At 73.1% G+C, this 52,193-nt stretch carries 38 protein-coding genes, 1 tRNA gene, 2 pseudogenes and 1 riboswitch; of the genes and pseudogenes, 17 read left to right on the top strand and 24 right to left on the bottom strand.

Annotated elements, in window-relative coordinates:
• Window positions 1–26: 26 nt before the first annotated feature.
• Together AB0958_RS30150 and AB0958_RS30145 are read left to right on the top strand one after the other, a co-directional pair.
• Window positions 27–485, top strand: a pseudogene (locus tag AB0958_RS30150) (NAD(P)-binding domain-containing protein); the annotation flags it as partial.
• A gap of 414 nt (window positions 486–899) precedes the next feature.
• A complete protein-coding gene (locus AB0958_RS30145) occupies window positions 900–1,601 on the top strand; it encodes an SDR family oxidoreductase (RefSeq protein WP_366893635.1) in 702 nt (233 codons plus the stop codon).
• Between the two features lie 215 nt (window positions 1,602–1,816).
• Here AB0958_RS30145 and AB0958_RS30140 read toward each other — a convergent pair whose 3' ends face one another.
• From AB0958_RS30140 to AB0958_RS30130, 3 genes are all read right to left on the bottom strand, one after another.
• The gene (locus AB0958_RS30140; RefSeq protein WP_366893632.1) at window positions 1,817–2,416 is read right to left on the bottom strand and encodes a hypothetical protein; all 600 of its coding nucleotides are present in this window, start codon (window positions 2,414–2,416) and stop codon (window positions 1,817–1,819) included.
• 169 nt (window positions 2,417–2,585) lie between these two features.
• Window positions 2,586–4,304 (bottom strand): GAF domain-containing protein, encoded by a 1,719-nt coding sequence (locus AB0958_RS30135; RefSeq protein ID WP_366893631.1) that lies wholly within the window; start codon window positions 4,302–4,304, stop codon window positions 2,586–2,588.
• Window positions 4,305–4,872: 568 nt separating this feature from the next.
• Window positions 4,873–5,277 (bottom strand): Hsp20/alpha crystallin family protein, encoded by a 405-nt coding sequence (locus AB0958_RS30130; protein WP_366893629.1) that lies wholly within the window; start codon window positions 5,275–5,277, stop codon window positions 4,873–4,875.
• Window positions 5,278–5,490: 213 nt separating this feature from the next.
• Here AB0958_RS30130 and AB0958_RS30125 point away from each other — a divergent pair, with 213 nt between their 5' ends.
• The 4 genes and pseudogenes from AB0958_RS30125 to AB0958_RS30110 form a co-directional block, all read left to right on the top strand.
• On the top strand, window positions 5,491–6,375 hold the full coding sequence (locus AB0958_RS30125) for a universal stress protein (protein ID WP_366893628.1): 885 nt from the start codon (window positions 5,491–5,493) through the stop codon (window positions 6,373–6,375).
• Between the two features lie 122 nt (window positions 6,376–6,497).
• Entirely contained in the window at window positions 6,498–6,785 is a 288-nt protein-coding gene (locus tag AB0958_RS30120) for a DUF1876 domain-containing protein (RefSeq protein WP_366893627.1), read from the top strand.
• Window positions 6,786–6,834: 49 nt separating this feature from the next.
• Complete coding sequence (locus tag AB0958_RS30115; protein ID WP_366893626.1) at window positions 6,835–7,746, top strand: pyridoxamine 5'-phosphate oxidase family protein; 912 nt, start codon at window positions 6,835–6,837, stop codon at window positions 7,744–7,746.
• Window positions 7,747–7,894: 148 nt separating this feature from the next.
• Window positions 7,895–8,080: pseudogene (locus AB0958_RS30110) on the top strand (regulator); the annotation flags it as partial.
• A gap of 49 nt (window positions 8,081–8,129) precedes the next feature.
• Here AB0958_RS30110 and AB0958_RS30105 read toward each other — a convergent pair.
• Together AB0958_RS30105 and AB0958_RS30100 are read right to left on the bottom strand one after the other, a co-directional pair.
• Window positions 8,130–9,542 carry a DEAD/DEAH box helicase gene (locus tag AB0958_RS30105; RefSeq protein WP_366893625.1) on the bottom strand — a complete coding sequence of 471 codons (1,413 nt, stop codon included), beginning with the start codon at window positions 9,540–9,542 and terminating at the stop codon, window positions 8,130–8,132.
• 129 nt (window positions 9,543–9,671) lie between these two features.
• Complete coding sequence (locus AB0958_RS30100) at window positions 9,672–10,376, bottom strand: NTP transferase domain-containing protein (protein ID WP_366893624.1); 705 nt, start codon at window positions 10,374–10,376, stop codon at window positions 9,672–9,674.
• A 286-nt stretch (window positions 10,377–10,662) separates the two neighbouring features.
• Here AB0958_RS30100 and AB0958_RS30095 point away from each other — a divergent pair, with 286 nt between their 5' ends.
• The 5 genes from AB0958_RS30095 to AB0958_RS30075 all read left to right on the top strand — a co-directional run bounded on the left by AB0958_RS30095 (window position 10,663) and on the right by AB0958_RS30075 (window position 27,352).
• The gene (locus AB0958_RS30095; RefSeq protein ID WP_366893623.1) at window positions 10,663–11,868 is read left to right on the top strand and encodes a glycosyltransferase; all 1,206 of its coding nucleotides are present in this window, start codon (window positions 10,663–10,665) and stop codon (window positions 11,866–11,868) included.
• Window positions 11,869–12,186: 318 nt separating this feature from the next.
• Window positions 12,187–16,176 (top strand): amino acid adenylation domain-containing protein, encoded by a 3,990-nt coding sequence (locus AB0958_RS30090; protein ID WP_366893634.1) that lies wholly within the window; start codon window positions 12,187–12,189, stop codon window positions 16,174–16,176.
• Complete coding sequence (locus AB0958_RS30085; protein ID WP_366893622.1) at window positions 16,173–25,571, top strand: amino acid adenylation domain-containing protein; 9,399 nt, start codon at window positions 16,173–16,175, stop codon at window positions 25,569–25,571. The genes AB0958_RS30090 and AB0958_RS30085 overlap by 4 nt, the downstream gene beginning before the upstream one ends.
• Window positions 25,572–25,596: 25 nt before the next feature.
• Window positions 25,597–26,469: a TauD/TfdA family dioxygenase gene (locus AB0958_RS30080; RefSeq protein WP_366893621.1), complete on the top strand. Its 873-nt coding sequence runs from the start codon at window positions 25,597–25,599 to the stop codon at window positions 26,467–26,469.
• A gap of 58 nt (window positions 26,470–26,527) precedes the next feature.
• Window positions 26,528–27,352 carry an alpha/beta fold hydrolase gene (locus AB0958_RS30075; RefSeq protein WP_366893620.1) on the top strand — a complete coding sequence of 275 codons (825 nt, stop codon included), beginning with the start codon at window positions 26,528–26,530 and terminating at the stop codon, window positions 27,350–27,352.
• 104 nt (window positions 27,353–27,456) lie between these two features.
• Here the strand turns inward: AB0958_RS30075 and AB0958_RS30070 are convergent, their stop codons facing one another.
• Window positions 27,457–27,771 carry a WhiB family transcriptional regulator gene (locus AB0958_RS30070; RefSeq protein WP_366893619.1) on the bottom strand — a complete coding sequence of 105 codons (315 nt, stop codon included), beginning with the start codon at window positions 27,769–27,771 and terminating at the stop codon, window positions 27,457–27,459.
• 366 nt (window positions 27,772–28,137) lie between these two features.
• On the opposite strand from AB0958_RS30070, the gene AB0958_RS30065 reads away from it, so the two are divergent.
• Window positions 28,138–28,779, top strand: a complete 642-nt coding sequence (locus AB0958_RS30065) for a DedA family protein (RefSeq protein WP_366893633.1) — start codon at window positions 28,138–28,140, stop codon at window positions 28,777–28,779.
• A gap of 171 nt (window positions 28,780–28,950) precedes the next feature.
• Window positions 28,951–30,348: a glutamate decarboxylase gene (locus tag AB0958_RS30060; RefSeq protein WP_366893618.1), complete on the top strand. Its 1,398-nt coding sequence runs from the start codon at window positions 28,951–28,953 to the stop codon at window positions 30,346–30,348.
• 169 nt (window positions 30,349–30,517) lie between these two features.
• Here AB0958_RS30060 and AB0958_RS30055 read toward each other — a convergent pair whose 3' ends face one another.
• The 14 genes from AB0958_RS30055 to AB0958_RS29990 all read right to left on the bottom strand — a co-directional run bounded on the left by AB0958_RS30055 (window position 30,518) and on the right by AB0958_RS29990 (window position 43,354).
• A complete protein-coding gene (locus AB0958_RS30055) occupies window positions 30,518–31,426 on the bottom strand; it encodes a TIGR01777 family oxidoreductase (protein WP_366893617.1) in 909 nt (302 codons plus the stop codon).
• Window positions 31,427–31,605: 179 nt separating this feature from the next.
• Window positions 31,606–31,679 (bottom strand) — tRNA-Pro (locus AB0958_RS30050).
• Window positions 31,680–31,787: 108 nt separating this feature from the next.
• The gene (locus tag AB0958_RS30045; protein ID WP_366893616.1) at window positions 31,788–32,147 is read right to left on the bottom strand and encodes an MmcQ/YjbR family DNA-binding protein; all 360 of its coding nucleotides are present in this window, start codon (window positions 32,145–32,147) and stop codon (window positions 31,788–31,790) included.
• Window positions 32,148–32,177: 30 nt separating this feature from the next.
• On the bottom strand, window positions 32,178–32,708 hold the full coding sequence (locus AB0958_RS30040) for a GNAT family N-acetyltransferase (protein ID WP_366893615.1): 531 nt from the start codon (window positions 32,706–32,708) through the stop codon (window positions 32,178–32,180).
• Complete coding sequence (locus AB0958_RS30035) at window positions 32,705–33,298, bottom strand: helix-turn-helix domain-containing protein (RefSeq protein WP_366893613.1); 594 nt, start codon at window positions 33,296–33,298, stop codon at window positions 32,705–32,707. Before AB0958_RS30035 ends, AB0958_RS30040 begins: the two co-directional genes overlap by 4 nt.
• Window positions 33,299–33,344: 46 nt before the next feature.
• Entirely contained in the window at window positions 33,345–34,247 is a 903-nt protein-coding gene (locus AB0958_RS30030) for a LysR family transcriptional regulator (RefSeq protein WP_366893612.1), read from the bottom strand.
• Between the two features lie 277 nt (window positions 34,248–34,524).
• The gene (locus AB0958_RS30025; RefSeq protein WP_366893611.1) at window positions 34,525–35,718 is read right to left on the bottom strand and encodes a glycine C-acetyltransferase; all 1,194 of its coding nucleotides are present in this window, start codon (window positions 35,716–35,718) and stop codon (window positions 34,525–34,527) included.
• A gap of 19 nt (window positions 35,719–35,737) precedes the next feature.
• Complete coding sequence (tdh, locus tag AB0958_RS30020; RefSeq protein WP_366893610.1) at window positions 35,738–36,766, bottom strand: L-threonine 3-dehydrogenase; 1,029 nt, start codon at window positions 36,764–36,766, stop codon at window positions 35,738–35,740.
• Window positions 36,767–37,303: 537 nt separating this feature from the next.
• Complete coding sequence (locus AB0958_RS30015) at window positions 37,304–37,885, bottom strand: GAF domain-containing protein (protein ID WP_366893609.1); 582 nt, start codon at window positions 37,883–37,885, stop codon at window positions 37,304–37,306.
• 60 nt (window positions 37,886–37,945) lie between these two features.
• The gene (locus tag AB0958_RS30010) at window positions 37,946–38,545 is read right to left on the bottom strand and encodes an ATP/GTP-binding protein (RefSeq protein WP_132887297.1); all 600 of its coding nucleotides are present in this window, start codon (window positions 38,543–38,545) and stop codon (window positions 37,946–37,948) included.
• On the bottom strand, window positions 38,523–38,894 hold the full coding sequence (locus tag AB0958_RS30005) for a DUF742 domain-containing protein (RefSeq protein ID WP_366893608.1): 372 nt from the start codon (window positions 38,892–38,894) through the stop codon (window positions 38,523–38,525). Before AB0958_RS30005 ends, AB0958_RS30010 begins: the two co-directional genes overlap by 23 nt.
• 2 nt (window positions 38,895–38,896) lie before the next feature.
• Complete coding sequence (locus tag AB0958_RS30000; protein ID WP_046728213.1) at window positions 38,897–39,331, bottom strand: roadblock/LC7 domain-containing protein; 435 nt, start codon at window positions 39,329–39,331, stop codon at window positions 38,897–38,899.
• Window positions 39,332–39,417: 86 nt separating this feature from the next.
• Window positions 39,418–41,589 carry an ATP-binding protein gene (locus AB0958_RS29995; protein ID WP_366893607.1) on the bottom strand — a complete coding sequence of 724 codons (2,172 nt, stop codon included), beginning with the start codon at window positions 41,587–41,589 and terminating at the stop codon, window positions 39,418–39,420.
• Between the two features lie 577 nt (window positions 41,590–42,166).
• The gene (locus AB0958_RS29990) at window positions 42,167–43,354 is read right to left on the bottom strand and encodes an MBL fold metallo-hydrolase (RefSeq protein WP_366893606.1); all 1,188 of its coding nucleotides are present in this window, start codon (window positions 43,352–43,354) and stop codon (window positions 42,167–42,169) included.
• Between the two features lie 140 nt (window positions 43,355–43,494).
• Here AB0958_RS29990 and AB0958_RS29985 point away from each other — a divergent pair, with 140 nt between their 5' ends.
• Window positions 43,495–44,673 carry a Glu/Leu/Phe/Val dehydrogenase dimerization domain-containing protein gene (locus tag AB0958_RS29985; protein WP_366893605.1) on the top strand — a complete coding sequence of 393 codons (1,179 nt, stop codon included), beginning with the start codon at window positions 43,495–43,497 and terminating at the stop codon, window positions 44,671–44,673.
• 52 nt (window positions 44,674–44,725) lie between these two features.
• Here AB0958_RS29985 and AB0958_RS29980 read toward each other — a convergent pair whose 3' ends face one another.
• Entirely contained in the window at window positions 44,726–45,328 is a 603-nt protein-coding gene (locus AB0958_RS29980) for an XRE family transcriptional regulator (RefSeq protein WP_366893604.1), read from the bottom strand.
• Between AB0958_RS29980 and AB0958_RS29975 the strand changes: the two genes are divergently transcribed.
• A complete protein-coding gene (locus tag AB0958_RS29975) occupies window positions 45,327–45,854 on the top strand; it encodes an N-acetyltransferase family protein (RefSeq protein ID WP_366893603.1) in 528 nt (175 codons plus the stop codon). The genes AB0958_RS29980 and AB0958_RS29975 overlap by 2 nt on opposite strands.
• Before the next feature lie 42 nt (window positions 45,855–45,896).
• Window positions 45,897–46,499 (top strand): TetR/AcrR family transcriptional regulator, encoded by a 603-nt coding sequence (locus tag AB0958_RS29970; RefSeq protein ID WP_366893602.1) that lies wholly within the window; start codon window positions 45,897–45,899, stop codon window positions 46,497–46,499.
• A gap of 51 nt (window positions 46,500–46,550) precedes the next feature.
• Here the strand turns inward: AB0958_RS29970 and AB0958_RS29965 are convergent, their stop codons facing one another.
• The 3 genes from AB0958_RS29965 to AB0958_RS29955 form a co-directional block, all read right to left on the bottom strand.
• Window positions 46,551–47,336, bottom strand: coding sequence for an SGNH/GDSL hydrolase family protein (locus AB0958_RS29965; RefSeq protein ID WP_366893601.1), 786 nt, complete (start codon window positions 47,334–47,336; stop codon window positions 46,551–46,553).
• Between the two features lie 220 nt (window positions 47,337–47,556).
• Window positions 47,557–48,519 carry a LysM peptidoglycan-binding domain-containing M23 family metallopeptidase gene (locus AB0958_RS29960; protein WP_366893600.1) on the bottom strand — a complete coding sequence of 321 codons (963 nt, stop codon included), beginning with the start codon at window positions 48,517–48,519 and terminating at the stop codon, window positions 47,557–47,559.
• A gap of 4 nt (window positions 48,520–48,523) precedes the next feature.
• Window positions 48,524–48,685: riboswitch (cyclic di-AMP (ydaO/yuaA leader) on the bottom strand.
• 306 nt (window positions 48,686–48,991) lie between these two features.
• Window positions 48,992–51,076 carry an alpha-galactosidase gene (locus AB0958_RS29955; protein WP_366893599.1) on the bottom strand — a complete coding sequence of 695 codons (2,085 nt, stop codon included), beginning with the start codon at window positions 51,074–51,076 and terminating at the stop codon, window positions 48,992–48,994.
• Window positions 51,077–51,251: 175 nt separating this feature from the next.
• Between AB0958_RS29955 and AB0958_RS29950 the strand changes: the two genes are divergently transcribed.
• The gene (locus AB0958_RS29950; protein ID WP_366893598.1) at window positions 51,252–52,049 is read left to right on the top strand and encodes a tyrosine-protein phosphatase; all 798 of its coding nucleotides are present in this window, start codon (window positions 51,252–51,254) and stop codon (window positions 52,047–52,049) included.
• Window positions 52,050–52,193 lie beyond the last annotated feature (144 nt).

The raw sequence follows: 52,193 nt of genomic DNA, 5'->3' as shown, positions 1-52,193 counted from the left end.
CTCCCTTTCTGCGTTCGGGGCGTGCGATGGGCGTAGGGGGTGGGGGGTCATGTGGCGGAGCCACCTGGCCCGCCACCCCGTGCGTGCGTGCCGGGCGTCGCGACGCCGCGGAGATCCATCAGAAGGGCCCTGGCGGCCGACGACCCACCCCAGGCCGGGGCACGGCCCCCCCCGGCGCCCCACGGGAACCGGCCACGGCCGGCCGTCCCGCCACGGCACCCTCACATCACACCGCCTCTCGGGGTGGTGCACCTTTCAAGAGGACAAATCATGAAAATTACTTCATCGGCGCTGGAGCCATCGGCGGAAACCTGGCCCGCAAGCTGAGCCTGGCCGGCCACGAGGTCCAGGTGGCGGACCGCCGCGGCCCCGAGGCGGTCGCGCCCGAGGTGCTGGAGTCCGGCGCCCGCGCCGTCGCCCGGGACGAGTCGGTCCGGGGGCGGGACGCGATCATCCTGGCGATCCCCTTCGGCGCGGCCGGCCAGCTGGCGGAGCTGTTCACCACCGTCCCCGCCGAGACCCTCGACGAGCTCCCCGCCGCCCTGGCCGCGGCGGACCGCACCAAGGACGCCGCCGTCCGCGACAGCATGCTCGAGCGCTTCGCCGCCTTCCCGGCCGACCCCACTCTGGACGACGTCGTCGAGATGAACCGCGCCGCCCACCGCCGAGAGCGCGCGGCTGCCGGGACGTGCGGGCCCCTCGCGGTCACGCCACCGCGTCGATCAGGCACGCCACCACGTCCGGCCCCTCCAGGGCGATGCAGCGGCCCGCTGGACATGGATCACCGCACCTCCGCCCACTCGGGCGGGCGCCGCGGTGCCCGCTTGGACTTGCCTCGGGAAACCGATCGGTTTACAGTAGCGGAAACCGATCAGTTTCCTCTCTCTGGAGGCATCGTCATGACCGCTCTGAAGGGCGCCAGCGTCTTCGTGACCGGCGGCAGCCGAGGCATAGGCAAGGCTCTGGTGGAGGAGCTGTACACGCGCGGCGCCGGCAAGGTGTACGCCACCGCACGGGACCCGCGCACCGTCACGCATCCCGACGCCGTTCCGGTGGCGCTGGAGGTCACCGACCCCGCCTCCGTGGCGGCCGCCGCCGCGCAGGCCGGCGACGTCACCGTGCTGATCAACAACGCGGGCGCCTCGGTCGGCGCGTCCTTCCTCGGCTCCCCGGTCGAGGACGTACGCCGGGAGTTCGAGACCAACTTCTACGGCCCGCTGCTTCTCACCCGGGCCTTCGTGCCCGTCATCGAGGCGAACGGCGGCGGCCACCTCCTCAACGTGCACTCCGTGCTCTCCTGGATCGCCCTCGGCGGTTCCTACAGCGCGTCCAAGGCCGCGCTGTGGTCGCAGACCAACTCCCTGCGCCTGGAGCTGCAACCGCGCGGCATCGCCGTGACCGGCCTGCACGTCGGATACGTGGACACGGATCTGACGGCGGACGTCGACGCCCCCAAGTCCGACCCCCGTGACGTCGCCGCCCTCGCCCTGGACGGCGTCGAGAGCGGAGCGTACGAGGTCCTCGCCGACGACATCTCACGGCAGGTCAAGGCGGGCCTCGCGGGCGACCTCGCGGGCCTGTACCCCCAGCTGGCGAAGTAACCCCCGCGCCCCCGGTCACCGGCTGCCGCGGCTCCGGTCGCCCGCGAGGCCTCCTTCGCGGCCAGGACCCGTGTGCTCGACGAGGGCCGGCGCGGCGACCGTTTCCGGGTCAGCGCGCCGGAGCCGTCGCCCCTGGCCGCCGTGGCGGGCGGCGGGGACGGGGCGGGTACGGACAGCGGCGCCCGGTTCCGGCGTCCCGGGCGGTGCCGCCGCCCTCAGCCCCTGCCTCCGCTCAGGTTCCCCCAGCGCGGCCCGGTCTTCTTCCACTCCTCGTCCCACTCGGCCAGACGACGGCGGACGAGCCGCACCCGGATGCCCTTGCCGACGGCCCAGACGGCGGCACCGGCGAGCGGGCCGACGAGGATGCCGGTCAGGGCGGCCTGCACGGTCGCCGCCGTCGCGGAGACGGGTGCGCCCACCACATGGCCGGCCCGGTCCGCCCAGATCGGCACCCGGGTCCCGGCCGGGGCACCCGCGGGGACGACCGCCTGGCCCGTGTGCACGGAACCGTCCGGGTCGGTCCAGCGCACGGTCGCCCGGACCTGCCAGTCGCCGTACTTCCCGTCGCCCGCCGGGGTCGGCGTGCCGTCGGTGATCACGGCGGTCGCGGTGTGGACCTGGGACGCCCGTGCCGCGGACGCCGCGTCGGTGACCCGCGCCGCCGTCGCGCCCGCGAGGACCGCGCAGGCCACGGCGAGTATCCAGCCGACGGCGATGATCCAGCCCTCGATCACGTCGCTGCGCCGTCTGAGCGGATTGCGCCGCCAGTGCCACAGCCGTACCGGGGTGACGGTCGCCGGAAGGGTCCGTGCCATGGCCGCCGCCTCCTCTCAGAGCCCGCGTCGCCCGGCCGGGGCGGGTGGGGCCGCCGTCGCGCGGGGCGCCCGACCGGGCATCTCCAGGCTGCCGCCCCGTGTCCGCGGGGTCTTGGGCCGAGTGGCCCCGGCCCGCTGCCCCGGTAGGCCCCGCGCCCACCGGAGCCGACTACTTCGCCGGCAGGGGGACATGCCATTCCAGCGTGGTGCCACCGCCGTCGGCGCATACGATCTCCAACGTCCCGCCGAGTTGTTCCGCACGCTCGGCCATGTTCCGCAGCCCGCTGCGGCGGCCGCCGGACGGGATGCCCACACCGTCGTCGCGGACCGTCAGACGTATCTCGCGGCCGTCGGTGGTCAGCGTGACCGCGGCCCGGTGAGCGTGGGCGTGTCGGGCGATGTTGGTCAGCGCCTCGGAGAGCACGGCCACCACCTGGTCGCCGATCTCTCGGGGCACGTCGGTGTCGAGCAGGCCCTCCATGCGCACGCCGGGCGCGAAACCCAGGACCGGTGCGGCCCGGCCGACCGTCTGGACGGCTCTCGCGCGCAGCCCGCCACCGTCGACGTCGCCATGGGCCCGCAGGCCGAAGATGGACGACCTGATGATCTTGATGGTCTCGTCCAGGTCGTCGACGGCCCGCAGCACCCGCTCGGACGCCTCGGGGTGATCGATGAAGCGCCCGGCGCTCTGCAGGGTCATCCCGGTGGCGAACAGCCGCTGGATGGCCAGGTCGTGCAGGTCCCGGGCGATCCGGTCGCGGTCCTGGAGCACCGCGATCCGCTGGGCGTCCTGCCGTCGCTCGGCCAGCTCCATCGCGATCGCGGCCTGCGCGGCGAAGCTCTGCAGCATCTCGGTCTCCTTGTGGGCGTAGACCGGCCGCCCGGCTTCGCGGGCCAGCAGCACCACACCCCGCACCCCGCCCTCGCCGGTGCCGATGGGGACGGCCACGGCGGGGCCGAGCCCGGTGAAGCGCGGAGGTTCGGAAGAGACCCGGGCATCGCGGGTGACGTCGTCGCTGGCGACCGGTGCTGCGGTGGAGAACGCCAACCCCATCAAGGTTTCGCGCAGGGGCAGCACCAGACCACGGTGCGCGTCCGCGTCCAGTCCCACGGCGATCTCGACGCCCAGGGACGCGTTGTCCTCCCAGGGCAGGGCGACCGCCGCCAGCGCGGAGCCGGATATCTCCTTGGCGCGCCCCGCGATCAGGTGCAGGGCCTCGGCACGACCGCTGCCGGACATCAGACCGTGGGTGATCTCCGCGTTCGCCCGCAGCCACCGCTCCCGAAGCCGGGAGTCCTCGTAGAGACGGGCGTTGTCGATCGCCACGCCGGCCGCCACGGCCAGGGTGGCGAGCACCGACGCGTCCTCCTCGTCGAACTGGAGCCCGCCGCGCTTCTCGGTCAGGTAGAGGTTGCCGAAGACCTCGTCGCGGACCCGGATCGGTACACCCAGGAAGCTGTTCGTCGGCGGATGGCGGTCCGGGAGACCGTAGGAGGCGGGGTGCTGGGAGAGCGTCTCCAGACGCACAGGCTGCGGATCGCGGAGCAGTTCGCCGAGGATGCCGTGACCCTCGGGCAGCGGCCCGATCGCGCGGACCTGCTCGTCGGTGACCCCGACGGTGTGGAACGCCGACAGGCTGCCGCCGTCGGGTCCGATGACGCCCAGGGCCGCGTACTCGGCGTCCACCAGGGTCGCGGCGGCCCTGACGATGGAGCGCAGGGCCTGCTCCAGGTCCAGCTCGCGGCCGACGGAGAGGAGCGCCTCCAACAGGCTGTGCACGCGGTCCCGGGTGCCCCGGGCAGCGTCCAGCCTGGCCTGCAGCTCGTCCAGCAGCTCGTCGAGTTTCAGCTGCGGCAGCAGGACGCGGAGCTCGTCGGGAGTCTCCACCGCGCTCCTCCTCGGTCCCGGCGCACCGGCCCGACCTCCTCGGATCGTCTCCACGGTATCCCTCCCCCGCGAAGAACGGCACGCCGAACAGGGGGCAGGCCGTCCGGCGCGAACCGGCCCGGGTCCCCAGCGTGCGCGGACCGGCCCGGGTCCCCAGCGTGCGCGGACCGGCCCAGGTCCCCAGCGTGCGCGGACCGGCCCGGGTCCCGAGCATGCGCGGACCGGCCCAGGTCCCCAGCGTGCGCGGACCGGCCCGGGTCCCGAGCATGCGCGGACCGGCCCAGGTCCCGAGCATGCGCGGACCGGCCCAGGTCCCCAGCGTGCGCGGACCGGCCCGGGTCCCGAGCATGCGCGGACCGGCCGGGTCGGATCGAGTCGGGTCGGTCGGGTCGGGTGTCCAACACCGATCGTGCGGGCGGACGAGCCGGTTCTCGACGTGCGCGTGAGATGGGGCAGCCGCGACCAACACGATCCGCCCTCCACTCACCTCGTGGTACGACGCCGCCGGGCCGGCGTCCGCGGCGGACGGTGGGCCCAACGGGACCCACCGGAAGGGAAACCTGGTACGTCAGCCGCCGTGCTGGATCTCGATGTGCTTGGCCTCGGCCTTCTCGGCCCCCAGACCCACGCTGATGGTCAGCATGCCGTCGGTGTAGTCGGCCTTGACGTCGTCCTCGTCGGCGCCGGCCGGCAGGGTCACGCTACGGCTCATCGCGCCGTACCGGATCTCGCTGTGGCTCTTGTCGACGTCGCGTTCGGTGCGTTCGGCCTCGACCGTCAGCACCCCGTCGCCGATCACGACGTCGATGTCCTCCGCGGACATTCCCGGCAGTTCGGCGCGCATGACGTAGCGGCCGCTCTCCGTGTAGTCCTCGATCCGGACCGCGGGCATCGTCAGCCTGCTGGGAAGGGTCTCGAACCAGTCCGGCATGTCCGGGAACGGGAACCTCTGCCTGCGTGTCAGTGTGGCCATCGCCGTACCTCCTCGGCGCTCGTCGTGTCTGCCGACGCCTCCAGTCCAGCTCGCCGGGGCCGCCCCGGCTGGGGCCGAACAGCCCGGATCCGGGTCCCTGAGGTCCCTTTCACGGCGGGCAGGGACCAATGGCCCCTGGCAGCGGGTACGAGCCAGGACTTGCATGAGAGCACGGGGCACCCACCGTGGCACCGCAGCGAGGAGGCGAGCACCATGACCGCTCCCGCACCGAGCGACCGCCGTCCTGTCGTGGTCGGTGTCGACGCCGACCCGGCCCATCGGTCGGCACTGGCCTGGGCGGCCGACGAAGCGGCCCGGCGGCACGTTCCGCTGCGTGCGGTCCACGCCGAGGGCGTGCCGACCCGGGGCCACCGGGGAGGGGCGGTCCCGCCGTCCTGGGAGGAGTGGAACGAGGACCTGCACCGCGGCGGGAAAGAGATCCTCGCCGAGGTGGTGGAGTTCGTCGCGGCCAGGCATCCCGGCATCGAGGTGGACGCCGTGCTCGCGGAGGGGGAGCCCGCGTGGGTGCTGGGGGAACAGAGCCGCGACGCCACAGCCGTCGTGCTGGGCTCGCGCCACCTGGGCCGGGCCCAGGAGGTGTTCGGCTCCGCCTCGGTCGCCCTGCCCGTCATGGCGCACGCCCGCTGTCCCGTGGTCGTCGTACCGGAACCGGAGCACGTGACCCAGGACCCGGCGTACTACGTGGTCGGCGTCGACGGCAGCGAACACTCCGCCGCGGCGGTCGACCTGACCTTCCAGGAGGCCGCGCTGCGCGGAGCCGAGGTGCGGGCGCTGTACGTGTGGCAGCCCGGTCCCCTGCGGATCTTCGACGAGTACGAACCCCAGCAGGAGTGCCGTCGGCTGCTCTCCGAGACGGTGGCCGGCCGCCGGGCCCGCTACCCGGACGTGGAACTACGGCACGAGCTGGTCGTCGGCCATCCGGTGCAGGTGCTCGCCGACGCCTCGGCGCACGCGCTGGGTCTGGTGGTGGGCACCCGTGGACGCGGGGGCTTCACCGGCATGCTGCTGGGCTCGGTCAGTCAGGGCGTCCTGCACCACGCCCGCTGCCCTGTCATCGCCGTTCCCACTGGGACGTGAGGTATCGCCCCGTCCGTCTCATGGGGCCGTACGCCGGTGCCTCGGGGACCTTCGGCCCTGTGCCGCGCGCGGGTTCCGTCCGACAGTGGAGGGTGGTAGACGGACCACCCCGGGAGAGAGCGATGTCGCACACAGGTCAGTGGAAGGTACGCCTCCACCTCTTCGAGGAAGACGACGGCACGACCAAGGCACACGTGGTGCTGGACACCGGCACCACGGAACTCTCCGGCAACGGAACGGCGCACTGCCACCCGGCGGACACCAACGTGCCGGAGATCGGGGACGAACTGGCGACGGGCCGGGCCATGAACGATCTCGCCCGGCAGCTGCTGAGCACCGCCGACCGGGACATCCAAGGCATGGCCGGAGCCCGGCCCGACGTCCGGCAGGCCTCCGGATGGCCGGTCTGATCCGGGGCGGGCAGGAGTTCGGGAACCGGGAAGGAGAAAGGGGCCGATCATGCGAGCTCAGCTGGGCGACCAACTCGTCGTCGAAACCCCGGCGGCGACCGGCGCCGCCCGGCGCGACGGAGAGATCGTCGGACTCCGCCACGACGACGGCACGCCCCCCTACGACGTGCGCTGGTCGGACACGGACCAGGTGACGCTCGTGTTCCCGGGGCCCGACGCCCGCGTGCGCCACCTCGAAGGCGGGCAGCGTGTCCCCGGCCGCGAGGTACCGCCGGCGACGGACGCGGCGCAGGCCGTACTCCCGGCCGGGCAGGCCGACCCCGGCGACGTCGGCCGACGGGCGGCCGCGCAACGCCGCAGGCGGGGGCTCAGCCGCGCGGAGACCGCCCACCGGGCCCGGATGGCCCCCGACTACCTGGCCTACCTCGAAGAACAGCCCGCCGATCCGTCCACGTCGGCCCTGATCAGGCTGGCCGCCGCACTGGGCACCTCGGTCGCCGCCCTGCGCGGCGGAGGCATGGAGCTTCCCCCCGGCCAGGGGCGTGCCCTGCGCCGGCCGCTGCTGCGGGACCTCGACGCGGACGAGTGCCGTGCCCTGTTGTCCACGCACGGCGTCGGGCGCATCGCGGTGACGTCGGCGGACGGCCGCCCGGCGGTCGTACCGGTCAACTACGAGGTCGTCCACGACGCCATCGTGTTCCGGACCGCCCGCCACTCGGTGGCCGCGTCCGCCGCCGAGACGGAGGTCGCCTTCGAGGTGGACCATGTGGACGAGGCCCTGAGCCAGGGCTGGAGCGTGCTCGCTGTCGGCCCCGCGAGCGTGGTGACGGATCCGGAGGCCGTGCGCGGGCTCGCCCTGCGGGCGCACAGCACGCCCTGGGCCGGCGGTGTGCGGGAGATGTGGATCTCGATCAGGCCGACGAGCCTGACGGGCCGCCGGATCACCGCGGCCGATGAATGAGGGACGTCCCCGAGCCGCCGGTGCGTGCGGCTGCCCGTCATGGTGACGACTCCTCGCGGTGATCGCCGTATGTCCTCCCGGCGGTGCCGGGCAACGGAGGAGCCCAGGCTGGAAGGACGCGTCCCGTCCCGCCGGGAGGGCCCGTGCGATGGCCGCCGCCACCATGAACGCAGCGCTTGCGTCTGTGCACCGCGAGCGGCTGATGCGGTGTGCCCGCGAGGTCTCCTTCGCGGCCGGGACCCGGCTCTTCGAGGAGGGGCTGCCCGCCGGGCGCTTCTGGGTCGTACGGACCGGAGCGGTCGCCCTGGACCCGCATGTGCCCGGTACGAAAGCGCCGTACGGCCGGCCACGGAGACCGTCACGGCGCCCGCCGGGAGCCGGGTTCAGCCACCCCGCCGTACCCGGGCCGCCTCACGGGCCTCCGCGAGCTTGCGGGCCTCGCTGCTCCGGCGGGACGGCCTGCCTCCGGAGCCGCCCTTCGTGTCCTTGGTGCTGCCGAGGCCGCGGAACGGGGCGTTGTGGTTCTTGGGGCGCGGTACGGCCGGCCCGCCGTCGAGGGGCCGGCCGGAGGGGGTCCTGGCGCCGGTGATCCGGCTCAGCTCCGCCTCGCCCGACCGCACTCTGGTGACCTCCGGGACGACGTCGGCGTCCGCCATGACCTGGCTCGTCTCGCGGCGCTGTCCCGACAGTGCGAGGGTCACGACGGTGCCGGAGCGGCCGGCGCGGGCCGTGCGGCCGGCGCGGTGGAGGTAGTCCTTCGGGTCGGTGGCGGGGTCGACGTTGACCACGAGGTCGAGGTCGTCGACGTGCAGGCCGCGTGCGGCGACGTTCGTCGCCACCAGCGCGGTGACCTGTCCGTTCCTGAACTGTGCCAGGGTCCGGGTGCGCTGCGGCTGGGACTTCCCGCTGTGCAGGGCCCCGGCGGCCACACCGCTGGCCCGCAGATGCCGCGTGAGCAGGTCGACGCCGTGCTTGGTGTCCAGGAACAGCAGGACCCGGCCGTCCCGGGCGGCGATCTCGGTGGTCACCGCGTACCGGTCCGGGCCGTGCACGAGGAAGACGTGGTGTTCGATCGCGGGGACCGCACCGGTGGCGGGGTCCACGGAGTGGACGGCGGGGTCGCGCAGGTGGCTCTGCACCAGTTGGTCGACGTCGCGGTCGAGGGTGGCGGAGAACAGCATCCGCTGCCCGTCGGGACGCACCTGGTCCAGGATCGCGGTGACCTGCGGCAGGAACCCCATGTCGCACATCTGGTCGGCCTCGTCCAGGACCGTGATGCGTACCCGTCCGAGTCCGCAGCCCTTGCGTTCGACGAGGTCGTGGAGCCGGCCGGGGGTGGCGACGACGATCTCGGCGCCGTCCCGCAGCTCGGCGGCCTGCCGTCCGACGGACACTCCGCCCACGACGGTCGCGAGCCGCAGCCGCAGCGCCTCGGCGTAGGGGGTGAGCACCGCACCGACCTGCTGCGCCAGTTCCCTGGTGGGCACCAGAACGAGCGCGAGCGGCTCCCGCGGCCGCGCGCGCCGTCCGGCCGTGCGGGCGAGCATTCCCAGGCCGAAGGCGAGCGTCTTGCCGGATCCGGTGCGGCCCCGGCCCAGGACGTCCCGGCCCGCGAGCACCGGGGGCAGCGTCGCCGCCTGGACGGGGAAGGGCACCGTCACACCGTGCTCGTCGAGCACCCGCAGGATCTCGGCCGGGAGCCCCAGCTCCGCGAAGGACGTCACCGGGGGCAGAGCCGCGGCGGCGCCAGGCACCTCGTCCTGGCGCCGGGCGTCGGCACGTGCAGATTCGCTCACAGAGAGCCTTCCTCCGAAGGGACCGTACCGAGGAAGGCGCGGTGGGGATCCGGCCGCCGACCGGGACCCGGACCGGGCACCGACACAGCGGCACTGCAAAACCTCAAAGCTAGCACAGGGCAGATCCGGTCAGCCCGTCGGAGTGTTGTAGTTGACGATTCCCTCCACCATGAGGGCGACCGCACCGGCCAACGGGCTGGCCCCTCCCGTGCCCACGACGTCGGGCAGCCTGTGCGCCTCGCTCTCGGTGACGGCCACCATGCCCCAGAAGGCGTTGAAGCCCGAGGGGTCCGCCGGTTTGTCGGTGGCCGCCCCCACGGTCAGGACGCCGCCCGCCTCGGCCACGGCCAACGCGCCCATCTGCCGCAGCGTGTCGTGGTCCCGTTCCTCGGCGGCCACCACGCTCCAGCCCGCCGTCTCGGCGTGCCGTAGGGCGTCGAGGAGCCTGCCCGGCGTGTCCGACCCGGCGACAACGATGTCCGGCAGGACGAGGGCCACCGGCCCCTGTGTCATCGGCAGGGCGGACCGGATCGCCCCGTCGAGACCGGGTCCGAACGACTCGTCCTGGTACACGAAGACCATCTGGAACGTGTCGGCGTAGCGGGCGAGATAGCTCACCGTGTCCAGCTTGTGTGCCGCGAACACGACGACCAGGCGCACGGTGAGTCCGCTCTTGGCGAGTTCGACGACGGCTTCCAGGCTGCGGTCCAGGACGGTGACCCCTGGGGCCAGACAGTGCAGTTCCTTCGGATAGGGAGCTCCGAAACGTGTTCCGTATCCGGCGCAGGGCAGTATGACCGAAACATCGGGTACGGGTGTGGACGAACTCTGCATCGTGTGGCACTCCGGTCGTGTGGCCGATGGGGGGGGATCTTGCACACCTCGCCGAGCACAGACTGCCCAGAGCCGGCCGACACCGAACCTCCGACCCCGCTGCGTGCCGCGGCCACCGGGAACCCGTTCCCGGTACCTCCGGAAGACCCAATTCTGCTCCGAAACAGCCGAGTTGACCGACGCAAGGAAGCGCGGTGACGTAACACGACGATCATCCGCGCCCGCCGCCTCGCGACCTACACTGCTGCCGCCGGCCCCAACGCAAGCCGATGAAAGAGGACGCCCGATGCGGGTGCTGTTGTCTACATACGGAACACGTGGCGACGTCGAACCGCTGGTGGCGCTCGCGGTGCGGCTGCGGGCGCTCGGCGCGGAGGTGCGGATGTGCGCCCCGCCGGACGAGGAGTTCGCCGAGCGGCTCGCAGGCATCGGAGTGCGGCTGGTGCCGGTCGGACCCCCGGTCAGGGAGTTGATGCGCGGGAAGACGCTGCCCTCGGCAGCGGATCTGGCCCGCTACCGCGACGAGTTGGTGGAGACCCAGTTCGCCACCTTCCCGGCGGCGTTCGACGGATGTGACGTGGTGGTGGCCGCGGGCCTGGGGCAGGTCGCCGCGCGATCCGTGGCCGAGGCCGCGGACATCCGCTACGTGTACGTGAGTTACGCGGCCGTCCACCTGCCGTCGCCGCACCACGCGCCGCCGCCGCGGCCGGGCTGGCCGGAGCCCGGGGCCGCCGACAACCGGACGCTGTGGGAGTCGGACGCCCGCAACGTCGACGCGCAGTTCGCCGCGGCACTCAACGGCCACCGGGCGGCACTCGGTCTGCCTCCGGTGGGGTCCGTGCGCGACCACATCCTCACCGGCCGGCCGTGGTTGGCGGCGGACCCGGTCCTCGGAGCGTGGCCGGGGGCACCCGGCCTCGACGTCGTGCAGACGGGCGCCTGGACCCTCCCGGACGAACGCCCGCTCCCGGCGGACCTGGAGAGCTTCCTGGACGCGGGCGCCCCGCCGGTCTACGTGGGCTTCGGCAGCATGTCCCCGGCGGAAGGCATCGGCGGCGTGGCCGTCGAGGCGATCCGCGCCCTGGGCCACCGCGTCCTGGTGTCCCGCGGCTGGGCGGACCTGGATCTCGTCGACGACGGGGACGACTGCTTCGCCATCGGCGAGGTCAGCCATCAGAACCTGTTCCGCAAGGTGGCCGCCGTGGTCCACCACGGTGGCGCGGGCACGACACTGACGGCGGCACGGGCCGGCACGCCGCAAGTGGTGATACCCCTCCAGCTGTCGGACAACCCGTACTGGGCGGGCCGGGTGGCGGCACTGGAGCTCGGTGCGGCCCTCGACGCCCCGACCACGACCGTCACGTCCCTGGGCGTCGCCCTCGAGTCCGCCCTGTCGCCCGAGACCGGGGCGCGCGCGAAGTCCCTGGCGGGCCGGCTCCGCACCGACGGGGCGGAGGTGGCCGCACGCCGACTGGTCGACGAGTCACGGTGACCCACTTCCCGGCAAATCCCTCGATATCGCGCGCCGAGCGCAAACAGCAGGTCCCCAGGAAATGGGTGTGGCGTTGGTCACGGTTGACCACTCAATCAAAGCGCATTTAGCATCAACGGAAATGAGCCACCGTCTCCCCCCGCTCTCCACGCTGCCCGCATAGCGGCGCGAGTAGGGCTTTGACCAGGCCGGACAGTCGATCGCCCGCTGCGATCCCACCGAAGAGCCCCAGCCCCGCAGGCATTTTCTCCGAACTCACTTCGACTGCTTTGCGCCGCGCTCAATTCTCGGGAAGGGTAATCCGTGTCTTTACCCCGAATCGCAGTCGGTAATCATTCCGGCGAAGACATTCCGGCAGAGACAGAATGTGCTCCTTTGTCATTGGCGCAGGAGCGTCTGTGGGTCACGGCGCGCATGGACGGAGAGGCCAGCGCCGCCTACAACGAGCCGATGCCCTTCGACATCCGGGGCCCGCTGGACCGCGACCTGCTGATCGAGGCGCTGCGGCTGCTCTCGGCCCGGCACGAGGCCCTGCGCACCAGGCTGGTGCCCGCAGGGGGGTCGGCCCTCCAGGTCGTCGATCCTCCGGACAAGGGGTTCCCGGTGGCCTTCGAGGATCTGACGGGGCTGCCGGACGCGGCCGACCGGTTCACGCGCATACGGTCGCAGGTCGAGGGCACCCCGTTCCGTCTGGGTGAGGAACCCATGGCGCGGGGCTGCCTGTTGGCGCTCCGACCGGACCATCACGTGCTGATCCTGACGGTGCATCACATCGTCTTCGACGGCTGGTCCCGCTCCCTGCTGCTGCGCGAGCTGGGCCTGGTGTACTCCGCGCTCCAACAGGGTCAGGACGCGTCGCTGCCCGAACTGACCTGGCAGTACAGCGATTACACGCGCCGGCAGTGGGAGTGGATGGCGGGGGACGAACCCGCCTCGCACGCCGACTACTGGACCGCGGCACTGGCGGACGCCCCCGCCGTGATCTCCCTGCCCACCGATCGGCCCCGGCCGCCCGAACAGGACTTCCACGGGGACCGGTTGCCCGTGTGCGTGGACGAGGACCTGACGCGGGCCCTGCGCGCGCTGGCCGCGGACAACGATGTCTCCCTCTACGCGACGGTCCTGACCGGCTGGTCCGTGCTGCTGTCCCTGCTCTCCGGGCAGGACGACATCGTGGTCGGCGCCCCCACGTCGAACCGCCGACGCGGGGACGTCGAGAACCTGATCGGCTTCTTCGTCAACACCCTCGCCCTGCGCGCGGACCTCTCCGGCTCGCCCAGCGTCAGCGACGCCCTGAAGCGGGTGAACCAGCGGGTCCGTGACGGCCTCCAGCACGTCGACCTCCCGTTCGAGCGCGTCGTCGAACTGGTCAACCCGCCGCGGAGCCCCGCCTGCACAGCGCTGTTCCAGACCATGTTCGCCTGGGTCCCCTCCATGCGGAAGGAACTCGAACTCCCCGGCCTTCAGGTCGAACTGCGGGAGGACGCCGCTCACGTCCCCGCGAAGTTCGACATGGTGCTGGCCCTGGCCGACGAGGGCCGACGGCTCACCGGGGAGATCGACTACGCGGTGGCCCTCTTCGACCGGACGACGATCGAACGGTACGTGCGGCAGTTCCTCCGCGTGCTGCGTCTGATGACCGAGCGGCCCGACGCCGAGATCGCCGACCTGACGCTGCTCGACGAGGACGAACAGCGGGCGCTGCTGGCCGACTTCGGCACCGGGCCCGCCGTGACCGGCCCGGCGGCGGGCGTGCTGGAACGCTTCGCCGCGCAGGTCCGCGAACGCCCCGGGCAGTGCGCGGTGGTGGCCGGGGACGCGGAGCTCGACTACGCGGCACTCGACCGCCGGGCCAACCGTCTCGCCCATGCCCTGATCGCCCGCGGTGCCGGCCCCGACCGGGTGGTGGGCCTGCACGCCGGACGCACCACCGATCTCGTCGTCGGCGTGCTCGGCATCCTCAAGTCGGGCGCCGCCTACCTGCCTCTCGACCCCGGCCAGCCCCCCGAGCGGCTCACCGCCATGGTGAGCGACGCCCGACCGGTCCTCGTGCTCACCGACCGGAGCGGCATCGCGGACCACGGCGGGCAGGCGTGGGAGCACCTGGCGGAGCTGGAGGCGGCGGGGACCCGGGACGGGGCACCGGCCGTCGACGCGGACCCGGCCCGGCTGGCCTACGTCATCTACACCTCGGGGTCGACCGGCCGCCCCAAGGGCGTGGCGGTGACGCACGGCAGCGTCGTCAACCTCCTCGACCACTGGCGCGAACTCATGGAGGACGCTCCCGGAGAGGCGTCCTCGGCCTGGTCGAGCATCGGCTTCGACGCGTCGGTGCACGAACTCCTCGTCCCGTTGACCACCGGCGCCGTCCTCCACCTGGTACCCGACGAACTCCGCGGTGATCCGGCGGCGTTGCTGGACTGGATGCGCGAACGCAAGGTCACCCAGGCGTTCCTGCCCCCGGCCTACGTCCTGTGGATCGGTGAGGATCCCGCCGCACGCCTGGCCGGGTCCAGCCTGAGCCGGCTCCTCACCGGAGTGGAGTCGCTGCCGGAGAGCACCCTGTACCGGATGCGTGAGCTGCTGCCCGGTCTGCGCGTCTGCTTCGGCTACGGCCCGACCGAGGCCACGCTCTACTCCACCGCCTACACCGACCCGCAGCCGTACGAGCGGCCGTGTCCCATCGGCCGCCCGCTGCGCGGCACCCGCCTGTACCTGCTCGACGAGCGGATGCGGCCGGTGCCCGTGGGAGTCACGGGCGAGGTCCACCTCGGCGGGGCGAGTCTGGCCCGGGGCTATCTGAACCGCCCCGACCTCACCGAAGAGCTCTTCGTGCCCGACCCGTTCGTCCCCGGTGAACGCCTGTACCGCACCGGTGACCTGGCGCGCTGGCTGCCGGACGGCAACGCGGAGTACGTCGGCCGCCGCGACGACCAGCTCAAGCTGCGCGGCTTCCGTATCGAGCCCGGCGAGGTGGAGGCCGCGCTGCTGGCGGTCCCCGGCGTACGGGAGGCCGTAGTCCTGGCCGATCGCGACGCGCCGGGCGGCCCCCGCCTGGTCGCCGGCGTGGGATGCGGCGCGCGGGCCGCACGGCTGCCGTACGAGTGGCGTGCGGCCCTCGAGGACCGTCTGCCGGACTACATGATCCCCGCCGTGGTGGCCGAGTTCGAGCGACTCCCGTTGAACCGCAGCGGCAAGGTGGACCGGGCGGAGGTGCTGCGCGCCGCGGCCGGAGCCCGAGCGGGGCAGGTCAACACGGCCGCGCCCCGTGACCATGTGGAGATGGCCCTGTACCGGGTCTGGCGCCGGGTGCTGCTGCACCCGGACATCGGGGTCGGCGACAACTTCTTCGAGCTGGGCGGCACTTCGATATCGGCGATCAAGATGGCAGCCGCCGTCCAGGAGGAACTCGGCGTCGCCCTGCCCGTGCGGGAGGTCATGCTGCACCCCACCATCGAGGCGCTCGCCGAGCGGGTGCGCGGCGACGGCGGCGATGCGCGGTCCGCGGAACCCGGCAGCCTGGTCGAGTTCCGTGCGGGTGGTGGCCGGCAGCGCGTGGTGTGTGTGCACCCCGCCGGCGGCACCGCCTTCTGCTACCTGCCGCTCTCCGCCGAACTGGGCGAAGAGGTCGGCGTGGTGGGGCTCCAGGCGCCCGGCATCAATCCCGGCGAGCCCCTCCTGCCAGGTGTCGAGGCGATGGCCGAGGAGTATCTGCGGCTCGTCGCCCCCCGCGCCGACGAGGCACTGGTGCTGTGCGGGCTCTCCTACGGCGGCCTGATCGCCTATGAGATGGGCCGCCGCCTGGTGACGGCCGGGCACCAGAAGGTGAGCGTGGTCCTCCTCGACACCCACGGCGCCCAGGACGACGAGCAAGGCACCGCGACCGCGCCGGTCGGCATGGCGGAGTTCCGGGAGAAACTGGTGCGCTTCAACGGCATGTACCCGGGTATCGACGACGCCCAGGTGGTCCGGTACCTGAACGTCTACAACCACCATCGCGAGACGGCGCGCGACTACGCCGTGCCCGAGACACCCGCCCGCGTCGTGCTGTTGCAGGCGACGGCCGTGGCGGGCGAGGACGCGGACGTCGAGGACGCCGCCGCTCGTCTACGCGCGTTCTGGCGGTGTCGCGTCAGCGGCGGGTTCGTGGTGGAGCCGGTCGCCTGCGGTCACTGGGACATGTTGGAGAGCGACGAACTGCCCCGGGTCGCCGCCGTCCTCACCGCCGAACTGAACCGGCTGACCTCCGCACCCGGCCGGGGCGAGCCGGAGCGCACCACTCGTTCCCACACGTCGGAGGCACGATGAGAACGCTCGACGTGGCCGAGGACGTGAGTGCCTCGGCCGGCATAGCCCTCGACGTCCACCGCCGAGCCCTTCGCACTCCACACGCCGAGGCCGTCGCCGACGGTGAAGTGACACTGGACTACGCGACGTTGAACGCGGCGGCCGCCGCCGTCGCGCGGGAGCTCGGGCGTCGGGGCGTCACCGCGGGGCAGACCGTGGCGGTGGCGCTGCCGCGGTCGTGGCGACTGGTCCCCGTGATGCTGGGCGTACTGCGGCTGGGAGCGCGGGTCGTGCCCCTCGACACGCAGAGTCCCGACGAACGCCGTCACTTCGTCCTCCGGGACTCGGCCGCGGCCGCCCTGGTGTACGAGACGGTCGACGGCGCCACGGGCCTGCCGCGGGAGGTGCGGGCGGTCGCCGCGGACGCGCTGCTGCCCGAACCTCCGGACGCCGCTGCCGCCGTGCCGGAACCGTCCGCTCCCGGCGAGGTGTCCTTCCTGTTCTACACCTCCGGAACAACCGGGCAGCCCAAGGGAGTCGAGGTCCGTGACGCCGGAGTCCGGCGACTGGCGCGCCCCGGCTACCTCCGCGTCGAGCCCGGCCTGCGCTATGCCTGCGTGGCCAATCCGGCGTTCGACGCGCTGAGTTTCGAGGTCTGGGTGCCGCTGCTGACCGGTGGCTGCGTCGTGATCCTGCGCGACGGCGACGTGCAGAGTCCCGAGCGGCTCGCGGCGGCACTGGAACACGGGCGCGTTGACACCGTCTTCATCACCACGGCGCTGTTCAACGCGGTGGTCACGGCCGTACCGCACTGCTTCGCCGGAGCCGGCGAGGTTCTCGTGGGCGGTGAGCAGCTCGACGCGGGGGTGATGCGCCGCTGGTACCGGGACAACGCCGGCAGCGGCACCCGCCTGTTCAACGTCTACGGTCCGACGGAGTCCACCACCTTCGCCCTGTGCCATGCGATCCCCCGGGACTTCGACGGGGACGTGGTGCCGATCGGCCGTCCGCTGCCGGGGACCGGTGCGGTGGTGGTCGTACCCGGCCGGGAGCGGGTCGCCGCGCCCGGTGAGGTCGGCGAACTCCTGTTGTCCGGGGCCGGACTCGCCGTCGGATACCGCAACCTCCCCGCGGAGACCGAGCGGCGTTTCGTGCGGCTGCCGTGGCTCGACGGCGGCGACGAGCGGTATTACCGCACCGGCGACCTCGTACGGGCCGTCGACGAGGGCCTGGTGGAGTACGTGGGACGCACCGACCGCCAGGTCAAGGTCCGTGGTTTCAGGATCGAGCCCGGCGAGGTGGAACGGCGCGTTCTCGGCCACCCGGCGGTCCGGCGGGCCTACGTGTGCACGCGCCGCGCGGGCCGGGAGGCGCCCAACGAACTGCTGGCGTTCGTCGTCCTCGGCCAGGAACTGTCCTACGAGGAGTTCGACCGCCACCTGGTGACCCACCTGCCGGTCTACATGCGCCCCCACCAGATCCACCGCGTGCCCGAACTGCCCCTCAACGCCAACGGCAAGGTCGACCGGGCCGCGTTGCTGCGCCGGGCCGACCGGCCCTGGCGGCCCACCGCGCCCGGCTCCGTCCACGGCCCCGACGGACCGGCCGCCACGGAGACCGAGCGCCGGGTCGTCGAGCTGGCCGAGGAGGTGCTCGGCACCACCGGCCTCGGGCTCGGCGACCGGTGGATCGCCGCCGGCGGCGACTCGTTGAAGGCGCTGCGGTTCTGTTTCGCCGTACGACAGCGCTGGGGACGCGAGCTGCCCCGGACGGCCGTCCTGCACGGCGACCTCGCGTCCGTGGCCCGGTACCTCGACACGCCACACCCCGGCGAGGAGAGCGCCCTGCCGGCACCGGTGGTCTCCGGGGCCCGCTCCGCGCCCGCCACCAGCGAACAGCAGCGGCTGTGGCTGATACAGCGCCACTCCCCCGGCTCGCGGGCCTACTCGGTCAACCAGGCCTTCCAGGTGGACGGCCCCGTCGACACCACCGCCCTGCGGCGAGCGCTGCGCGGCCTCGTGGCACGCCACGAGGCGCTGCGGACCGGCTTCGCCCTCGGGCCGGACGGCCTGGAGCAGACCGTCGGCGAGCCGTACGACCCCTGGCACGAGCCGGACCCCCGGCATGCCTGGGACGAGGAGGAGGCGCACGCCTTCGCCGACGCGTTCTTCGCCGAGCCCTTCGACCTCGGCGTTCCCCGCATGCTCCGGGCCTGCTGGCTGCCGCGGGCCGGCGGCGGCACGCTCCTGCTGCACCTGCACCACATCGCCGTGGACGGCTGGTCGTTGGGCATCCTGCTGCACGACCTGACGGCCGCCTACGCCGAGGACGACCGGCCCGAGGCGCCCGCTCCGACCCCGCTGGACTTCGCCGCCTGGCAGAGCGACCGGTTCGCGAGCCCGGCCTACCAGCGGCAGCGCGACGAACTCCTGGCGTTCTACCGGGGACAGGAGGAGCCCCAGGAACCGCTGCCCGCCCGGGACGCCGGCCCGGCACCGCGGGCGCGCCTTCTGCACACCACCCTCGACGTCGTCCGCCGGGCGCAGGTCGACCAGCTGTGCGCCGAGTCCGGACTGACCCGGTTCCAGGTCCTGCTGAGCGTCTTCTCCTGGTGCCTGTACGGCGTGACCGGCCTGGTCCGCCCGCGCATCGCCGCGCCGGTCGCGGGCCGCCCGGTGCGCGAGTTCGAGAACAGCACGGGCATGATGGCGAACACCGTGCTGCTGCCCCTGACCGTCGCGCCCGGTGAGGACCTGCGCGCGCACCTCGACCGCGCCGGAACCGGCACGGGGCAGGTGCTCGGACGCCAGGACGTGGCCTTCACGGACGTCCTGACCGGCTGGGAGGGTGTCGGTGACGGCACCCCGGACGGGGCACCGTTCGACTTCCTGTTCGTCCTGGAGAACACCGACTTCGGGGCGTTGCGGCTGCCCGGTTGCGTGCAGCGCCCGCTGTGGTGGGCGGCGCCCGAGGCCAAGTGCCCGATGACGGTCTCCGTGGTCGAGCACGCGGACGGACTCGACGTGCTCTGGGAGTACGCCGAGGACCGTTTCACCGGCGAGGACGTCGAGGCGATGGCGGAACTGTTCCGGCGGGGCGTGGACGCGCTCGCGGCCGGTGGCCGCCGCACCGCCCGCGAACTCGTCGAGCCGTACCGGCGGTCGCTTCCGCAGCACGGGCGCGGACCCGCCCCGGAACCCGGCTTCACCACGGTCGCCGAAGGCTTCGCCCGGCAGGTCGGCCGCGCTCCGGACGCCACCGCCGTCGTCACGGCCGACGGCGCCACCCTGAGCTACGCGGCCCTCGACGCCCAAGCCGCGGCCCTGGCCGCGGAGCTGGCCGACCGCTACCCGATCCCGCCGGACGGCAGCCCCTGCCGGGCGGCCCTGTACCTGGACCCCTCCCCCGAACACGTGGTGGCGCTGCTGGCGCTCGCGAGGCTGAACGTCACCGCCGTCCCCCTCGACCCGTCCTACCCTCCCGACGTGCTGCGCCGCGTCCTGGCACGCGTCGACCCCCTGTGCGTCCTGACCGCACGGGACAGCTCGCCGACGCTGGACACACTGCTCCCGGACGGTGTGGTGCGCCACCTCGTCCTCCCGCCGGGCCCGGCGTCACCACGCGGCGAGGGCACGAGTGCGTCGTACGACGGGCACCCGGACGACCGGTACGCGGCCGAGCCGCCGACGCACGACGGCGCCCGCCCCCTCTACACGCTGTTCACGTCCGGCTCCACCGGCGTCCCCAAGGGCGTGCAGATCCACGACCGTACGCTGTGCGACCTGATCAGGTGGCAGTCCGGGCCCGGCGGCCTGACCGCCCCCGCGGCCACCCAGCAGTTCTCGATGCTGGCGTTCGACGTGTCCTTCCAGGAGATCTTCGGGACGCTGTGCACCGGGGGCAGTCTCCACCTCGTACGTCCCGAGTGGCGGCAGGACGTGCCCGCGCTCCTGGACCGGCTGGACTCCTCCGGCGCCGAGCGGATCTTCATGCCCTACGTGGCCCTGCAACTGCTCGCCGAGTACGCCGTCCGCCTGCACAGGTACCCCGCCAGACTGCGCGAAGTGGTCACCGCGGGCGAGCAGTTGGTGTGCACCGACAGCATCCGGCGCTGGTTCGCCGGGCTGTCCGGCGCACGCCTGTTCAACCACTACGGGCCGACCGAGACCCATGTGGTCAGCGCGCTGTGCCTGGCGGGAGACCCGGCACGCTGGCCCGAGCGGCCCGCCGTCGGGCGCCCGGTGGCCGGCGCGGACCTGCGGGTGGTGGACGCCCAGGGCGACCCGGTCCCGGCCGGGTGCACCGGCGAGCTGCTGATCGGCGGCACCATGACCACCCGCTGCTACCTCGACGACCCCGCGTCCGGCGAACCCGCGTCCGACGACCCCCGCTTCGTGGAACTCCCCGGCGCCGGACTGTTCTACCGCAGCGGTGACCGCGCGTTCTTCGACCGTGCGGGGCTGCTGCACTTCGCGGGCCGGGACGACCAGCAGGTCAAACTGAGCGGGCACCGGCTCGAACTCGGTTCGGTCGAGGCGGCCCTGCTGCGCCACCCGGCCGTGGTCAACGCCGTGGTCGCCCGGGACGGCGACGGGCTGACCGCGGGCCTGGAGCTGCGGGGCGCAGCACCGTCCGCCGACGAGCTGGCCGCGCATCTGTCCGCCCTGCTGCCCTCCTACGTACGCGTGGACCGCTTCCGCAGGCTGGCGCGACTGCCCCGCACGCCCAGCGGCAAGCTGGACCGGCGGGCGGTGGTCCGGGCGCCGGGGGAGGAGATACGCCGTTCCGCGGCCGTCCGCACGGACCTGTCGGCCGAGGAGGAGCGGCTCAGCACCGCCTTCGAGGAGGTCACCGGGTCGCCGATCGCACCGGACCAGACGTTCTTCGAGGCGGGTGCCTCCAGTCTCGCCCTGATGCGCTTCCACCTGCGCTGCACCACGGCACTCGGCCTGCGCTTCAGCGTCGCGGACCTCTTCGAGCACGTCACCGTCCGCGCCCTGGCCCGCCACCTCACCGCCCCCCGGCCGCTCCCCGAACCGGCCGCGCAGGACGACGGGACCCCGGTACCCGGCGAGCCGATCGCGGTGGTCGGCATGGCGGTACGGGTGCCCGGCGCCCCGGACCTGGCCGCCTTCTGGGAGCTGGTGGTGTCCGGCGGCACGGGGATCCGCCGCGTCGACGCGCCGGACGGTGTCGTCGGCGCGCACAGCACCCTCGACGGCATCCTCGACTTCGACCCGGGCCACTTCGGCATCAGCCCCCAAGAGGCCCGCCTGATGGACCCCCAGCAGCGCCATCTGCTGATGGCCGCCGTGCAGGCCCTGGCACACGCCGGAGTGGCGGACACCTCGGCCACCCGGGTGGGCCTGGTGGCCGGTGCGGGCGAGAACACCTACTTCCAGTCGCTGCTGCGCGAGGCGGATCCCGGCCGGCTGCCCGACGGCTTCCAGCTCGCCCTGCACCACGACAAGGACTTCCTGGCCACCAAGGTGGCGTACCACCTCGGGCTGACCGGCCCCGCGTTCAGCGCGCAGACGGCCTGCTCCAGCTCGCTGGTCGCCGTGCACCTCGCCGCCGGCCTGCTCCGGCAGGGCGAGGCCGACGTGATGCTCGCCGGAGGTGTGCTCGTCGACCCCGGTCTGACCGGCGGGTACCGCTACCGGCCGCAGCACATCTTCTCCGCGGACGGCGACTGCCGCCCCTTCAGCGACGACGCCACCGGCACGGTCGGCGCGAGCGGCGTCGGTGTCGTGGTCCTGAAGACGCTGCGGCGGGCACGCCGTGACGGCGACACCGTCTACGCCCTCGTCACGGGCTCCGCCATCAACAACGACGGTGCGGCGAAGATGAGTTACACCGCGCCGTCCCTGGCCGGGCAGCGGGAGGTGATCCGCACCGCCCTGTCCCGCGCCGGACGCGCGGGCGCCGACGTCGGCTACGTGGAGGCCCACGGCACCGGCACCCGGCTGGGCGACCCGGTCGAAGTGGGGGCGCTGCGGCAGGCGTTCGACGTCAGTGAGTCCGGCCGCTGCGCGCTGAGCTCCGTCAAGAGCCAGCTCGGCCACCTGGGCGCGGCCGCCGGTGTGGTGGGCCTCGTCCGCGCGGTCCTCGCCGTGCACCACGGGACGCTCCCGCCCAGCCTCAACTTCCGTGCCTTCAACCCGGAGATCGGCCCCGACCCCACCCCCTTCCACGTCCCGGCCGAGGCCCTGCCCTGGCCCGGGGGGCGGGCACGGGTGGCGGCCGTCAGCAGCTTCGGGATCGGCGGCACCAACGCCCACGTCATCGTGGAGCAGGACACCGCGCCCGGACCGGCGGCGGCCCGCGAGGCACCCGGGTGCCTCGTGCTGTCGGCGTCCGGCATGGACGCCCTCGCCACCGACGCCGGCCGGATCGCCGACTACCTCCGGCTCCGGCCCGAGCACTACGGGGCGGTGCTGCGTCACCTCCAGTCCGGGCGGGTCCCGCGCCGTCTGCGGATCGCGGCCCCCGTGGCGGACGCCGCCGCGGCCGAGCACTGGCTGCGCGCGGTGGCCGCGGGAGCGGTGCCGCCCGGTACCGCGGACCCGGACGCCGTGGCGGTCTCCGCGACCGGCCGTACGGCCCAGGAACTCGCCGCGGACTGGACGGCCGGGCGCCCTGTCGACTGGGGGGCGGGCTCCGCGCCGGCCCCACGGGACTTCCCGCCCCCGTCCTTCTCCCTCGCGACGTACGACTTCGACCGGCGGTCCAGGGACACGCCCGAGAGCCCACCTCAGGAGCTGCGTGGGGAGCCGCTCCGGGAGGCGGGTGAGAAGCCGCGCGAGGTCCCCGCGGCCGTGCCCCGGCGGTTGCCCCAGGACGCCTGGCTGCACCAGCCGCACTGGGTCCGGCTGCGGCGCGCCGCCGTCGCGGACACCAGGGGGCCGGCCGGCCACGCGGCCGCCGTCGTCGTCGTGGCCCCCGGGAGCACCCCGCGGGCGGCGCTCGCGCCCTTCGGCGCGGTGGCGTCGCGCGTGCTACGGGTGCACCCGGCCGGCGCCTTCGCCCGCACCGGACCCGACACCTACGCCGTGGACCCCGCCGACCCCGCGTCCGTGCGCCTGCTGCTCGACGCGCTGGCCGAGGACGGTGCTCCGGTCTCCGTCGGCACGGAGTGGGTGCACGCCCTGCCCCTCGACGTGACGGGCCCGGTCGGTACCGGGACCCTGGAACAGGCCCGTCACACCTGCCTGGACAGCACCGCCGCGCTGGCGCAGGCGCTGGCCGGGCGGGACGGCTCCCCACGCGTGTGGTGGCTGTCGTACGGCGCCCGGCCCGTGACGGGAGCGGTGGACAGGCCGGAACTGGCGCTGCTCGCCGGGCCGGTCGAGGTCGCCCCTCAGGAGTCCGCCCTGCGCGGCCACTGGCTCGACCTCCCCGACCCCGACCTCACGCGCTGGGCCGGGCACGTGGCCGCGGTCGTCGCGGGAGCACCTGCGGCCGGGCATCCCGACGGGCAGGGCGACGAACCGGCCCTGCCGCGCCAGCTCGCGCTGCGGCAGGGTTACTGGTGGCGGTCGGGCACCGTGCCCGTACCGGAGCGGGAGCCGCTGGGTGCGCGGTCCCCCGTGCCGGCCGGAGCGGACACCGTCCACCTGGTGCTCGGCGGCACGGGCGGTATCGGCCGCGCCGTCGCCGCCTGGTTGCTCGAACACACCCGCGGCCGGGTGCTGCTGCTGTCCCGGAACCCGCGGCTGCCCGAGGAGTTGCGCGGATGGGCCGACCGCGTCGGTCTCGTCCCGGCGGATCTCGCGGCCATGCCCGTGCACGAGGTGGCGGCGGCCGTCGCCGACCGCACGGCGCGGCTGGACGGCGTTGTGCACGCGGCCGGTCTCGGCCACGGCGCCCTGCTGGTACGACGCGACGCCACCGCGATGCGCGACGCCGCCGCGGTCCGCGAGAGGGGCGCACTCGTCGTCGAGCACCTGATCGGAGCCTTCCGTCCGGAGATCGCGGTCTACTGCTCCTCCATGTCCGCGCTGCTCGGCGGTGTCGGCCAGAGCGACTACGCGGCGGGCGCGGGCCTCCTCGACGGCTTCGCCCACCACCGGGCCACCGACACGGAGACGACCGTGCGGATCGGTATCGACTGGGACATCTGGCGCGAGACCGGAATGGCGGCCCGCGTCCTGCACACGGACAGCCGCCACCAGGCCCATCTGGCGGTCGGCCTGACCGCCGAGGAGGGCAGAGCGGTCTTCGGCCGGGCCCTCGCGCTGCAACTGCCGCAACTCCTCGTGTCCACCACCGACATCGATGTCTCCCGGGGCTTCTACGCCCCCGCCGGGACCGCGGACGGATCCTCGGGGTCCGCACCGGCGCAGCCGACGGCCGCGGCGGAGGGATCCTCCACCGCCGGCGGATCGGTGGTGCGCGCGGACGCCATGGCCCGGGTGGTCCGGGATCTGCTCGGCGTGGCCGAACTGGACCCCGAGGACTCCCTCTACGACCTGGGCGCCGACTCGCTGACCCTGATCACCCTGATCGCGCAGATCGAGGACGACTACGGCGTCGAGTTCGACCTGGCCTCCTTCAGCCACCGGGTCAGCCTCACGGAGATCCTGAAGCACATCGAGGCGGCCCTCACCACCGCCGAGCCCACCGCGGGCGCCTCCCTCGTGGGCCTCGACATCTGGCAGGAGGGAACCGGTCCGTCCGTCCTGTGCCTGGTGCATCCCGTGGGCGGAGACGTCCAGGCCTACCGCTCCCTGGTGGCGGCGCTCGGACCCGCCCCGACGGTGTGCCTCATCGCCGACCCGGCACTGCGCGGCACCGAGACGCCCGCGTGGTCGCTGGCCGACCGCGCCCGCCACTACGACACGGCACTACGTGACCGTTTCGGCGGACCGGACCACCGGCTGCACCTGGCCGGATGGTCCTACGGCGCCCGGGTGGCGATGGAGATGGCCGCCCTCGCCGAGTCGGCGGGCCGCCCACCGGAGGCGCTCTACCTGCTGGATCCGCCACCACCCCGGGCAGGAGCGCTCGTCGCCGCCTACGACGAGGCGCACCTGGAGAGGGTGTTCGCCGCCGAACTCGGCGCCGGCGCCTCCGCGCCGCCGACCGGGCACGCACAGGCGTACGCGGAGAGGCTGGCCCGCTGCTGCCGCGCCAACCTGCGCAGCCTCGGGGAACACCGGGTACGGCCGCTCGTCGCCGTCCCCACCCACCTGTGGCTGGCCGCACACCCCACGGCGGGCCTGCCCGTCCCCGCGGACCTCGAGCAGCAGGACCGGCAGTGGGCCGCCTGCCTGCCCCCGTCCGCCGTCCTCGGGTACCTGCCCACGGACCACTACGGCGTCGTCGCGGCCCCCCACGTGCACGAGGTGGCCGAGACCATCAGGGCGACGCTGGCGCCCCCGGGTCCCGGGACCCACGGGACCGCCCACCTGTAAACCCCATCCCGCGCTGGAGGTTGCCATGGAGTCATACGAACGCGAAGCCCTGGAAGCGGTGACCACGCGTCCCGTGCACCCCTACCGCACGCTGACCGTCGAGCGGATCACCCCCGTGCTGGGGGCCGAGGTCTCGGGCGTCGACCTGTCACGGGAGATCCCGGCGGAGCAACTGGAGGAGATCCGGACCGCCTTCCGCGACCACCACGTCCTCGTCTTCCGCGACCAGACGATCACCGCGGAGCAGCACAAGCGCTTCGCCGCCGCCTTCGGTGAGCTGCGCCCCGTCAACCCGCCGCCGCCCGAGGGCGATCCCCACATCCTGGAGATCCGCACCACCTCGGCCGCGGCGGACGTGGCGGGCAACGGCTGGCACGCGGACGGCACCGCCGACGCCGAACCGTCACTCGGGTCGATGCTCTACATCACCGAGACACCGGAACCGGGGTGCGGCGGGGACACCCTCTTCGCCAACATGCACCTCGCCTACGAGATGCTGTCACCGGCCATGCGCGGCCTGCTGGAGCCGCTGACCGCGATCCACGACGGCGCGCAGGCGCTGGCCGGGTACACACCGCCCGCGGACTACGTCATCCCCAAGAGCGAGCACCCGCTCGTCGCCCGGCACCCCGAGACCGACCGCCGACTCCTGTACGTCAACAAGGCCTACACCAGCCGGATCCCGCAGCTCTCCGCCGACGAGAGCCGGGCCCTGCTGGACCTGCTCTTCGACGTCGTCGCCCGCAGGCCGGTGCTGCACTGCCGCGTCCGCTGGACCCCGGGCACCCTGGTCTTCTGGGACAACCGCTGCGTCCAGCACCATGCGACGTACGACTACTACCCGTACGCCCGCTACGGCCAGCGCGTCGCCATCAACGGCGGTCCCGTCAAGGGCTGATGCGTGCCCTCGCGTGGAGCGCGCCCTGTGACCGCGGCCGGGCGCGTATCCTCCGGGGATGGTTGAGCAGCGCTCGGTCGACGTCGGTGGGGTTCGGCTGGCTTGCCGGGTGTCGGGTCCCGCCGCGGCTCCGCCGCTCGTCCTGCTGCACGCGCTGGGTGAGGACGCCACCGACTGGGAGGCGGTCGTGCCCGCCCTCGCCCGAAGCCGCCGGGTGTACGCCCTCGATCTGCGCGGCCACGGCCGCAGCGACTGGCCGGGTGACTACTCGCTGGAACTCATGGCGGCCGACGTGGTCGGTTTCCTGGACGCGCTGGCACTGCGGCCGGTCGAGCTGATCGGGCACTCCATGGGCGGGGTCGTGGCGTACCTGCTCGCGCAGGACGATCCGCGGCGGGTGAGCCGGCTCGTCCTGGAGGATGTGCCGGCCCCCCGTCCCCGGCGCCCGAGCACCCCGGCGAGGCCGGACGGAGTCCTCGCCTTCGACTGGGAGGCGGTGCCGGCCGTCAGACGGCAGATCGACGTGCCCGACCCCAGGTGGCTGGACCGGCTCGGCCGGATCACCGCCGCGACCCTCGTGCTCGCCGGCGGCCCGGACAGCCATGTCCCCCAGGAGGGCGTCGCCGAACTCGCCCGCCGCGTCCCCGGTGGGCGACTGGTGACCGTTCCGGTGGGACACCTGATCCACCGTGCGGCGCCGGAGGCGTTCGTCGAGGTGGTCGCGGCGTTCCTGACGGACGGCACCCGTCCCGCCCGTGGCCCGTCACGCGTCCCGGGAGTCCCGGGAGTCCCGGGAGTGCGGCGGCCGGCCGCCGACGGTGAGGGCGACGAGGGCCCACCGGGCCGGCACGCCGAGTCACCCCCACCGCGAGGGACTCGGTGACCGCGGCCGGGGGACCGGGGCGGCTTCCACCCCCTGACGGTACGGCCCCGCCTTCGCCCAGGAGCGTGGTGGACACGGCGGGCGCGTGCGGCGGTCGGGCGAGCTCAGCAGGCCTGCTTCCGGAGGTGGGCGGCAGGGCGCTCGTGCTCGGTACGCGCGGCCTCGAGGAGGAGCCGCCAGGAGGTCACCGTCGGCCGGCGCCGCAGGAGACCGCGTCTCTCACGCTCGGTCATCCCGCCCCAGACACCGTGCTCCACGCGGTGGTCGAGGGCGTAGGCGAGGCACTCGGTGCGCACCGGGCACCCTGCGCAGACAGCCTTCGCCCGGTTCTGGGCAGCCCCTTCGACGAACAACTCCTCGGGGTCGGCGGTACGGCACTTCGCCCGCGCCTGCCACTCCTCGCCAGCACTGACCGCCATGGTGCCGTCCCCTCCCGTTCCCATGCCACCCGCCACGTCGGCCGGGGCGATCCAGCGACCGTACGCCTCCTGCCCCGACCCCAGGATTCTCCGTCCGACAGCAATCCGATCGGGTGACGGCTCCATTGACAGCAGCCGACAAGGCGCTACGTCGCACTCGGCGGCCTCGCCGGTCGAGTGCCCCGGGGCGGTCGATTCATTCCGTCGCCGTCACCGGGCCAGGCGGTACGACGTGGCACGACTGGCGGTCCCTGCCCGCTCCGGGGCGGGGCGGCCGGCACGGGACGTGGTGGTGAAAGAGTGTCCCGGAGGTTGTCACGGGGCACTTGGGGAAGGCGGTCGGCGAACAGGGTGGAGGCGAGCGTGGTGATTGCCGTCAATCCGACGGACAGTGCCTCGCTGCTCGCTGCCTTCGGGGCGCTGGGCGTGCTGGCGGTGATCTTCGCCGAGTCGGCGCTGCTGGTCGTCGGGTTCTTCCTGCCCGGCGACACGCTGCTGTTCCCGGCGGGTGTGCTGTGCGCGGCGACCGCGGACCGGCCACCGCGGCTCGAGCTGTGGCAGGTGCTGGTGTGCGCGGCCGTGGGCGCGGTGGCGGGCGGACAGGTCGGCTATCTGATCGGACGGCACGGCGGTCGGCCGTTGCTGGCCCGGACCTCCCGGACGCGGGTGCGCGAGGGCGCCGCCCGGGCGGAACGGCTGCTGGCCCGCTACGGCTACGGCAAGGCGCTGGTGATCGGCCGTTTCGTGCCGATGCTGCGCTCCGTGCTGCATCCGGCGGCCGGGGCGCTCGGGGTGCCGGTGCGGCCGTTCACCCTCTGGCAGAGCGTCGGCGGCGTGGTCTGGTCCCAGAGCTTCGTCCTCGCCGGGTACGCCCTGGGTTCCTCGGTCTCCCACATCGACGACTGGCTGCTGCCGCTGGTCGGTGTGATCGTCGTGCTCTCCGTGGTGCCCCTGCTGGTGGAGGCCCGCCGGGCGCGCCGGGGTCGGACGGGTCAGGGTCCCCGGTGAGGCGACGGCGGTCGGCCACGGCAAAGGCCAGTATGCGTGAGGGAAAATTCAGTTCATCAGTGCGCAAATCGATCGCTGGATCGGTGTAATCGGCAGACATGTCGGACCGCGCGGCGATCTAGCGTCGGAGTGCACGGGGGCCCACACGGACCAGAAAGCACCGAGGCACGCATGCCCATCCCGAATACCGACGTCCTCCCGAATACCGACGTCCTGCCCGCGACCGAGTTCGACACCCTGACCGCTTCCGCCGCCGACCTCCTGTCACCCGTCGACGAGCTGCCCGAGTCGGCGGCGTCGCCCGACCTGGTCCTGCGGCGGGTCCGCGACGAGCTGATGCTCGACGGCAACGCCCGGCTCAACCTCGCCACCTTCGTGACGACCTGGATGGAGCCGCAGGCACGGCAGTTGATGGCGGAGACCGCGGAGAAGAACCTCGCGGACCGCGCCGAGTACCCGCAGATCACCGCGATGGAGGAGCGCTGCGTGCGGATGCTCGCCCGGCTCTGGCACGCGCCGCGTCCGGAGCAGGTCCGCGGCTGCTCCACCACCGGCTCCAGCGAGGCCGCCATGCTCGGCGGCCTCGCGCTCAAGCGCCGCTGGCAGGCGCGCCGCCGCGCCCAGGGCAAGGACACCGCGCGCCCGAACCTGGTGATGGGCGCGAACGTCCAGGTGTGCTGGAAGAAGTTCGCCAACTACTTCGAGGTCGAGCCGCGTTACGTCCCGATGGAACACGGCCGCTACCACCTCACGCCCGACGCCCTCACCGCGTACTGCGACGACAACACCATCGGCGTGGTCACCGTCCTCGGGTCCACCTTCGACGGTTCCTACGAACCCGTCGCCGACATCTGCATGGCCCTGGACGGCTACCAGGCCGCCACCGGCACCGACATCCCCGTGCACGTGGACGGCGCGTCCGGTGCGATGGTGGCCCCCTTCCTCGACCCGGGTCTGATGTGGGACTTCCAGCTCGAACGCGTCGCCTCCATCAACACCTCGGGACACAAGTACGGGCATGTCTTCCCGGGCCTCGGCTGGGCCCTGTGGCGGGACACCGACGCCCTCCCCGACGACCTGGTGTTCGAGGTCGACTACCTGGGCGGCCGCTCCCCCAGTTTCACCCTCAACTTCTCCCGTCCGGGGGCACACGTCGTCGCGCAGTACTACAGCTTCCTGCGCTACGGCTTCGAAGGGCTGCGGAAGCTGGCGACCCAGAGCCGGACGACGGCCCGTGCGCTCGCCACCCGCATCCGCTCCATGGCTCCCTACGAGTTGATCACCGACGGCTCCGAACTCCCGGCGTTCGCCTTCCGGTTGGCGCCCGGCACGGAGGGCTTCACGGTCTTCGACGTCTCCCACGCCATGCGCGCCCGCGGCTGGCACCTGCCCGCCTACGCCTTCCCCGCCCCCTGCCAGGACGTCACCGTCCTGCGACTGGTCGTCCGTACCGGGTTCACCGCCGAACTCGCGGGCATGTTCATCGCCGACCTGACGGAGGTCACCAGGCAGCTCCACCCGGCCCGGCCCACCCCGGCCTCCCTCGTCCAGCCCCTCACCCCGGCCTGACCCGCCAAGGCCGGCGGCCAGGGCCCTAGCTAGGCCCTGTCGTCAAATTCCCGCCTGCCCCGCGACGCCATGCACGCTCCCCCAGCCTCCGGCCGGGGGGACCCCCAGAGCACGCACCTGACGCCGCAGAGCCGCCCTCCGGGCGACGACGGGAATGTGACGACAGGACCTAGCCCTGCTGGAGGGCCGTGCGCAGCGCGTCGTCGATGGCGGGGTACCGGAAGGCGAAGCCCGCTTTCAGCAGACCGTCCGGGACCGCGCGGCAGCTGCCGGTGATGCCTTCCGAGAACTCACCGAGGACGGCCCTCAGGGCGAAGGCGGGGACGGCGGCGAGGGTGGGCCGGTGCAGGATCCGGCCCATCGCCCGGGTGATCTCACGGTTCGTCAGCGGTGCGGGGGCGGTGAGGTTGAGGGGTCCGGAGATGTCGTCGTGGTCGATCGCGTACCGCAGCGCCGCGATGTGGTCGGGCAGCGAGATGAACGGCCAGAACTGATCGCCGGAGCCGAGGCGGCCGCCGAGTCCGAACCGGAAGAGCGGGAACAGCCTGCCCCAGGCGCCGCCGTCGGCGGAGACCACGAGACCGGTCCGCGGGTGCACGACCCGGACGCCGGCTCCCGCGGCGGGCGCGGCGGCGGACTCCCAGCCCACGCAGACCCCGGCCAGGAAGTCGCCCCCGGCCGGGTCGGACTCGGTGACGACCCGGTCGCCGGTGTCTCCGTAGTACCCGGTGGCGGAGGCCGAGACCAGGACCCGGGGCGGCCGGGCGGCCTCGGCGCACGCCTCGGCGACGGTCCGCGTCCCGGCGAGGCGGCTGAGCCGGATCTCCTGCTTGTACGCCGCGGTCCAGCGCCGGTCGCCGACCCCCGCGCCGGCCAGGTGCACCACGGCGTCGACCCCGTCCAGGACGGCCGGGTCCAGCCGCCTGCCGGGCTCCCAGGGTGCGCTCTCGGTGCCGTCGGCGGGCCGGGGCCCGGTCCGACCGCGGGTGAGACGCAGCACGCGGTGGCCGTCGGCGAGGAGGGAACGGGTGAGGGCGGAACCGATGAGTCCGGTGGATCCGGTGATCGCGACGCGCATGACGTTCTCCGATGAGCGAATGTTTGAGAGTTCAAACTCTCGCTCGTCAGCCTACGCCGCCCCGCTGTCGGCACGAGGTAAGCGCCCAGCCACGCGGAGGGGGCAAGAGCGCCGACAGAGCACAACCGAAAGGGCATGCCGGATACCTCCGACATGCCCTGTGACCTGCTTCTCGCAAGTCGGGACGACAGGATTTGAACCTGCGACCCCTTGACCCCCAGTCAAGTGCGCTACCAAGCTGCGCCACGTCCCGGTGCCGTTTGACCTGGGGTTTCCCCGGTCGAAACGCGCAAGGAAACAATACCGCACTCGGCTTGGTGGTCGTACCCGGCTTTTCCGCCCGCGGAGCGGCGGCGTACGGTCAGGCCTCGTCCGGCAGCCCCAACTCCGGATACGCCTCCAGGAGTCGCGGCGGGGCCGCCTGCCTCCAGGAGTCGGCCAGGATGTCACGCAGCTCGGCCTCGTCCTCCAGCGCGGCCAGCCGGACCCGGACCCAGGCGAACATCGCCTCGTGGTCGGCGATCCAGAACTTGTCCGGCTCGGCGAGCACCAGTTCGTCGCGCTCCTCCTTGGGGCAGCGCACCGCGATCGAGGTCTCGTCCTCCGGGAGCGTGGCGAACATCTTCCCGGCCACCCGGAACGTGGGCATGTTCCAGGCGGTCTTCTCCGCGGTGTCCGGCAGGGACAGGGCGACACGGCGTACGTCTTCGGCTTCCGGCATGGGACGAACCGTAGCCCCCGCCACTGACAGTCATCGGGCGGGAGCGGCCACGCGCTTGAAGTAGAGGGTGGTCGGGCGCAGTGTCCCGTAGGGGTCGAGCGCGTAGTCCGGGATGATCCCGGCGCGGGTCCAGCCCGCCGCACGGTAGAGGTGTTCGGCGGGACTGTCCGTCTCGGTGTCCAGATGGAGCAGGGTGATCCCGTCGGCCGCGGCGGCCTCCTCGGCGACGGCGAGCAGCCCGCGCCCGAGGCCCTGCCCGCGGGCCTCGCGGTGGACCATCAGCTTCACCAGTTCGGCGCGGTGCCGGCTGTTGGGCTTCTCGGGGAAGACCAGGCCGACCGTACCGACGGCCCGGCCGGCGCCGTCCAGCGCCGCCCACACGGCGAGTCGCCCGGCCGCCACGGCGTCCGCCCTCCCCCGCCACCAGTCGAGGGCATGCTCGCGTGTGAACGGCGCGAGGAAGCCGACGGACGCGCCTGCGTTCACCGTGTCGGCCAGCAGGTCGGCCAACTCGGCCGCACGCCGCCTCAGTTGGTCCGCCCCGAGGCGCAGTACGGTCATGGCCGCACCACCGCCAGGACGTACCGCGTCTCCCCCGGTCCGGCGCACCGGAACCGCGTCGGCCCCCATACCCGCAGCCGTAGGCAGTCACCCGTGTCGAGGAGGTGCTCGGTGCCCTCCGCGGTCACGGCGAGCGTTCCGTCGAGTACCCAGAGGTGCTGCTCCAGGCCGGGGACCGGCGGGCGGTCGTAGGAGATGTCCGCGCCCTTGGCGAGCCGGCCCTCGACGAGTTCGCCGCGCAGCCCGTCGTGCGGCGGCGACACGGAACGCCGCACGAAACCGGAGGCGCGGTCCTCCCACACCCGCTGTTCGGCCGCGCGCAGCACCGGCGCGGGTTCCGCCTCGACCTCACTGAGCAGCTGGGACATGGTCCGGCCGTAGACGCCGCAGAGCCGGTTGAGGAGGGCCGCGGTGGGGCTGGTCTCGGCCCGCTCGGCACGGGAGAGGGTCGATTTGCTCAACCCGCTGCGTTCCGCCAACTCCCCCAGGGACCATCCCTGTTCGGCACGCAGCTCGGCGAGACGAGCCCCGAGGCGGACGTCGAGACCGGTACTGGGCGGAGCGGGGGCGATCACATCGTCGCGTTTCACGTTCGGGACGCTATCCCACATATGAAACACACGCGTTACGGACGCCTCACGGCCGCGCCGCCTCGCCCAGCGCCTCCAGCACCGGACGGATCAGCGGATGCCCCTCGGCGCCACGCCGTACGGCCGCGAACACCCGGCGGGTGGGGGCGTCCCCGTCGACGGGGCGCACGACCACACCGGTCAGGTCCATGCCGCGGAGCGCGGAGCGGGGTACGAGGGCCACGCCCGCGTCGGCCGAGGCCAGGGCGACCACGGCGCGGAAGTCGTCCGAGGAGTGTTCGAGGCGGGGCTGGAAGCCGGCGTTCTCGCAGGCCAGGACGACCACGTCATGGCAGGGGTTACCGGGGTACGGGCCGATCCAGACGTCCTTCGCCAGTTCCGCGAGGGAGACCTCGGGGAGTTCGGCGAGGCGGTGGCGGAGCGGGACGACGGCGTCGAAGGGCTCGGCGTACAGGGGTACGTGGCTGAGCCGGGGGTCGTCGGCGGGCGGGGCGCCCCGGTACTCGACGGCCACCGCGACGTCGACCTGCCGGTCCAGGACCATCGGGAGGCTGGCGTCGCCCTCGGCGTCCTGGACCCGGATGCGGATGCCGGGGGCGGTACGGGCGAGGTGGGCCACGGCCGGGGCGACCACCTGGGCGATACCCGTCGCGAAGGCGGCGACGGTGACCGTACCGGCCTCGCCCGAGCTGTACGCGGCCAGTTCGGCCTCCGCCCGCTCCAGCTGGGCGAGGACGACGTTGGTGTGGCCGAGCAGGATCTCGCCGGCCGGGGTGAGCCGTACCCCCTTGGCGCTGCGCTCGACCAGGCGGTGGCCGGTCTCCTGCTCCAGGGCCGCCAGCTGCTGGGAGACGGCAGACGGGGTCAGGAAGAGCGCGGCGGCAGCCGCCGTCACGGTGCGGTGGTCCGCCACCGCACGAAGGATGTGGAGCCGCCGCGCTTCGATCACGGGCCGATTATTGCAATATGTCCACGCCCACGGACTACGGAGGGGGCAGCGGGCCGCGAGCACCGGCCCGCCGACGGGGGCAGGGGGCCGCCGACACCGTGCCGCGGCATCCGAAGCGCAGACACGGGGCCGCCGGCCCCGGACGCCGAACACCGCGTCGTCACCGGGCTTCGGACACCGGACCGTAGACAGCAGACAGCAGACCGCAGGCACCGAACACCAGACACCGGGCCCGGCCAACCGACCGGGCTCGGTGCTGGCTCGCCGGGCGCCGTGCTCAGCTCGTCAGTTCCGTGCGGGCCGCCACGAAGGCGTCCACCGCGCGGTCGACGTCGGCCGTCGAGTGGGCCGCGGACAGCTGGACGCGGATCCGGGCCTTGCCCTGCGGGACCACCGGGTACGAGAAGCCGATCACGTACACGCCCCGGTCGAGCAGCAGCTCGGCCATCCGTCCGGCCTCGGCCGCGTCGCCGATCATGACGGGGGCGATGGCGTGGTCGCCGGGGAGGACGTCGAAGCCCTCCTCGGTCATCCGGCGGCGGAACAGCTCGGTGTTCTCGGCGAGGCGCACCCGCAGGTCGTCGGCGGACTCCAGCAGGTCGAGGACCTTGAGCGAGGCCGCGGCGATCACCGGGGCGAGGGTGTTGGAGAAGAGGTAGGGGCGGGAGCGCTGCCGCAGCAGGGCGACGATCTCGGCGCGGGCCGCCACATAGCCGCCGGAGGCGCCGCCGAGGGCCTTGCCGAGGGTGCCGGTGACGATGTCGACGCGGTCCATCACGCCGTGCAGCTCGGGGGTGCCCCGGCCGGACGGGCCGACGAAGCCGACGGCGTGCGAGTCGTCGACCATGACCATCGCGTCGTACCGGTCGGCCAGGTCGCAGATCTCGCGCAGCGGCGCCACATAGCCGTCCATGGAGAACACCCCGTCGGTGACGACGAGCCTCCGCCGCGCCCCGGCCGCCTCCTTCAACTGCCTTTCCAGGTCGTCGAGATCGCGGTTGGCGTAGCGCAGGCGGCGGGCCTTGGAGAGCCGGATGCCGTCGATGATCGAGGCGTGGTTGAGGGCGTCGGAGATCACCGCGTCCTCCTCGCCGAGCAGCGTCTCGAAGACGCCCCCGTTGGCGTCGAAGCAGGAGGAGTAGAGGATCGTGTCCTCCTGGCCGAGGAACGCCGACAGCCGCGCCTCCAGCTCCTTGTGGACCTCCTGGGTGCCGCAGATGAAGCGGACCGAGGCCATGCCGTAGCCCCAGCGGTCCAGTGCCTCGTGGGCGGCGGCGATCACCTCGGGGTGGTCGGCGAGGCCGAGGTAGTTGTTGGCGCAGAAGTTGAGGACCTCGCCCGGGCGGCCCCCCGCGGTCACGGCGACGGTCGCGGACTGCGGGGTGCCGATCACGCGCTCGGGCTTGTGCAGCCCGGCGGCGCGGATCTCGTCGAGGGTGTCGCGCAGGTCGTCGCGCACGGAGTCGAACATGGCAGAAGCTCCTAAAAGATTACGCGGTCCAGTCGAGGATGACCTTGCCGCCGCGGCCGCTCGCCGCGTCGGCGAAGGCGGCCTCGAAGTCGCGGTGGCCGTAGCGGCCGGTGATCACGGGGGCGAGGTCGAGACCGCCCTCCAGCAGGACGGACATCGCGTACCAGGTCTCGAACATCTCCCGGCCGTAGATGCCCTTGATGGTGATCATCGAGGTGACGATCCGGGCCCAGTCGACGGGGAACTCCTGGGTGGGCAGACCGAGCACCGCGATCCGGCCGCCGTGCGTCATGTTGGCGATCATGTCCCGCATCGCCTCGGGCCGGCCGGACATCTCCAGGCCGATGTCGAAGCCCTCACGCAGGCCCAGTTCCCGCTGTCCGTCGGCGATCGAGGCCTGCGCCACGTTCAGCGCCAGGCTCACGCCGATCTTGCGGGCCAGGTCGAGGCGCTCCTCGCTGACGTCGGTGATCATGACGTGCCGGGCGCCCGCGTGCCGGGCCACCGCCGCCGCCATCAGGCCGATCGGTCCGGCGCCGGTGATCAGGACGTCCTCGCCGACCAGCGGGAAGGAGAGCGCGGTGTGCACGGCGTTGCCGAACGGGTCGAAGATCGCAGCCACGTCGAGGTCGACCGGGACCCGGTGCACCCAGACGTTGCCGGCGGGCAGCGCGACGTACTCGGCGAACGCGCCGTCGCGGCCGACGCCGAGGCCGACCGTGGCCCGGCACAGATGACGCCGGCCGGCCTGGCAGTTGCGGCACTTGCCGCACACCAGGTGGCCCTCGCCGCTGACCCGGTCACCGGCCTTGATGTCCACGACGTCGCGTCCGGTGGCCACCACCTCGCCGACGAACTCGTGCCCGACCACCAGCGGGGTGGTGACGGCCTGCTGCGCCCAGCCGTCCCAGGCCTTGATGTGCAGGTCGGTGCCGCAGATTCCGGTCCGCAGCACCCTGATCAGTACGTCGCCCGGTCCGACCGCGGGCTCCGGCACGTCCGCGAGCCACAGCCCGGGCTCCGCCTTCTCCTTGACCAGCGCCTTCAACGCTACGGCTCCTGTGCGTGAGGTGCCGGTCGCGAGCACGCCGAAGCGGCCCGCGACCGGGCATGGGGGGTGGTATCGCACAGAAATCTGCCGCACCCGGGCGCCGGGGTCCATCGAGGTTTTCTTAAGCGCCGCCACAGCTGCGCTTCACGCCCTGCGAACCCCCCGCCGGAGCCTGCCTCTTCGAGACGGGAGACGTGGTGGTGGCCGGGGTACCGGGCCTGCGCCACCCGGGTGACGACGACGGAGAGCTGCCGAGGGGCGGTCGTCGACGATGTCGCCGACTTCACCCGTCCGGCCGACCGGGTGCGGAGCGGCGGGGAACTCGTGGGTCTCCGCCGTGCGCAGCGGGTCTCGGCGAAGGCGAGCCCGGCGGACCGCCCGCCGGGTGAGGCGGAAGAGGCCGGCGCGGGTCGATGCCGGTGACGGTGGCGTGGTCCTCGGTGTCGTCGAGGGACCCTCGGCGGCTGGGCCACCACCGCCCGCGCCGTCTCACAGGTGTCGGTCCGGCCCAGTTCACCGCGCTCGCGGGCGTCACTACAGCAGCGGGAACCCGTCGGCCTCGCGTCGCTCCAGGCGGGCCACCAGCTCCGCCGCCGACGCCTTGATGGTCTCCAGACCGGGCCGCCCCCAGGGCCGTGGCTCCACGTCGACCGCGCACACCGTGCCGAGCACCGTCCCCGTGCTGTCGACGAGCGGGGCGCCCAGGTAGGAGCGGACGCCGAACTCGTCGACGATCGGGTTGCCCGCGAACCGCGGGTAGTCGCAGACGTCCTCCAGGACCAGCGCCTTGCGCCGCACCACCACGTGGGGGCAGAAACCGTGGTCGCGGGCGAGCTCCCGGCCGAGCACCGGCGTACTGCCGTCGGGCTTCACCACGGGTGGGGCCACGGCCGGCAGGTGCAGGCCGGCGAAGAACTGACGGTCCTGGCCGATGAAGTTGACCATGGCGTACGGCGCCCTGGTGATCTCGGCGAGCCGGTCCGCGTAGATGTCGAGCTCGGGGTCGGGGCGGCCGCCCAGGCGCAGTTGGCCGAGGCGCCGGGTGCGCTCGGGTGCCTCCTTGTCCTCCGGGGTGAGCAGCAGGCGACCGGCCGGGCGCGAGGGGTCGTACCTCATGCGCGGGCTCCGGCGCTGTGGACGTGGGTCATGTGCGGCTCCGTGAGGGGTGTGCGGGCTTCACCTGTGGGCGCCGTGGCTCGGCGCGGAGACCGGGGCGTGGGCGATGAGGTGGCGGACGAGGGTGAGCAGGGTCTGGACGCCGGAGCTGGAGATCCGGGCGTCGCAGCGGACGACGGGGATCTGCGGGTCGAGGTCGATGGCGGCGCGCACCTCCTCCGGGTCGTAGCGGTAGGAGCCGTCGAACTCGTTGACGGCGACGATGAAGCCGAGGCCGCGTTCCTCGAAGAAGTCGACGGCCGCGAAGCAGTCCTCCAGCCGGCGGGTGTCGGCGAGGATGACCGCGCCGAGCGCACCTTCGGACAGCTCGTCCCACATGAACCAGAACCGCTCCTGACCGGGCGTGCCGAACAGGTACAGCACGTGCTCCGGGTCCAGGGTGATCCGGCCGAAGTCCATGGCCACCGTCGTCTCGACCTTGTTCTCGATGCCTTCGAGGTCGTCGGTGGCGGCGCTGACCGTGGTGAGCAGTTCCTCCGTGGACAGCGGTGCGATCTCGCTCACCGCGCCCACGAAGGTGGTCTTGCCGGCCCCGAACCCACCAGCCACCAGGATTTTCAGCGCGGTGGGGAAGGGGTCAGAGCTGTCGTCGTAGTCCATCGAGCACTGCCTCCAGGAGGGACCGGTCAGTGGGGTTGTGGTGGAAGGCGGGGGGTTTGGCGGTGAGCGCCCCGCAGTCGACGAGGTCGGAGAGCAGCACCTTGGTGACCACGGCGGGCAGCTTGAGGTGCGCGGCGATCTCGGCGACCGAGACGGGGCCGCGGCACAGGTCGAGCGCCTGCGCGTGCTCGGGACCGAGGTAGCCGAGGGGGGTGGTCCCCGTGGCCATCACCTGCGACATCAGGTCGAAGGCGATGCTGGGCTCGGTACGGCCGTTGCTGATCGTGAACGGGCGCACGAGGCGTCCGGCCGCGTCGTCCAGCCACGGCCCGTCGCCGGCTGCCGCCACCCTCAAGGCCTCATCGCCGTGGGTTCGACGGCGTGCTGCCGGGGCGCGGTGACGAGGTAGGGGCGGACGCTCTTCACCAGCATCGCCATCTCGTAGCCGAGGACGGCGGCGTCGGCCTCCCGGCCGGCCAGTACGGCGAGACAGGTGCCGGAGCCGGCGGTGGTGACGAACAGCAGGGTCGAGTCGAGTTCGACGACGACCTGGCGGACGTCCCCGCCGTCGCCGAACCGGACGCCCGCGCTGCGGCCGAGCGAGTACAGGCCGGAGGCGAGCGCCGCCATGTGGTCGGCGCTGTCCGGGTCGAGGCCGTGGACGGACTTCACCAGCCCGTCGCAGGAGAGCAGCACGGCGCTGGTGGTGTGCGGTACGCGCTGCACGAGGCCGCTCATCAGCCAGTCGAGGTCGGATACCTGGGCGGTCGGCGCATCGCTCGCCATGGTGGATCGACTCCTTGAGGTACGAAGGTCCCCGGGAGCACTGGGGGTGGGGGTGGAGTGGGCGGTGGGGGTGGTGACGGTGCTGGTCATCCGGCCGGTGTGCTCCCGTCGGGCCGGGTGGTGAACTCGGAGGTGTGCACCGGGCGCAGGGCCTGGGAGCGCGACGAGGGCCGGGACCCTGGCGGGGGGTCGGCGGGGTCGCGGTGTGCCCAGCTCAGGTGTGTCTGGGTCAAGTAGTCGCCGGACATGTACTCGTCCGCCAGGTGGTCGTGCGCGGCGTGGACGTGGGTGGCGTGCGAGGTGCTGCTCGCCGGGTCGTCCCCGGCGGCGCCCGCGCCGCCGCCGGCCCCCGGCACTGCCGTGTCGAGGGCGTCCATGACGGGGTGCGCCGGTTCGGTCGGTGTGGTGGCCGGCGCCGGTGGTTCCGGCTGGGTGGCCTCCAGGTGCTGCTGCGCCTCGGCGAGGCCGATGCCCCGCTGGAAGGCGGCCATCAGGCCGGGGTCGTGTCCGGCCGGAGCCTCGTGGCTGTCCTGGCGGGGCGCCGGGCCGCCGCGCAGCTGGGGGACGATGTGCTCCTGGGCGCGGCGGCGCGGCAGTTGGGGCTTGCCCATGGTGCCGCGCACGGCGCCGGCGCGTGGCACGGGCGGCGCACCGGCGTTCCCGGCGACCGTGGGCCGGTCCTCGGGCCGGATGCCGGGAAGCGCCTCGGCGGGGTTGGGCCGGGTGTCGTGGGCGCCGCGCACCGGCAGCGGCGCGGGTGCCCCGCCGGGCTGCGCGTGCCGGCGGCGCTCACCGTCGGCGCCGCCTGCGGCACCGGGAGCCACCGGCTGTCGCCCGGCGCGTCCTCCGACCGACGGACCGCCTGCGGCCGCCGGCCGGCTCCCGGTGCCGGTGTCGGCCCCCGCGGCGCCGGGCGGTGCGCCTCCCTCCGGTGTCCCGGTACCGGCGGACGACCGCGCGGTCCCGGTGCCCGGTACACCTCCCGGCGCCGTCGGCGTACCGCCTCCGGCCGCCGTGCCGCGCGGCTGCGGTACGGCACCGGGTGCGCCCGGCGCCGAACCCAGCAGGGCCTGCGGGACGACGAGAACGGCCTGGACGCCGCCGTAGATGTTGGTCTGGAGGCGTACCTGGATGCCGTGGCGGCGGGCGAGCTGGGAGACCACGAACAGGCCGATGCGGCCGTCGGCCAGCAGGCTGGCGACGTTGACCTGGTCGGGGTCGGCGAGCAGGGCGTTCATCTTGGACTGTTCGCCGACCGGCATGCCGAGTCCGCGGTCCTCGACCTCGACCGCGAGGCCGGAGGTGACGAGGTTGGCGCGGAGCAGCACCTGGGTGTGCGGGGCGGAGAACACGGTGGCGTTCTCGACGAGTTCGGCGAGGAGGTGGATGACGTCGGCGACGGCGTGCCCGCGCAGTTCGCCGTCGATCGGGGGGACGAGCTTGACCCGGGAGTACTGCTCGACCTCGGCGATGGCGGAGCGCAGCACCTCGGTCATGGAGACGGGGTTGCTCCACTGCCGCCGGGAGACGGCGCCGCCGAGCACGGCGAGGTTCTCGGCGTGCCGCCGGATGCGGGTGGCCAGGTGGTCGACGTGGAAGAGGCCCTTGAGCAGGTCCGGGTCCTCGATCTCGTTCTCCAGGTCGTCGAGGATGGAGATCTCCCGGTGCACGAGGGACTGAAGCCGCCGTGCCAGGTTGACGAAGACCTCCAGCTTCTGTTCGCTGCCGGCCTGGCTGGAGAGCTGGGCGGCCTGCACGACGGCGGTGACGGCGCCGTCGTGCGCGCGGGACAGGTCGGCGGCGAGCAGCTCGAAGTCGTCGGCGTCCTCGGGTGGTCCGCCGCGCGGTTTGCGCTGCGGCGGGTTCTCGCCACGGCGCAGTGCCTCGACGAGAGCGCGCAGGTCGGTCTCCCCGCGGGCGGCGTTGCGGCGCAGCACGTCCACGCGGTCGCTGACCGCGCGGGCGGCGCGGCCCGCGGCCACGGCGGCGATCACGATGCCCGCGGCGGTCACCGAGAGCGCTCCGGCGAGCACGGCCAGCAGGCCGAGGCCGGGGCGCGCGCCGGTGGAGCGGATCGTGAAGAGGACGGCTGCGCAGCCGCTGAGGGCCACCGCGACCGGCGGCAGCACGGCGAGGCGCATCAACTGCGGCCGTATGTGTGTCTCGGGCAGCGCGGGAACGGGTCGGGCGACCGGACGTCCGTGCCGGCCGCCCTCACGGCGGTCGGCGCGGGCGGCCGGTGCACGGAGGTGAGACATCTGCGTCCTCGTACTGGTCCGTCGGGCCTGGTCTCTCGCGCGGGTCGCGCGAGCTGGGCATGCGCCATCGCGGTGCCGGCCGAGGGGATCGCAGAAGGTTTCGGCCCCGCGTCGTCCGGCGGACACTCACAGTAGTCGCCAAGGCATCATGTGCGGTGGGCAGTTGACAAAGTCACCCGGAGATGATCCCGCTCCGGTATGAGCCGTCGTACGAAAGCCCGATAACCCCCTCGGCACCTCATCACCGAACGGCCACCGACCGATCCGACCTGCTCAAAAACGGTCAGCCCCAGAAGGACCGGGCCCGGCCGCCCGCCACACCGCCGCCCCGCCGCGAAGTGCGCTCCGCACCTCACCGACCGGCCGTTCCGAGGACCGGATCATCCCCTCGCACCCTCACCACCGCCCCGAGAACGTCACTCAGAGCGACCCCTTTGGCCCTCACCTTCGACCGCTGCCGACCGCCGGGGGAAGAGGAACGGCACGACCGCACGGCCGGTCATGACGGTGCCCCCGTCCGGCTCGGGCGGGGGCACGCAGGTCACTTCGGCATCACGGGCACATCACTGACGGCGTGTCACGCCTCACTCGCGAGGTCGAGGTCTTCTCGTCCCGGTGTGTTCTCCGGCCGTACCGCGAGGCGCCAGGGCCGGGTGATCGGCGCCGACACGGTGCGCCACCAGCGGTCGGCGGGCAGCTTCCCGGACGGTTCGAAGGGCTCACCGGGACGCGGCAGCGCCACCGCCTGGCCCGCCTCGTCACCCGCGTCCTTGGTCCACTCCCCCGGCTCGGCCCAGGCGTGCGGGGCGAGGTTGAAGGTCCCCCAGTGGATCGGCAGCAGCACGCCGTGCGGCCGGCCCCCCTGGAGGTCGAGGTGGGCGCGCATGCCCTCCTCGGGTGTCATGTGTATGTCGGGCCAGTGCTCGCTGTACGCGCCGATCTGGATCATCGTCAGGTCGAAGGGGCCGTGGTCGGCTCCGATGTCCTGGAAGCCGTCGAAGTAGCCGGTGTCACCGCTGTGGTAGATCCGGTGCTCCGGGCCCGCCACGACCCAGGACGCCCACAGGGTGTGCTGGGTGTTGCGCAGCCCCCGGCCGCAGAAGTGGCGGGCCGGGGTGGCCGTCAGGGTGAGGCCGCCGACCTCGGTCGCCTCGTGCCAGTCCAGCTCGCGTATCCGGCCGGGCGCCACCCCCCACTGCTCGAGGTGGGCCCCGACGCCGAGCGGCACGGCGAACAGGGTGTCCGTGCCGGCCAGCGCTCTGATGGTCGGCAGGTCGAGGTGGTCGTAGTGGTCGTGCGAGATGACCACCACGTCGACCGGGCCGAGCGCGGCGAGCGGCACCGGGACCGGGTGCAGGCGCTTGGGGCCGGCGAAGGGGAACGGCGAGCAGCGTTCGCCCCAGACGGGGTCGAACAGGACGCGGTGCCCGTCGATCTCGGCGAGGACGCTGGAGTGGCCCATCCAGGTCGCCCGGAGGCCGCTCGCCGCGGGCCTGGCGAGGTCGGCGACGGTGGTGGGATGCACGGGTACGGTGCCCCGGGGAGCGCGGCGGGCGCGCTGCTCCTTCTCGAAGTACTTCTTCGCGAAGTCCAGCATCGAACCCGAGGGCCGGGTCCGTGCGAGCCCGCCGGGGTTCTGGAAGACACCGTCCTTGAAGTGCGGTGAGCCCTGGATGCGGGCCAGGCGCTCGCCGCCGGGGTCCGCGCCGAAGGCGGCGGGCCGCAGCGCGCGGAGCCCGGAGCTCAGGGGACTCGAACCGGTCACGGTACCTCCAGTGCTGTTGCCGAGGCCTCCATTATGGTCGGCCCCCCGGGCGGTCGGCGTTGACACCGCGCCACCCGCCTCCCAATACTGACCCACTGTTCAGTAACACCTTTTCTTCACACAGCTCGCGAGGAGCCCCCTTGTCCGCTCCCCTGATGTCTCTCGTCTGGACCGACCACGTCACCGGCCGCCAGGGCTTCCTGGTCGTCGACCGGCTGGTGCGGGGCGTGGCCAGCGGCGGTCTGCGGATGCGGCCGGGCTGCACCCTGGAGGAGGTCACCGGGCTCGCCCGGGGGATGACGATGAAGGAGGCCCTGCACTACGACCCCGAGGGCCGCTACGTCCCCCTCGGCGGCGCCAAGGGCGGCATCGACTGCGATCCCCGGGACCCGGGGGCGTACCCGCTGCTGGTCCGCTACCTGCGGGCCATGCGGCCGTACATCGAGAGCTTCTGGACCACCGGCGAGGACCTCGGCCTCACCCAGGACCTGGTGGACCGGGCCGCCGGGGAGGCCGGCCTGGTCTCCTCGGTGCAGGCGGTGTACCCGCTGCTGGACGACGAGACGGCGGCCCGGCGACGGCTGGCGGACGCCTTCGCCGTCGAGGTGGACGGCATCGGACTCGACGAGCTGGCCGGCGGCTGCGGGGTCGCCGAGTCGGCGCTGACGGCCCTGGACCGGGCCGGGGTGCCGCACCGCGGGACGCGGGTCGCCGTACAGGGGTTCGGCACGATGGGCGGGGCCACGGCGCGTTTCCTCGCCCGCGCGGGGCTCGCGGTGGTGGCCGTCGCCGACGTCAAGGGCACCATCGCCAACCCGGCGGGGCTGGACGTCGAGGCCCTGCTGCGCGCCCGGGACGCGTACGGCGCCGTCGACCGCGCGGTGCTGCGCCCCGGCGACCTCGAACTGCCGGGCGACGCCTGGCTCGCCACGGACGCGGAGGTGTTGGTGCCCGCCGCGGTGTCGTACGCGATCGACCCGGCCAACGAGCACCTGGTCACCGCCCGGTGGGTCGTCGAGGCGGCCAACATGCCGGTGCTGCCCGAGGCGGAGGAACGGCTCATCGCGCGCGGGGTGACCGTTCTGCCGGACGTGGTGGTCAACTCGGGCACCAACGCCTGGTGGTGGTGGACCCTGTTCGGCGACATCGGGCCGGACGCCGACGAGGCGTTCGCCCATCTCCGGCGCTCGATGCGGGCCCTGGTGGGACTGATGCTGGACCGTGCGGAGTCCGACGGCACCACGCCGCGGGCCGCCGCGCACGCGCTGGTGACCGACCGGCTGCCGGTGATCGCGGAACGGTTCGACTGGTACCGCTGACGGCCGACGGCGCACGGGTCCCGGGTCGGGGAGCCGTGCGGCGGCGGGCGGCTCACGGCCGGGTGTCGCGGGTGAGGACCACCGCGTAACGGCATTCGGTGGCGGTGGTGTTGGCGAAGACGCGGTCGGCGGGGGCGCCGAGTTCGACGGTGTCGCCGGTGCCGAGTTCGTGGACGGTGTCGCCGTCATGGAAGGTCAGCCGTCCGTCGAGGACCCAGACGAGCTGTCGTACGAAGGCGAAGGCCGCCGCCGGATACGGGACGCGGGCTCCGGCGGGCAGCCGGATCTCGGCGATCTCCGCCGGGAAGCGCGGGCCGGTGATCTGACGGCGCCGGTAGCCGGTGCCGGGGTCCTGCCACTCGGCCGCGTCCGCGCCGCGCCGTACACCCGCCGTGTCGGCCACCGCGTCCGGCTCGCCCTCGGCGAGGGCGAGCAGGGAGGCGACGCCGAGCCGGAAGGCGGCGGACAGCTTGCCGAGGACGACGGCGGTGGGGCTGCTCTCGCCCCGTTCGATCCGGCTGATCATCGCAGCGGACACGCCGGACGCGTCCGCCAGCTGCGCCAGGGTCCAGCGGCGCCGTTCCCGTTCGGTGCGGACCCGGGCCGCGATCCTCGCCACCAGGGCGTCCGCCCCCGGATCTACTATGTTGGACATGAATCCACTATACGAGAGAGACCCGGTGGTGACGGTCCGGCCGGCGCGGCCCGGTGACGCGGAGGCGGTGCGGGCGATCCGCAACCACGCGATCGAGCACTCGACCGCCCTGTGGACCGACACCCCGCAGACCCCGGCCGAGGGAGCGGCCTGGTTCGCCACGCACCTGGAACGCGGTTCGGCGCTCGTGGCCGAGGTCGCCTGCGCTCCGGGCGAGGTGGCCGGATTCGCGGTCTACGGACCGTGGCGCCCCCTGGACGGCTACCGGCACACGGTGGAGGACTCCGTCTACGTGCGCGAGGGCAGCCAGGGACTCGGCATCGGCTCCGCGCTGCTGGCCGCGCTGATCGCCGGGGCACGCGAGGCGGGCCACCACGTGATGGTCGCCGGCATCGAGGCCCGGAACGCCCCGTCCGTCCGGCTGCACGAGCGGTTCGGCTTCGAGCACGCCGGCACGGTCCGGGAGGTGGGCACCAAGTTCGGCCGCTGGCTGGACCTGACGCTCATGCGGCTGCCGCTGTCCTGAGACCGCGACGCGGGTGGTGGGACGACCGATTAGGGTGACCGCGTGGCGAGAGTGCGGTTGAGTGTGGCCGAGCGGCGCGAGGAGCTGCTGCGGGCCGCCGTCGAGCAGATCGAGGCGCGGGGCGTGGCGGCGGTGCGGATCGCCGATGTCGCGTCGGCTCTCGGCGTGAGCAACGCTCTGGTGCTGTACCACTTCTCGACCAAGGAGAAGCTGGTCGCCGCCGCCTTCACCCATGCCGCCGAGGGCGATCTCGCACATCTGCGCCGGCTGCTCGGCCGCCGGACGTCGGCGCTGCGCCGGCTGCGGGCGGCGGTGCGCTGGTACGCGCCGACCGGGCAGGCCAAGGGGTGGCGGCTGTGGATCGAGGGCTGGGCGGCGGCACTGCGCGAACCCGCTCTGCGGGACGTGACCAGGAGTCTGGACCAGGAGTGGAAGGCCGCGCTCGCCGAGGTCATCGCCGAAGGGGTGGCCGCCGGTGAGTTCCGGTGCCCCGACCCGATGGCCTCGGCCCTGCGGCTGACGGCCCTGCTCGACGGGCTCGCCGTCCAGCTCACCTCCTACCCGGGCGCCGTACCGCGCTCCCGAGCGCAGGAGTGGGCCGACGAGGCGCTGGCCCGTGAACTGGGGCTGCCCGCGGGGCGGTGAGGGCGGCCCCCCAGAGCCGCCGTCTCCTTGCCCGCCGCGCGGGCGCACGCCTCAGGCCACGGAGGCGATCCGCATCTTGATGTCGTCCGGCGAGAGCGCGCCCTTGGCCATGACGTGGTCGCCCGAGGACTCGCCGCGCAGCCGTCGCCCGATCCACGGGACCAGGTACTCGCGGGCCCAGTGCACGTCGTCGCGACGGATCTCGAGGGTGCCGCGGGGCGGCAGCGGCGGCCAGGGCTGGTCGGGGTCCGCGGGGATCTCGACGCCGAGCACCTGACCGGCCCGCAGCGCCACGCGCGTGTGCCCCTCGGGAGAGAGGTGCAGCCGGTCGTCGTCCCAGGCCCGCCGGTCCTGCACGGTCTTCAGGGACCACAGGTCCAGCACCGGGCAGCCGTACCGGTCGGCGATCGCCCGCACATGACCGTTGTAGGTGGCGATCTTGCCGCGCAGGTGTTTGAGGACGGGCACGTTACGGGTGTCGAAGCCGGTGGTCACCATGACCGTACCGATGGCCCCGGTCAGCCGGACCACGGCCCGCTCGAACCGCTCGGCCACCTCGTCCGGGTCCGTGCCGGGGCGGATGATGTCGTTGCCGCCGGCGCAGAAGGAGACCAGGTCCGGGGCGAGTTCCAGGGCCTTGGGCACCTGGTCCGCCACGATCTGGTCGAGCAGTTTCCCGCGTACGGCGAGGTTGGTGTACTCGAAGTCGCCCTCGGGGCGCCGGTCCGACAGCAGTACCGCGAACCGGTCGGCCCAGCCGACGAACGACCCGTCGGGGCCCGGGTCGCCGACGCCCTCGCTGAAGCTGTCCCCCAGCGCCACGTACGACCCGATCACTGATGCGTTGTCACTCTTCGAATCGTCTGCCACATCGGATCATGATTCACCTTTGACTGTGACCTACGCGACCGTAATAAGGGGTTGACGATCGGTGAGATAAGACACTTTTAAATACTGTGCCAAGCCAGGAATAAGGGCCTGGTCAGCGACGTTGACGGGATGATCCCCGGACTCGTGGGTCCGGCCCTCGGAGTGCGTGTCGGACCGGTGGGGCCCCTCAGCCGACGGCGAGGCCCTTCGAGCGGAGGTAGGCGACCGGGTCCACGTCCGAGCCGTAGTCGGGGGTGGTACGGATCTCGAAGTGCAGGTGCGGGCCGGTCACGTTGCCGGTCGCGCCGGAGAGGCCGACCTGCTGGCCCGCGGTCACGGTCTGGCCGACCGAGACGGAGAGCGCGGAGAGGTGGCCGTACTGCGCGTAGTGACCGTCGGCGAGCCGGATGACGACCTGGTTGCCGTAGGCGCCGCCCCAGCCGGCCGTGACGACCGTGCCCGCGCCGACGGCCTTGACGGGGGTGCCGGTGGGCACGACGAAGTCGACGCCGGTGTGGTACCCGCTGGACCACATGGAGCCCGGCACGTGGTAGCCGGTGCCGACGGTGGCGCCGCTGACCGGGAGGACGTACCCGGAGGCGGCCGCCGTCGAGGCGTCCGGGGTGGACGGGGTGGACGGCACGGACGGGGTGGCCGCAGAGGACGAGGTGGAGGACTGCGCCTCGGGCCGGGCTCCGGAGTCCGCGGCACCGGTCGTCGTGGCACCGGTCGTCGTGGCACCAGTCGTCGTGGCGCCGCGGCCACCGAGCCCGAGTTCGAGGCCGGGGTGGATCAGCGAGGGGTTGTCGCCGACGGCCCGCCGGTTGTCGGCGTAGAGCCGGTGCCAGCCCCCGCTGATGTGCTGGTCACGCGCGATCTCCGAGAGGCAGTCGCCGGGCACCACGGTGTACGTGCGCTGCGCGGAAAGCCCGGCGGCGGACGTCCGCACGGTCGCCTTCTCCGGCGCCGCCTCGGCGACGGCCGGCAGCGACTGCGGGGCCTTCGCGGAGACGGACTGCGCGGTGGCCGCGTGGGCGCCGGTGGCCCCCATGAGCGGCAGGGCCAGCGCGGCGCCGCCGGTTCCAGCGACGGCCATCGAACGGGTGAGACGCTGGGTCTTCGGGCGGCGGTGCTTACCCCTCGCGGGCATGGCGCGTTCCTCTCCGGCGCCTGCGAGGTGAGCTGTCGGGTTCGGGCTGGAGCTGCCCGGCCACGCCGGAAGGCGTGACTGCACCCCTGGCCTGTCCCGGGAACCGGAACAGGCGGTCTTGCCTGGTGGGTCCCCCGCTCCTGCCGGGCACGGGTGAGTGTGTGGGGACTCCGGGCGGCGGCAGGATTCGGCGTTCCGTCCGGATGCGTGGCGAACGTAAGCGAGCAGGACGCACCCGGACAAGCGAACGGTTCCCGCCCTCCCGGTTCCGCTTGATCCGTTACCGGAATTCCCGGTCACCCTCCGTGAATTCCGACCTTTCCCGGTCCCGTAAATCCCTTGCGAAGCGCCTCCATTACGTGGACATGACGCGCGACGGTCGGTCACGAATATGACGCTCCTCACGCACGTCACGCCACGTCCCCATATTCCAGAGCGAGTTGCAATTAAAGCGCCAATTCGGACAGAAGGATCAGATGCGGCGGAGTCGGATGACCGTGGCATCCAGGTCGCCCTTGAGCCCCGCGTGCAGCCCGTGGTGCAACAGGACGGCCCCTCGGTGCACTTCGCCCGTTTCGCGGCATTCGTACGACGCCTCCGGGTCGAGACCCTTGAGCCGGAGCGCCGGCACCGGCTCGCCGTAGCTCTGCGCCTGGAGCCAGGCGAGGACGGCGGTCTCGTCGCCGAGCGTGTACTGCACCGCACTGAGTCCGCCGGCCGGCGGCCGCAGCCGGAACTGCTCGCCGCGCTGCACCAGCGGCCGGATCTCCTTGTAGAGCTCCACCCAGTGGCCGGCCTCGGAGAGTTCCTCCTCGGTCCACTTCGAGAGGTCGCCGCCGACCCCGAGCGCCCCGGCCATGGAGCTGACGAACCGGAAACGCAGCGAGCTGACCCGGCCGTTGAGCTGGTGGTTCGGACTGTCGGTGACCCAGGCGGACATCACCCGGGCGGGGTGGATCTGACTGAAGCCGTGCTGGATGGCGAGCCGGTCCAGCGGGTCCGTGTTGTCGGAGGTCCACACCTCGTCGGTACGGCTCATGATGCCGAGGTCGATCCGGCCGCCGCCGCCGGAGCAGGACTCGATGGCGACGTCCGGGTGGGCCGCGCGGATCCGGTCGAGCAGGGCGTACAGACCGCGCACGTGGTCCACCCACAGGCGCTGCGGGTAGGGCTCGCCCGGCCAGCCCGCGTCGGTGAAGCAGCGGTTGAAGTCCCACTTGACGTAGTCGATGGGCGCGCTGGACAGCAGGGCGTCGAGCTGCTCCCAGAGGTACTCCCGGACGTCCTCGCGGGCGAGGTTGAGGACGAGCTGGTTGCGCAGCTCCGTCCGCTTCCGGCCCTGCTGGTACTGCACCCAGTCGGGGTGCGCCCGGTACAGCTCGCTGTCCGGGTTGACCATCTCGGGCTCGACCCAGATGCCGAACTGCATGCCGAGCGCGTGCACGTACTCGGCGAGGGGCCCCAGACCCTTCGGGAACCGGTCCGGGTTGGGCGTCCAGTCGCCGAGGCCGGCGCGGTCGGAGGTGCGGGCGCCGAACCAGCCGTCGTCCACCACGAACAGCTCGACGCCGATCGCGGCGGCCCGCCGGGCGAGGGTGGCCTGCTGCTCCTCGGAGATGTCGAAGGTGGTCGCCTCCCACGAGTTGAACAGCACCGGCCGGTCCCGGTCCGCGTCGGGGATGACGTGCGCCCGCTGGTAGGCGTGCCAGGCACGGCTCGCCCCGCCGAAGCCGCCGTCGGACCACAGGGCCGCGAACACGGGACTGGTGTACGACTCGCCCTCGGCCAGCATCAGCAGGCCCGAGTCGTCGTAGCCGGCGCCGCCGGTGATCTGCACGCGCGCGTCGGGGAGCTGGGCGACGGCGATCCGCCAGGACCCGGACCAGCCGAGGGCGCAGCCCCAGACCTCCCCGTGGTCCTCGGTGGCGTCGGTGTCCAGGGCGACCCAGGGCAGGTGCTGGTGGCCGGTGTGGCCGCGACGGCTGCCGATGACCTTCTCGCCGTATGTGAGCGGGGTGCTGACCAGCCGGGACTCGGCGGCCCAGCGGCCGTGCAGCTGGGAGAGCCGCCAGCCCTCGCGGTCGGGCAGCGTCCAGGTCGCCGCGTCGGCGCGCAGCAGTTCCACGGGCGCGTGCCCCTCGTTGCCGACGGTCACCCAGCGCTCGACGACGTCGCCGCGCATCCGGTAGTGCAGGGTGATCACGATCCCGTCGTCCCGGAAGCGCAGGCGCAGTTCCTCGTCGCCGGCGTCGCCCGCCGTCTCGTACGACTCGAAGGCCCACTCCGTGCCGCGGCGCTCTTCAGTGCGCACCGACAGCGCGGGGCGTACGAAGCGGGGGCCGCCCTCGACGGGGTACTCCTCACGGCCGTCGAGCGGGGACTCGAAGGGCCAGTAGCCGGGCAGCACCCGGGGGCTGAGGGACTCGGCGTCGGCGAGCCGGATGCGGGGCCCCCAATGCAGGTGAAGCAGTTCGCCGGCCTCCGTCAGATGCAGCGCGTAGCTGCTGCCGGGGCCCGACAGGAGCCAGGTACGACCGTTTTCGGCGATGTCCACCATCGAGAAACCTCACACAGGTGCCAACAGATCCGCTCAAGCCCCAACATCATCAAGGGCCGCAGGCCCCGGAGGCAACGTCTGTGGACAACTCATTGCCTGTGGAAACCGATGTCGTATGGTCGACGCAGTGCCCGTCGACGAGCCGCGCCGACGGGGCCGGCCGGGAGGAGCCCCCGTGACGCAGCAGGTCCCGTCCACCGAGCCCGAGCTGGCCGGTGTGCGCAACTTCCGTGACGTGGGCGGCCTGCCGACCGTGGACGGGCGCCGGGTGCGGCACGGCGTGCTGTTCCGCAGCGGGCACCTCGCGCACGCGACCGAGCAGGACGCGGAGTTCCTCGCCTCCCTCGGGCTGCACACGATCTTCGACTTCCGCAACGCGGCGGACCAGAAGCTGGAGGGGCCGGACGTCGAGCTGCCCGGCGTGCGGTACGTGAACCTGCCGCTGAGCGATCCGGCGCACGGCGCCGAGTTCTGGACGATGGTCCGCGAGGGTGACATCGAGCAGCTGCGCGGGCTCCTGGGCGACGGCAGGGCGGCGGCCCGGATGGTCACCTCGTACCGCATGATCGTCAAGGACCGTACCGGCGAGCACGCGCGCGTGCTGCACGCCATCGCCGAGGACAGCGTCCCGGTGCTGATGCACTGCGCGGCCGGCAAGGACCGGGCGGGCATCTCGATCGCCGTGACGCTGCTCGCGGTGGGCGTGGAACGGGACGCGATCCTCGCCGACTACCTGGAGTCCAACGCCAAGCACCGCCGCTACCGGGTGAAGCGCAGCGGCAGCGGGGACAGCGTCTACAGCCCCGAGGTGATGGAACTGCTCAGCCCGCTCTTCGACGCGCGCGCGGAGTACCTGACGGCGGCCGTCGAGAGCATCGAGGAGACGTGGGGCGACGTCGACACCTACCTGGAGCAGGGGCTCGGCCTCACCCCTGCGACCCGGGAACGGCTGCGCGAGCGCCTGCTCGACTAGGGCCTGTCTGACAATTCCCGCCTGCCACGCGACGCCATGCACGCTCCCCCAGCCTCCGGCCGGGGGCCCCACTCGCCGCACCGGGCCCTGACCCAAGTACGTCCAGTACGTGGATCAGGGCCCGGCACTCCCCCAGCCGCCAGA

Source organism: Streptomyces sp. NPDC006655 (assembly GCF_040703965.1).
Lineage (GTDB): Bacteria > Actinomycetota > Actinomycetes > Streptomycetales > Streptomycetaceae > Streptomyces.
The sequence above is the reverse complement of the archived record's forward strand: the minus strand, read 5'-3'. Positions and strand labels throughout refer to the sequence as shown.

Excerpts from the sequence above, each read along its gene's own strand:
- AB0958_RS29955 (WP_366893599.1), bottom strand. The coding sequence starts at position 51,076 with ATGGTGGACATCGCCGAAAACGGTCGTACCTGGCTCCTGTCGGGCCCC.
- AB0958_RS30085 (WP_366893622.1), top strand. The coding sequence starts at position 16,173 with ATGAGAACGCTCGACGTGGCCGAGGACGTGAGTGCCTCGGCCGGCATA.
- AB0958_RS30025 (WP_366893611.1), bottom strand. The coding sequence starts at position 35,718 with ATGTTCGACTCCGTGCGCGACGACCTGCGCGACACCCTCGACGAGATC.
- AB0958_RS30040 (WP_366893615.1), bottom strand. The coding sequence starts at position 32,708 with ATGACCGTACTGCGCCTCGGGGCGGACCAACTGAGGCGGCGTGCGGCC.
- AB0958_RS30080 (WP_366893621.1), top strand. The coding sequence starts at position 25,597 with ATGGAGTCATACGAACGCGAAGCCCTGGAAGCGGTGACCACGCGTCCC.
- AB0958_RS30120 (WP_366893627.1), top strand. The coding sequence starts at position 6,498 with ATGTCGCACACAGGTCAGTGGAAGGTACGCCTCCACCTCTTCGAGGAA.
- AB0958_RS30115 (WP_366893626.1), top strand. The coding sequence starts at position 6,835 with ATGCGAGCTCAGCTGGGCGACCAACTCGTCGTCGAAACCCCGGCGGCG.
- AB0958_RS30055 (WP_366893617.1), bottom strand. The coding sequence starts at position 31,426 with ATGCGCGTCGCGATCACCGGATCCACCGGACTCATCGGTTCCGCCCTC.
- AB0958_RS30130 (WP_366893629.1), bottom strand. The coding sequence starts at position 5,277 with ATGGCCACACTGACACGCAGGCAGAGGTTCCCGTTCCCGGACATGCCG.
- AB0958_RS29980 (WP_366893604.1), bottom strand. The coding sequence starts at position 45,328 with ATGTCCAACATAGTAGATCCGGGGGCGGACGCCCTGGTGGCGAGGATC.
- AB0958_RS30045 (WP_366893616.1), bottom strand. The coding sequence starts at position 32,147 with ATGCCGGAAGCCGAAGACGTACGCCGTGTCGCCCTGTCCCTGCCGGAC.
- AB0958_RS30075 (WP_366893620.1), top strand. The coding sequence starts at position 26,528 with ATGGTTGAGCAGCGCTCGGTCGACGTCGGTGGGGTTCGGCTGGCTTGC.
- AB0958_RS29975 (WP_366893603.1), top strand. The coding sequence starts at position 45,327 with ATGAATCCACTATACGAGAGAGACCCGGTGGTGACGGTCCGGCCGGCG.
- AB0958_RS29995 (WP_366893607.1), bottom strand. The coding sequence starts at position 41,589 with ATGTCTCACCTCCGTGCACCGGCCGCCCGCGCCGACCGCCGTGAGGGC.
- AB0958_RS30140 (WP_366893632.1), bottom strand. The coding sequence starts at position 2,416 with ATGGCACGGACCCTTCCGGCGACCGTCACCCCGGTACGGCTGTGGCAC.
- AB0958_RS30125 (WP_366893628.1), top strand. The coding sequence starts at position 5,491 with ATGACCGCTCCCGCACCGAGCGACCGCCGTCCTGTCGTGGTCGGTGTC.
- AB0958_RS30010 (WP_132887297.1), bottom strand. The coding sequence starts at position 38,545 with ATGGACTACGACGACAGCTCTGACCCCTTCCCCACCGCGCTGAAAATC.
- AB0958_RS30070 (WP_366893619.1), bottom strand. The coding sequence starts at position 27,771 with ATGGCGGTCAGTGCTGGCGAGGAGTGGCAGGCGCGGGCGAAGTGCCGT.
- AB0958_RS29960 (WP_366893600.1), bottom strand. The coding sequence starts at position 48,519 with ATGCCCGCGAGGGGTAAGCACCGCCGCCCGAAGACCCAGCGTCTCACC.
- AB0958_RS30145 (WP_366893635.1), top strand. The coding sequence starts at position 900 with ATGACCGCTCTGAAGGGCGCCAGCGTCTTCGTGACCGGCGGCAGCCGA.
- AB0958_RS30000 (WP_046728213.1), bottom strand. The coding sequence starts at position 39,331 with ATGGCGAGCGATGCGCCGACCGCCCAGGTATCCGACCTCGACTGGCTG.
- AB0958_RS30015 (WP_366893609.1), bottom strand. The coding sequence starts at position 37,885 with ATGAGGTACGACCCCTCGCGCCCGGCCGGTCGCCTGCTGCTCACCCCG.
- AB0958_RS30095 (WP_366893623.1), top strand. The coding sequence starts at position 10,663 with ATGCGGGTGCTGTTGTCTACATACGGAACACGTGGCGACGTCGAACCG.
- AB0958_RS30060 (WP_366893618.1), top strand. The coding sequence starts at position 28,951 with ATGCCCATCCCGAATACCGACGTCCTCCCGAATACCGACGTCCTGCCC.
- AB0958_RS30100 (WP_366893624.1), bottom strand. The coding sequence starts at position 10,376 with ATGCAGAGTTCGTCCACACCCGTACCCGATGTTTCGGTCATACTGCCC.